51 protein-coding genes, 6 tRNA genes and 1 pseudogene (2 of these 58 only partly in view) are annotated in these 57,671 nt (G+C 33.5%); 16 read left to right on the forward strand and 42 right to left on the reverse strand.

What is annotated here, in order from left to right; genetic code table 11:
• Positions 1–937 carry the 5' end (the start) of a methyl-accepting chemotaxis protein gene (locus N508_RS04485; RefSeq protein WP_023275210.1) on the reverse strand. The gene continues 1,031 nt to the left of window position 1, outside the view, so the window shows 937 of its 1,968 coding nt (coding positions 1–937); the start codon lies at positions 935–937; its stop codon lies beyond the left edge, outside the window.
• 229 nt (positions 938–1,166) lie between these two features.
• Between N508_RS04485 and N508_RS04490 the strand changes: the two genes are divergently transcribed.
• From N508_RS04490 to N508_RS04510, 5 genes are all read left to right on the forward strand, one after another.
• A complete protein-coding gene (locus tag N508_RS04490) occupies positions 1,167–1,787 on the forward strand; it encodes a lipoprotein (RefSeq protein WP_023275211.1) in 621 nt (206 codons plus the stop codon).
• Positions 1,788–1,791: 4 nt separating this feature from the next.
• Positions 1,792–2,556: a flagellar basal-body rod protein FlgF gene (flgF, locus tag N508_RS04495; RefSeq protein WP_023275212.1), complete on the forward strand. Its 765-nt coding sequence runs from the start codon at positions 1,792–1,794 to the stop codon at positions 2,554–2,556.
• 23 nt (positions 2,557–2,579) lie between these two features.
• The gene (gene flgG / locus N508_RS04500; RefSeq protein ID WP_023275213.1) at positions 2,580–3,368 is read left to right on the forward strand and encodes a flagellar basal-body rod protein FlgG; all 789 of its coding nucleotides are present in this window, start codon (positions 2,580–2,582) and stop codon (positions 3,366–3,368) included.
• Positions 3,369–3,379: 11 nt separating this feature from the next.
• A complete protein-coding gene (flgA, locus tag N508_RS04505; protein WP_023275214.1) occupies positions 3,380–4,234 on the forward strand; it encodes a flagellar basal body P-ring formation chaperone FlgA in 855 nt (284 codons plus the stop codon).
• Positions 4,235–4,444: 210 nt separating this feature from the next.
• Positions 4,445–5,170: a flagellar basal body L-ring protein FlgH gene (locus N508_RS04510; RefSeq protein ID WP_040636668.1), complete on the forward strand. Its 726-nt coding sequence runs from the start codon at positions 4,445–4,447 to the stop codon at positions 5,168–5,170.
• A gap of 371 nt (positions 5,171–5,541) precedes the next feature.
• Here the strand turns inward: N508_RS04510 and rpoC are convergent, their stop codons facing one another.
• The 14 genes and pseudogenes from rpoC to N508_RS04580 all read right to left on the reverse strand — a co-directional run bounded on the left by rpoC (position 5,542) and on the right by N508_RS04580 (position 17,911).
• A complete protein-coding gene (gene rpoC / locus N508_RS04515) occupies positions 5,542–9,597 on the reverse strand; it encodes a DNA-directed RNA polymerase subunit beta' (RefSeq protein WP_023275216.1) in 4,056 nt (1,351 codons plus the stop codon).
• 236 nt (positions 9,598–9,833) lie between these two features.
• Positions 9,834–13,769 (reverse strand): annotated as a pseudogene (rpoB, locus tag N508_RS04520) (DNA-directed RNA polymerase subunit beta); the annotation flags it as partial.
• A 129-nt stretch (positions 13,770–13,898) separates the two neighbouring features.
• Entirely contained in the window at positions 13,899–14,279 is a 381-nt protein-coding gene (rplL, locus tag N508_RS04525) for a 50S ribosomal protein L7/L12 (protein WP_023275218.1), read from the reverse strand.
• A gap of 18 nt (positions 14,280–14,297) precedes the next feature.
• Positions 14,298–14,831, reverse strand: a complete 534-nt coding sequence (gene rplJ, locus N508_RS04530; RefSeq protein WP_040636672.1) for a 50S ribosomal protein L10 — start codon at positions 14,829–14,831, stop codon at positions 14,298–14,300.
• Between the two features lie 163 nt (positions 14,832–14,994).
• Positions 14,995–15,684: a 50S ribosomal protein L1 gene (gene rplA / locus N508_RS04535; protein ID WP_023275220.1), complete on the reverse strand. Its 690-nt coding sequence runs from the start codon at positions 15,682–15,684 to the stop codon at positions 14,995–14,997.
• 29 nt (positions 15,685–15,713) lie between these two features.
• The gene (rplK, locus tag N508_RS04540; protein ID WP_023275221.1) at positions 15,714–16,139 is read right to left on the reverse strand and encodes a 50S ribosomal protein L11; all 426 of its coding nucleotides are present in this window, start codon (positions 16,137–16,139) and stop codon (positions 15,714–15,716) included.
• A 54-nt stretch (positions 16,140–16,193) separates the two neighbouring features.
• Positions 16,194–16,721: a transcription termination/antitermination protein NusG gene (nusG, locus tag N508_RS04545; RefSeq protein ID WP_023275222.1), complete on the reverse strand. Its 528-nt coding sequence runs from the start codon at positions 16,719–16,721 to the stop codon at positions 16,194–16,196.
• A gap of 4 nt (positions 16,722–16,725) precedes the next feature.
• Positions 16,726–16,914, reverse strand: a complete 189-nt coding sequence (secE, locus tag N508_RS04550; RefSeq protein WP_023275223.1) for a preprotein translocase subunit SecE — start codon at positions 16,912–16,914, stop codon at positions 16,726–16,728.
• A 22-nt stretch (positions 16,915–16,936) separates the two neighbouring features.
• Positions 16,937–17,012: transfer RNA gene (locus N508_RS04555), tRNA-Trp, on the reverse strand.
• Positions 17,013–17,187: 175 nt separating this feature from the next.
• Complete coding sequence (rpmG, locus tag N508_RS04560) at positions 17,188–17,337, reverse strand: 50S ribosomal protein L33 (RefSeq protein WP_023275224.1); 150 nt, start codon at positions 17,335–17,337, stop codon at positions 17,188–17,190.
• 176 nt (positions 17,338–17,513) lie between these two features.
• Positions 17,514–17,587 (reverse strand) — tRNA-Thr (locus N508_RS04565).
• A 40-nt stretch (positions 17,588–17,627) separates the two neighbouring features.
• A tRNA-Gly gene (locus tag N508_RS04570) sits at positions 17,628–17,701 on the reverse strand.
• A 10-nt stretch (positions 17,702–17,711) separates the two neighbouring features.
• Positions 17,712–17,796 (reverse strand) — tRNA-Tyr (locus N508_RS04575).
• Positions 17,797–17,838: 42 nt separating this feature from the next.
• Positions 17,839–17,911 (reverse strand) — tRNA-Thr (locus N508_RS04580).
• Positions 17,912–18,147: 236 nt separating this feature from the next.
• Between N508_RS04580 and N508_RS04585 the strand changes: the two genes are divergently transcribed.
• Both N508_RS04585 and N508_RS04590 read left to right on the forward strand, forming a co-directional pair.
• Positions 18,148–18,363: a hypothetical protein gene (locus tag N508_RS04585; RefSeq protein WP_023275225.1), complete on the forward strand. Its 216-nt coding sequence runs from the start codon at positions 18,148–18,150 to the stop codon at positions 18,361–18,363.
• 597 nt (positions 18,364–18,960) lie between these two features.
• Entirely contained in the window at positions 18,961–19,854 is an 894-nt protein-coding gene (locus tag N508_RS04590) for a hypothetical protein (RefSeq protein WP_023275226.1), read from the forward strand.
• A gap of 349 nt (positions 19,855–20,203) precedes the next feature.
• On the opposite strand, the gene N508_RS04595 is transcribed toward N508_RS04590, so the two are convergent.
• The 6 genes from N508_RS04595 to N508_RS04620 all read right to left on the reverse strand — a co-directional run bounded on the left by N508_RS04595 (position 20,204) and on the right by N508_RS04620 (position 24,658).
• Positions 20,204–20,347 carry a hypothetical protein gene (locus N508_RS04595; protein WP_023275227.1) on the reverse strand — a complete coding sequence of 48 codons (144 nt, stop codon included), beginning with the start codon at positions 20,345–20,347 and terminating at the stop codon, positions 20,204–20,206.
• A gap of 128 nt (positions 20,348–20,475) precedes the next feature.
• Positions 20,476–21,186, reverse strand: a complete 711-nt coding sequence (locus tag N508_RS04600; protein WP_023275228.1) for a DUF4357 domain-containing protein — start codon at positions 21,184–21,186, stop codon at positions 20,476–20,478.
• 217 nt (positions 21,187–21,403) lie between these two features.
• A complete protein-coding gene (locus N508_RS04605) occupies positions 21,404–22,111 on the reverse strand; it encodes a succinate dehydrogenase iron-sulfur subunit (RefSeq protein ID WP_023275229.1) in 708 nt (235 codons plus the stop codon).
• 17 nt (positions 22,112–22,128) lie between these two features.
• Entirely contained in the window at positions 22,129–23,907 is a 1,779-nt protein-coding gene (gene sdhA, locus N508_RS04610; protein ID WP_023275230.1) for a succinate dehydrogenase flavoprotein subunit, read from the reverse strand.
• 29 nt (positions 23,908–23,936) lie between these two features.
• Complete coding sequence (locus N508_RS04615; RefSeq protein WP_023275231.1) at positions 23,937–24,260, reverse strand: succinate dehydrogenase, hydrophobic membrane anchor protein; 324 nt, start codon at positions 24,258–24,260, stop codon at positions 23,937–23,939.
• Between the two features lie 2 nt (positions 24,261–24,262).
• On the reverse strand, positions 24,263–24,658 hold the full coding sequence (locus tag N508_RS04620; RefSeq protein WP_023275232.1) for a succinate dehydrogenase/fumarate reductase transmembrane subunit: 396 nt from the start codon (positions 24,656–24,658) through the stop codon (positions 24,263–24,265).
• Between the two features lie 1,582 nt (positions 24,659–26,240).
• On the opposite strand from N508_RS04620, the gene gltX reads away from it, so the two are divergent.
• From gltX to N508_RS04640, 4 genes are all read left to right on the forward strand, one after another.
• Positions 26,241–27,698: a glutamate--tRNA ligase gene (gene gltX / locus N508_RS04625; protein ID WP_023275233.1), complete on the forward strand. Its 1,458-nt coding sequence runs from the start codon at positions 26,241–26,243 to the stop codon at positions 27,696–27,698.
• 1 nt (position 27,699) lies between these two features.
• Positions 27,700–29,043, forward strand: coding sequence for a ribosome biogenesis GTPase Der (der, locus tag N508_RS04630; protein WP_023275234.1), 1,344 nt, complete (start codon positions 27,700–27,702; stop codon positions 29,041–29,043).
• 3 nt (positions 29,044–29,046) lie between these two features.
• Positions 29,047–29,367 (forward strand): DMT family transporter, encoded by a 321-nt coding sequence (locus tag N508_RS04635; protein WP_023275235.1) that lies wholly within the window; start codon positions 29,047–29,049, stop codon positions 29,365–29,367.
• Between the two features lie 645 nt (positions 29,368–30,012).
• Positions 30,013–31,317, forward strand: a complete 1,305-nt coding sequence (locus tag N508_RS04640; protein ID WP_023275236.1) for a pyridoxal phosphate-dependent aminotransferase — start codon at positions 30,013–30,015, stop codon at positions 31,315–31,317.
• A 117-nt stretch (positions 31,318–31,434) separates the two neighbouring features.
• Here the strand turns inward: N508_RS04640 and N508_RS04645 are convergent, their stop codons facing one another.
• From N508_RS04645 to N508_RS04685, 9 genes are all read right to left on the reverse strand, one after another.
• Positions 31,435–32,547 carry a hypothetical protein gene (locus tag N508_RS04645; RefSeq protein WP_023275237.1) on the reverse strand — a complete coding sequence of 371 codons (1,113 nt, stop codon included), beginning with the start codon at positions 32,545–32,547 and terminating at the stop codon, positions 31,435–31,437.
• A 15-nt stretch (positions 32,548–32,562) separates the two neighbouring features.
• A complete protein-coding gene (locus N508_RS04650) occupies positions 32,563–33,759 on the reverse strand; it encodes a hypothetical protein (RefSeq protein ID WP_023275238.1) in 1,197 nt (398 codons plus the stop codon).
• A gap of 406 nt (positions 33,760–34,165) precedes the next feature.
• A complete protein-coding gene (locus N508_RS04655; protein WP_023275239.1) occupies positions 34,166–35,335 on the reverse strand; it encodes a cytochrome-c peroxidase in 1,170 nt (389 codons plus the stop codon).
• A 124-nt stretch (positions 35,336–35,459) separates the two neighbouring features.
• A complete protein-coding gene (gene rbr / locus N508_RS04660) occupies positions 35,460–35,999 on the reverse strand; it encodes a rubrerythrin (RefSeq protein ID WP_023275240.1) in 540 nt (179 codons plus the stop codon).
• Positions 36,000–36,016: 17 nt separating this feature from the next.
• Positions 36,017–36,400 (reverse strand): Fur family transcriptional regulator, encoded by a 384-nt coding sequence (locus tag N508_RS04665; protein ID WP_023275241.1) that lies wholly within the window; start codon positions 36,398–36,400, stop codon positions 36,017–36,019.
• A gap of 555 nt (positions 36,401–36,955) precedes the next feature.
• Positions 36,956–37,684, reverse strand: a complete 729-nt coding sequence (locus tag N508_RS04670) for an amino acid ABC transporter ATP-binding protein (protein ID WP_023275242.1) — start codon at positions 37,682–37,684, stop codon at positions 36,956–36,958.
• Positions 37,677–38,405: an amino acid ABC transporter permease gene (locus tag N508_RS04675; RefSeq protein ID WP_023275243.1), complete on the reverse strand. Its 729-nt coding sequence runs from the start codon at positions 38,403–38,405 to the stop codon at positions 37,677–37,679. The genes N508_RS04670 and N508_RS04675 overlap by 8 nt, the downstream gene beginning before the upstream one ends.
• A 79-nt stretch (positions 38,406–38,484) precedes the next feature.
• On the reverse strand, positions 38,485–39,180 hold the full coding sequence (locus N508_RS04680; RefSeq protein ID WP_023275244.1) for a precorrin-2 C(20)-methyltransferase: 696 nt from the start codon (positions 39,178–39,180) through the stop codon (positions 38,485–38,487).
• Positions 39,181–39,536: 356 nt separating this feature from the next.
• The gene (locus tag N508_RS04685) at positions 39,537–40,226 is read right to left on the reverse strand and encodes a hypothetical protein (RefSeq protein WP_023275245.1); all 690 of its coding nucleotides are present in this window, start codon (positions 40,224–40,226) and stop codon (positions 39,537–39,539) included.
• Between the two features lie 217 nt (positions 40,227–40,443).
• Here N508_RS04685 and N508_RS04690 point away from each other — a divergent pair, with 217 nt between their 5' ends.
• The 5 genes from N508_RS04690 to N508_RS04710 all read left to right on the forward strand — a co-directional run bounded on the left by N508_RS04690 (position 40,444) and on the right by N508_RS04710 (position 44,653).
• A complete protein-coding gene (locus N508_RS04690) occupies positions 40,444–40,698 on the forward strand; it encodes a hypothetical protein (RefSeq protein WP_023275246.1) in 255 nt (84 codons plus the stop codon).
• Between the two features lie 16 nt (positions 40,699–40,714).
• Complete coding sequence (locus N508_RS04695; protein WP_023275247.1) at positions 40,715–41,011, forward strand: hypothetical protein; 297 nt, start codon at positions 40,715–40,717, stop codon at positions 41,009–41,011.
• A gap of 83 nt (positions 41,012–41,094) precedes the next feature.
• A tRNA-Ser gene (locus tag N508_RS04700) sits at positions 41,095–41,181 on the forward strand.
• Positions 41,182–41,443: 262 nt separating this feature from the next.
• Positions 41,444–44,038, forward strand: a complete 2,595-nt coding sequence (gene secA, locus N508_RS04705) for a preprotein translocase subunit SecA (RefSeq protein ID WP_023275248.1) — start codon at positions 41,444–41,446, stop codon at positions 44,036–44,038.
• A gap of 21 nt (positions 44,039–44,059) precedes the next feature.
• On the forward strand, positions 44,060–44,653 hold the full coding sequence (locus tag N508_RS04710; protein ID WP_023275249.1) for a LolA family protein: 594 nt from the start codon (positions 44,060–44,062) through the stop codon (positions 44,651–44,653).
• 635 nt (positions 44,654–45,288) lie between these two features.
• Here N508_RS04710 and larC read toward each other — a convergent pair.
• The 12 genes from larC to tuf all read right to left on the reverse strand — a co-directional run.
• Positions 45,289–46,431: a nickel pincer cofactor biosynthesis protein LarC gene (gene larC / locus N508_RS04715; RefSeq protein ID WP_023275250.1), complete on the reverse strand. Its 1,143-nt coding sequence runs from the start codon at positions 46,429–46,431 to the stop codon at positions 45,289–45,291.
• A gap of 1 nt (position 46,432) precedes the next feature.
• Complete coding sequence (nth, locus tag N508_RS04720) at positions 46,433–47,071, reverse strand: endonuclease III (protein WP_023275251.1); 639 nt, start codon at positions 47,069–47,071, stop codon at positions 46,433–46,435.
• 1 nt (position 47,072) lies between these two features.
• Positions 47,073–48,521 (reverse strand): menaquinone biosynthesis decarboxylase, encoded by a 1,449-nt coding sequence (locus N508_RS04725; RefSeq protein WP_023275252.1) that lies wholly within the window; start codon positions 48,519–48,521, stop codon positions 47,073–47,075.
• Between the two features lie 165 nt (positions 48,522–48,686).
• A complete protein-coding gene (locus tag N508_RS04730; protein ID WP_023275253.1) occupies positions 48,687–49,178 on the reverse strand; it encodes a hypothetical protein in 492 nt (163 codons plus the stop codon).
• Positions 49,179–49,187: 9 nt separating this feature from the next.
• Entirely contained in the window at positions 49,188–50,723 is a 1,536-nt protein-coding gene (locus tag N508_RS04735; RefSeq protein WP_023275254.1) for a hypothetical protein, read from the reverse strand.
• A gap of 17 nt (positions 50,724–50,740) precedes the next feature.
• The gene (locus N508_RS04740; RefSeq protein WP_023275255.1) at positions 50,741–51,418 is read right to left on the reverse strand and encodes a TorD/DmsD family molecular chaperone; all 678 of its coding nucleotides are present in this window, start codon (positions 51,416–51,418) and stop codon (positions 50,741–50,743) included.
• Between the two features lie 49 nt (positions 51,419–51,467).
• The gene (locus N508_RS04745; RefSeq protein ID WP_023275256.1) at positions 51,468–52,085 is read right to left on the reverse strand and encodes a 4Fe-4S dicluster domain-containing protein; all 618 of its coding nucleotides are present in this window, start codon (positions 52,083–52,085) and stop codon (positions 51,468–51,470) included.
• 15 nt (positions 52,086–52,100) lie between these two features.
• Positions 52,101–55,457 (reverse strand): molybdopterin-dependent oxidoreductase, encoded by a 3,357-nt coding sequence (locus tag N508_RS04750; protein WP_306455966.1) that lies wholly within the window; start codon positions 55,455–55,457, stop codon positions 52,101–52,103.
• The gene (locus N508_RS04755) at positions 55,412–55,594 is read right to left on the reverse strand and encodes a twin-arginine translocation signal domain-containing protein (RefSeq protein WP_023275258.1); all 183 of its coding nucleotides are present in this window, start codon (positions 55,592–55,594) and stop codon (positions 55,412–55,414) included. The genes N508_RS04750 and N508_RS04755 overlap by 46 nt, the downstream gene beginning before the upstream one ends.
• Positions 55,595–56,175: 581 nt before the next feature.
• Positions 56,176–56,814, reverse strand: a complete 639-nt coding sequence (rplC, locus tag N508_RS04760) for a 50S ribosomal protein L3 (RefSeq protein WP_023275259.1) — start codon at positions 56,812–56,814, stop codon at positions 56,176–56,178.
• A 15-nt stretch (positions 56,815–56,829) separates the two neighbouring features.
• Positions 56,830–57,138 carry a 30S ribosomal protein S10 gene (gene rpsJ / locus N508_RS04765; protein ID WP_023275260.1) on the reverse strand — a complete coding sequence of 103 codons (309 nt, stop codon included), beginning with the start codon at positions 57,136–57,138 and terminating at the stop codon, positions 56,830–56,832.
• 18 nt (positions 57,139–57,156) lie between these two features.
• Positions 57,157–57,671, reverse strand: the 3' end of a protein-coding gene (gene tuf, locus N508_RS04770) for an elongation factor Tu (RefSeq protein ID WP_023275261.1). Its footprint extends 676 nt past the window's final position; 515 of the gene's 1,191 nt are visible here — the last part of the coding sequence; the start codon falls outside the window, past its right edge; it ends in the stop codon at positions 57,157–57,159.

The following is a 57,671-nucleotide window of genomic DNA, read 5'->3' on the forward strand; positions in this document are numbered from 1 at the left end:
GAAATGTAATAAAAAAGAATATAACAGATGCAAGCATACCCTGCTTTAATGCAAAAGTAGATTTATCTGTTGATGTTTTAACAAGATTATAAACAATATTTCCAAGCTGTGTATTCATTTCTCTAATTTGAGCTGCATACTGGAAACGGACTTTTTCCAATGCTGCCATTTTTGCTGCTATATCTATTAACTGATTATATGACTGCTGTGCTGCATTAGTATTATTTATTATTATTTTTACAGCATCTGTTATATTTTTATTATCTATATTATTCACAAGATTTGATGCCATATTATTTATACGATTAAAATTATCTGGTATAGTTTTAAGCATATCTGGCTGTTTTGTTTTAACTGCCATATAGGATGCTGTTTTGATAAGAGTAGAAAGGGAATAGATGTTATTAAGTCTTGTGATATATTCTTGGTTTATGCCTGCCTGTGCAGCTGTTTTCATTAGCTGTTGTGCAGTTGCTGCTGAACTATCAAGAGATGTATTCATTTTTTTCATAGTTTCAGTATTTGATTTTATTAATGCTAGATTATCTAAAATAGTTTGAGTAAAGTTGTATACAAGTTCATGATGTTCTGCAATTATTTTATTAGTTTCTATATAATATTTTTTATTTTCTGGTGTTGTAACAAAAGCTTTATAATCATCAGCATTTTTTCTTAATGCTTGTATTAAGTTTTGTGCATTATTATAAAAGTTTTCATTCAGGCTTGCAGCATAAGACAGCACATTTACTTGTAAAGTAAGAGTATTTAGTGAAAGTGTTTCCATCTGTTGATAGGCATTGATATAGTTTTTACCTATTCTCTCTGATGTTTTTGCTGCAGTGTATTCAGAATATATTGCAAAAGCACTGTTTAAAAATGCAAATGCCAGAACACCGCATACGGATATAATAATTTTATGAGCAATAGTCAGTCTCATGTTCCACCCTCCTAAACTATTTTATAAACATCATTACATAAACATTAACTACCTTCCTAAATACAATATAATATACTAAAATAACCATTTTTATCTTTTTATTATACCTTGAAAAATATAATATTCAACTACTATTTTGTGTTTTTCTGAAAATACATAAAATAAAATATTATATAATCTTTGGAAGTTTTGGCACATATATTGCTATAAGAAAAGCGGAGGCGATATTATGAAACGATTAATTACAATTATTTCCTTACTGGCACTTGTTAGTGGCTGTAACTCAATAGGCGGAGCAGTTGCAGTTGTTAACCCTTTAAACTTTACTACAACAGGTTTTTATCCTTTACTTATTATTGGCGAACTGGAAACTAACCTGTCATCACTTGTTATTGATAAAACAAGAGCAACAGTAGCTGATTTTAATGTAAATCCTTTTGAAGTTTTACCTGAAAAATCACTGGTATATGTTATGCCAGCTATTATTACAAAAAGCTATCAAAAAACTTATGACACTTATTATAGTTCACTTATCAGCAGATATTTACAGATGAATAACTTTGCAGTTATTACTAATGATATTTCAAAAGCTGATTTTATATTAATGACAACTATTGCAGAATCACCTGAAAGAAGAACTGGCACAAATTCGTCTGTTATTTCTATAAGCATTATGGAGCAGGATGAAAGAGCAGTTTTTCACTCTAATGTAGTAGTAAACAGCAAATCTGATAAAAACTTTTACTACTATCCTTCAAAAGCTGCAAGACCTGTGCAGGAGCTTACTTTATTAGGTTTTGAAGAATTATTTAAATCAGGGCTTCCACAAGCCTTTGGTATAGTGAGGTAGTATCATGCAAAACGGATTATATACAGCAACAAGCGGACTTTTAATGCAGCAAAACAGAGTTGATTCTATTTCAAACAACTTAGCAAATATGAATACTAATGGTTATAAAAGAGACAGGGCAGTTTTTTCCGTATACAGACCAGAAGATAAAAGATACCCACAGAATTTTATAAGAGAATCTCATTATAATAAAACTATAAATACAGCTGTTCTTCTTCATGAAAACTCTGCAAACTTTGAGATGGGACATATTAAAGAAACAGGCAATAAATTTGATTTTGCTATTCAGCAGGATAATGCTTTCTTTGCAATAGATACTCCATGGGGTATCCGCTATACAAAAGATGGTGCTTTTACTATAAATGATAACGGTGAACTTGTTACAGCAGAAGGCTATAGAGTAATGAGTAGAAACGCAGAAGGCACTGCAAATATTGTTGTTGACCAAAATGCCAGATTTGAAGTAGATAAAACTGGCACGATTTATGCTAATGGTATAGCAGGAGACCAGCTTATGATTGTGGAGTTTGATGATGTTCGTCAGATTCAGAAAGTTGGGAGAAATCAGTTTGCTGCAGTAGATATAGAACCAACAGATGCAGATAATGCAGGTGTAAAACAAGGCTACATTGAGGAAGCAAATGTAGACCCGATTGCAGAAATGGTTCGTATGATTGAGGCATCAAGAGGTTATGAAATGTATGCAAAAGTAGTTCAAACTCATGATGAAATCAGTCAGAAAGCAGCATCACAGATTTTGACACAATAGTATTATTGTAAGGAGGCAATACTATGGTTCGTTCACTTTGGACAGCAGCTACAGGCATGCAGGCTCAACAAATGAATATTGATAATATGTCAAACAATTTGGCAAATGTAAACACACATGGATTTAAAAAAGGCAGAGTTTTATTTCAAGACCTTTTGTATCAAGACATTAAATCAGCAGGTGCAGTAACAGCAGCAGGTATTAACCATCCATCAGGTATTCAAATGGGTATGGGGGTTGCAACAGTTGCAATTCAAAAAATACATTCACAAGGCAACTATGATAACACCTATAATGAACTTGATTTAACTATTGAAGGTGATGGATATTTTCAATTAACATTACCTGATGGTAACATCGGATATATTAGAAGTGGTGCATTTTCTATTGATGCAAATGGTGATGTGGTATCTCCAGAAGGCTACCTGCTAGAACCGGGTATAAATATTCCTGATAATGCTTTAAGAATATCTGTATCAAGTGATGGTATCTTTTCCGTAAAATTACCGGGTGAAGATGAAGAAACAGAATTAGGGCAAATTGAAATAGCACGGTTTATAAACCCAACTGGTTTAGCTTCAATTGGGGAAAATATATATCTTGCAACAGGTGCATCAGGTGCTGCACAGGTTGGCATTCCATCAGAAGATGGATATGGAAAAGTAAAACAACACTTTTTAGAAACAAGTAATGTGCAGATGGTTACTGAAATGGTTAATATGATTACAGGCCAGCGTGCTTATGAAATGAACTCAAAAGCAATTCAAACAAGTGATGAAATGCTTCAAACAGTTGCCAGCTTAAAACGATAAGGCGGTGTAATATGAAAAAATTTCTACTTATTGTATTAATGCTGATTTTTAGTGCAGGTTATACATTTGCTCAGAAACATATAACAATTAATGAAGACTGTGTATATCTTGATGAACTTACTGCCAGTCATATTCCACACAACAAAGTAGAGTGCGGTATAAAAGCAGGCAGTGAAACATTAATAACAAAAGATGTTATACAATCTCATTTAGATAAAGCAGGTATAAAAGGCACTGTATTAAATGATATTCTTGTAAGCAGAGAATGGGAAAAACTTTCCTATGAAAAAGTTGCCGAATATATAGAAGCTGAATATAAAAAAGCATATCCTGATATGAAAATAGTTGTTGACCAAATCAGAATAGCTGAAAATATTTATGATAATCCTAATGTTAAAATGAATATATCATGCGATACTTCAAAACTTGGAGGCGGATATGCTCAAATTAAACTTGATAATAATAAATATCAAATTTACTACTATGTAAAAGGCTTTAAAGATGCTTATGTTACTACTGAAAGAATAAAAGCTGGCGATAGTCTGGCAGGAAAAGTTAAAAAAGTAAGTGTAGAAGTTACTAACCTGAAAAGCGAAATTATTGATAATGCTGAAAGTTTAGCATCATCAAAAGCAGTGCCGGCTGGCAAAGTTATCACTGCTGATATAGTTCAGGAAAAACCAGCACTTAAAAAAGGCGAAGCAGTTAAAATTATAGTATCAAATGGTATACTCCATATTGAAACTCATGGTGTAGTAGAAGAAAATGCAATGCCCGGAAAACAAGTGCTTGTTAGAAACTTAACATCACAGAAAATAATAAGCGGCAGCTATATTGGAAATAGTATAGTTAAAGCTGATTTTTAATAAAACAATATTTAATGCTTCCAAAGTATTAAGTGAATATAAACATTTTTATCTCCTTACTATTGCCTGAGTTATAGTTATTTTGCTTCCCAAATATTAAATAACTATAATTACAGGCAGGTTTCTCTTGTGCTGTCAGTCTCTATTGGCATATCTTTTGCTTATATATTTGCAGGAAGATATTATATTTTATATTTAGGCGGTGAATATATGAAAAAAACTATTTTATTACTTACAGTTATGCTTGCTGCTCTTTCAGGGTGTGCTTCAAAAGGTTATGATGATGTTATTACTTCCATTCCATCATCTGGATATAAATCAGAAATAGAAGCATATAAAATGCAGGAAGCAGAAATGAATAAACCAAACCCTTCTTTATGGTCAGATGTGGGCTCAAGCGGCACTATATTTTTAGACTATAAAGCAAGAAGAATTGGTGATGTGGTTATTGTAAAAATTGAAGAAGATTCTTCAGCTTCAAACTCTACAAATAATTCGGCATCCAAATCTACAACTTATAATGCAAGCATTACAGCAATGCTTGGGCTGCCTACAAATATGGGCATAACTAATTTTTTAGGCTCAGGTGCAGCATTTCAGCCAACTATTGCAGCAACAACAGGCAATAACCATCAAGGACAGGGCTCAAGCAGGAAAGCAGATTCTTTCACTGCAACTATTGCAGCAAGAATTGTAGATATTATGCCATCTGGAAATTTAGTAATTGAAGGCAACAGAGAAATTATTATTGACCAGGAAAAACAAACTATTACTTTAAAAGGTATTGTAAGGCAGAAAGATATAGATGCAGCAAATACAGTTTCATCAAGTGCTATTGCTGATGCTCAAATCACTTATACTGGTGCTGGTGCATTATCTCAGGCAACTAAAAAAGGCTGGCTTGGTAAAGTTATAGATGTTATCTGGCCATTTTAATAAATACAATTTTATTCACTTTTATATATAATCATTTCTCACTTTTAAAACCTGCTTAAAATTAATTAAGCAGGTTAAATTTATTATAATGAACTTACCCAAAAATATTGAACCATATATAGTTATTACAGCAATTAGCACATTGTCATTTTGAGCAAAGCGAAAAATCTAAATTATATATATTGCAGTAATGTATAATCTATTTAAACTATCTATTGTTTTTAGATACTTTGCTTAAAAGTTCAGTATAAAACAGAGGCAAGCTAAGGACTAGTTTTAGTGAGCGATAGCCAAACTTGTTTTAGCAGAGCGTGGTTTAAATAATAAGGGCGAGGGGGAGCAAAAATGCTCCCCCTTATAAGTTTGTTATATTAATTTTCCTGAGTGATAAATTTAAATTTACCATTGATAATGTGTTTAGAGCCTGTTCCAGCAGGTATTAATTTACCCATAATAACATTTTCTTTTAAGCCGCGAAGTTTGTCTGTTTTACCAGAACATGCCGCATCTGTAAGCACTCTTGTTGTCTCCTGAAAAGATGCTGCAGAAATAAAGCTTTCTGTATTAAGTGCAGCTTTTGTAATACCTTGAAGTATAGGTCTGCCTTTTGGCGGTTCTTTTCCTTCAGATAAAAGCTCCTGCTGAACTTTTTTAAATTCGCTTTTATATACTTCTTCGTTTGGCATAAAGTCAGAATCTCCAGCATCTTCAATAATGACTTTTTTAAGCATTTGACGAACAATTACTTCTATATGTTTATCATTAATGCTAACACCTGATTTTCTATATACTATCTGTATTTCATCTACTAAGTATTTAGCAAGTGCTTCTTCACCTAATACAGCTAATATATCATGCGGATTAATGTTACCGTCAATTAATGCTTCACCTGCACGAATATAGTCGCCTTCGTGAGCATTGATATAACGCATAGTGTTTATGCTGTATACTTTTTTATCCCCAGTATTTTCGTTTTCAATAGTAAGTTTTTTCATACCGCGGACAGCATTTTCTATTTTAACTATACCATCAATTTCTGCAATAATTGCAGGGTCTTTTGGTTTCCTTGCTTCAAAAAGCTCAGCAACACGAGGAAGACCAACAGTAATATCTTTAGTTTTTTGTGCTTCTCGTGGGATTTTCGCAATAATATCACCAGGATATACTTCATCGCCTTCATTATATGAAATAATTGTTCCAGGTGTTAATTCATAACGATAAACAGTTTTATTATCCGCATCTTTAATAGATATACGCGGTCTGCGTTTTTCCTTAGAGTTAGCAACAACTACTTTTTGAGAAATATTTGTTGTCTGGTCTACTTCTTCTTTTAAAGTTTCGCCTTCTGTTAAATCTCCATAGGCAACTGTTCCTGCAAACTCTGTCATAATAACAGATACATGGGGGTCCCAGTCAAACAAGAGCTGACCTTTTGTTACAGTATCGCCTTCTTCTACACGGATAACACTGCCATATCCAGGAGTATATTTTTCTAATATACGACCGCTTGCGTCTTTAATCATAATAGAGCCGTTTCTGTTAAGAACAACTATTTCGTTTTTCCTGTTGCGAAGAGTTTTCATACCTTCAAATGCAACAGAACCACCCATTCTTGAGCTCATAGATGATTCTATACCACCAGCAGACGCAATACCACCAATATGGAATGTTCTCATTGTAAGCTGTGTTCCAGGCTCACCAATAGACTGAGCTGCAATAGTTCCTGCGGCTTCACCCATTTCTATCATACGGCGTGTTGCTAAATCTAAACCATAACATTTTTTACATATACCAAATTCACTGTCACATGTAAGTGCTGAGCGAACCATTACTTTATCAATACCAGCTTTTTCTATTTTCTCAATAACTTCTTCATCAATAAAAGTATCTGCTTCTACTACTAACTCATCAGTCAATGTGTCAAATAAATCTTCTAATGTGTATCTGCCGTATATCCTTTCACCAAGTGATTCAACAACTGAAGCACCTTGGAATAACGGACCAACTTCAATACCTTTAATTGTTCCGCAGTCATCTTCTGAAATAATTAAATCTTGAGCAACATCAACAAGACGGCGGGTAAGATAACCAGAGTTTGCTGTTTTTAATGCAGTATCTGCAAGACCTTTACGGGCACCGTGAGTTGAAATAAAATACTGGCTCATTGTTAAACCTTCACGGAAGTTAGAGTCAATAGGTGTTTCAATAATCTCACCTGATGGTTTAGCCATCAGACCACGCATACCAGCAAGCTGAGCAATCTGAGCTTTAGACCCCCTTGCACCAGAGTCACTCATAACATAAAGAGTATTGTAATATTTTTCTCTTTTATTTTCTTTTGAAGCATCGCCGCCTAAGTTTTCAATTGTTTTTATAAGTTTATCAGTAATTTTCTCGTTAGTTTTTGACCATACATCAATTATCTGGTTATAACGCTCACCCTTAGAAAGTGCCGCTTCTTCTCTGTAATGTCTTTCAATTTCCTGAACTTTACCATAAGCCTCTACAATAAGTTCATTTTTCTCTTTAGGGATAATCATATCATCTATACAGATTGAATATCCTGCAATAGTAGAGTATTTAAATCCTAAATCTTTTAAGTTATCAAGGAATGTAACACTATACCAGTTGCCTAATTTTTTATAAATATAGTCAACAAGTTTTCCTAACTCTTTTTTACCTAAAACTTTATTTACCTGTTCAAAATCAATGCCTTCAGGAACAATACCGTAAAGAATTACACGACCTGCTGATGTATCATACATTTTACCATCAATTCTTACTTTAATTTCTGCCTGCAGGCTTAATTTGCCATGGTCAATAGCAATAATTACTTCTTCTGGAGAAGAATATATTTTACCACTGCCAAATGCATTTTTTAATGGACGAGTTAAATAGTAAATACCTAAAACCATATCCTGTGTAGGAATAGCAAGCGGCTGCCCGTTAGCAGGCGATAAAATATTGTAAGCAGAAAGCATAAGTGTTCTTGCTTCAAGCTGTGCCTGAAATGATAACGGCACATGGACTGCCATTTGGTCACCGTCAAAGTCAGCATTAAATGCAGTGCATACAAGTGGGTGAAGCTGTATTGCTTTACCTTCAATTAACTGTGGTTCAAAAGCCTGAATACCAAGCCTGTGCAGTGTAGGGGCACGGTTTAATAATACAGGGTGTTCTCTGATTACTTCCTCTAATACATCCCATACTTCCTGTCTGCGTTCTTCTACCATTCTTTTTGCTTGTTTTACAGTTGATGCTATGCCTCTTTCTTTTTCAAGTTTATAATATAAAAATGGTTTAAATAATTCTAATGCCATTAATTTTGGCAGACCACACTGGTGCATTTTCAAATGCGGACCTGCAACAATAACTGAACGGCCAGAATAGTCAACCCTTTTACCCAAAAGGTTTTGACGGAAACGACCATTTTTACCTTTAATCATATCTGATAATGATTTTAATGGGCGTTTATTGCTTGAACGGATTATTCTGCCTCTTCTGCCGTTATCAAAAAGAGCATCTACTGCCTCTTGAAGCATCCTTTTTTCGTTGCGGATAATAATTTCAGGAGCATTTAACTCCATAAGTTTTTTAAGACGGTTGTTTCTGTTAATAACCCGTCTGTATAAGTCGTTTAAGTCACTTGTAGCAAATCTGCCGCCATCAAGTGGAACAAGTGGGCGTAATTCTGGCGGTATAACAGGAATAACATCAAGCACCATCCATTCTGGGCGGTTGTTTGATTTCCTGAATGCTTCCACTACTCTTAATCTTTTAGCAAGTTTTAAGCGTTTCTGCATACTGTTAGTTTCTCTTAATTCGCTTTTAAGTTCAATTAAAAGTAAATCAAGGTCTACTTTTTTCAGTAAGTCTTTTACAGCTTCTGCTCCGATTTTAGCTACAAAGCCATTTGCACCAAAATCTTCAACAGATTTTCTATACTGCTCTTCTGTTAAAATCTGCCTTTCTTTTAAGCCAGATGATTTTGGGTCAGTAACAATGTATGACTCAAAATATACTACCCTTTCAATATCTTTAATTGATAAGTCAAGAATAGAGCCTATGCGTGATGGAGTTCCTTTAAAAAACCATATATGGCATACAGGTGATGCTAAATCAATATGACCCATACGAACACGGCGGACTTTTGACTGGATAACTTCAACACCACATTTTTCACAGACAATACCTCTGTGTTTCATTCGTTTATATTTACCACATAAACATTCCCAGTCTTTTACAGGACCAAATATTTTGGCACAAAAAAGACCATCTCTTTCAGGTTTGAAAGTTCTGTAGTTAATTGTTTCAGGTTTAGTTACTTCCCCTGATGACCAGCTTAATATTTTCTCAGGAGATGCAATTTTTATGCGTATAGCATCAAAAAACACTGAACTCTTATTCTCTCTAATACTTTTTTTCATAATATTAAATTTACCTCATTAACTGAAGTTTACAAGCATTTGCAAAAACTCGCTGCACAGCTTATCGCTATGCAGGATATTCTAATCTATTCACCTTTGTCGTCTAAAGGTTCATTGTCATAATCGTCATCATCTGCCTCTATATCAAGACTGATGTTTCTAACAACATCATCACTGCTTGGCACATCATCATCTCTTATACCAGCACTGATATTATTAAGCTGTTCGTTTGTAATAAGCTCATCGCCTGTAAGCAGCTCAATATCAAGCACAAGCCCCTGCAGCTCTTTAATAAGGACATTAAAGGACTCTGGCATATTTGGAGTAAAACTGAAGTCGCCATTTACAATAGATTCATAAACTGCTGTTCTTCCTTCCACATCATCTGATTTAACAGTAAGCATTTCCTGTAATATATTTGCAGCACCATAAGCTTCTAATGCCCAAACCTCCATTTCTCCAAGTCTTTGACCGCCAAACTGAGCTTTACCACCAAGTGGCTGCTGAGTAACAAGAGAGTATGGACCAGTAGAACGAGCATGGATTTTTGTATCTACTAAGTGGTGCAGTTTTAACATATACATTACACCAACAGTAACTTCCTGGTCAAACCTTTCACCAGTTCTGCCGTCATATAAAACTGTCTGACCGTCGCTTTGAAAGCCTGCTTCTGTAAGCATCTTTTTAATGTCTGCTTCTTTTGCACCATTAAATACTTCTGTTGCAACATGTTTTCCAAGTTTTTTAGCAGCCCAGCCTAAATGTGTTTCAAGAATCTGCCCAATATTCATACGAGAAGGCACTGAAAGTGGATTTAACACTATTTCTACTGGTGTGCCGTCTGGTAAGTATGGCATATCTTCTTCTGGTAATATACGGGAAACAATACCTTTATTACCGTGGCGGCCTGCCATTTTATCACCAACAGATAAACGCCTGCGAATAGCAATATATACTCTGACTGATTTTAATACACCAGCAGATAATTCATCGCCTTTTTCTATTTTTCTGCGTTTATCCTGAAATTTCTCTTCAGCATTTTTTTTGCCTTGTATACATACAGAATCTGCTGCAGCATATTCAGCATCAAATTCTGCTTTTCCTTCAATATCAAATTTTGCCATTTCCCTTGCTGTTATTGGAGCAAGGTTTTCTTCAGTTAATACTGTGCCTGCACTTAAACCTGCACAGTCTGATTTTAATGTTTTGCCTATAAGCAGAGAAATAACTCTGTCTTTTCTAGCATTTTCAATAGCAGAAACTTCTCTTGTATATGCAGCAGCAATACGCTCTGCTTCATGCTGCTCTATTAATTCAGTTCTGTGGTCTTTGTTAATATCACGGCGAGTCATAACCTGAACATCTAATATAGTTCCTGATATACCAGGCGGCACTCTTAGTGATGCGTCTTTTACATCACCTGCTTTTTCTCCAAAAATTGCACGGAGAAGTTTTTCTTCAGGAGTTGCCTGAGTTTCGCCTTTTGGTGTTACCTTGCCAACAAGAATATCGCCTTCTGATACTTTTGCACCAATTCTGATAATACCACTTTCATCTAAATTTCTTAATGCTTCTTCAGAAATATTTGGTATATCTCTTGTGATTTCTTCTGCACCAAGTTTTGTATCTCTTGCATCTATTTCAAATACTTCTATGTGTATAGATGTGAAAGCATCTTCTTTAACAAGTTTTTCTGATACTAATATAGAGTCTTCGTAGTTATAACCCATCCAAGGCATAAATGCTACAACAATATTTCTTCCAAGTGCCAGCTCACCCCTGTCAGTAGAAGCACCATCTGCAAGTGTATCTCCCATTTTAACTTTCTGACCAAGAACAACACCCGCATTATAGTTAATACATGTATCCTGATTTGAACGGCGGTATTTAACTAAATCATGAACATCTATACCAAAAGAACCATCTTCATTAACATAGCGGACAATAATTGTATCTGCATCTACATAATCAACAACACCATCATGGAGAGATATTAATGCAGAGCCTGAATCCACCGCAACTTTTCTTTCTAAACCTGTTCCAACAATTGGAGCATCAGTTCTAATTAACGGCACTGCCTGACGCTGCATGTTTGAGCCCATTAATGCACGGTTCGCATCATCATGTTCTAAAAAAGGAATAAGAGCTGTTGATACTGAAACAATCTGCATTGGAGCAACATCCATTAACTGCACCTGCTCTTTTGGAGCATTTAAATTTTCACCTACATAACGGCATGCTACATCGTCTGTTAAAAAATAACCATTTTCATCAAGCGGTGAATTTGCCTGTGCAATATAATAATCTTCTTCCTGCAAAGCATACATATATACTACTTCATCTGTTACTCTGCCATTTTCAACTTTTCTATATGGTGTTTCAATAAATCCAAATTCATTGATTTTAGCATAAGTAGTAAGAGAAGTAATCAGACCAATATTTGGACCCTCTGGGGTTTCAATAGGGCATATTCTTCCGTAGTGAGAAGTGTGAACATCTCGCACTTCAAAACCAGCTCTGTCCCTGTTTAAGCCACCGGGACCTAATGCAGAAAGACGGCGTTTATGTGTAATCTCAGATAATGGGTTATTTTGGTCCATAAACTGAGAAAGCTGATAACTGCCAAAAAACTCTTTAATTGATGCTGATAATGGTTTCGCATTTAATAAATCCTGTGGAGTAGAGTCTTCTAAATCCTGAATACTCATACGCTCTTTAACAGTTTTTTCCATTCTTGCAAGACCTATGCGTATGTGATTTTGCAGCTGTTCGCCAGCAGCTCTTACACGCCTGTGCCCCAAGTGGTCAATGTCATCTATATGCTCAACACCAAGACGAATGTTATTAAGCACTCTTACAGTTTCAACAATATCTTCTTTTGAAAGAATTACTTTATCAAGAGCAACAATATCTTCTGAAATTTTAAGCCTTTTATTAATTTTTAAACGACCAACACGAGATAAATCATAACGCTTAGGATTAAAGAAAAGGTTATTAAACTGCACTGCTGCTGTATCATCTGTTGCAGGCTCACCTGGACGAAGTTTTTTATAAATTTCTATTAAAGCTTCTTCCTTAGTTTTTATTTTATCAATAGCCATAATGTCTCTGATAGCTGCATCAGATGTCTGTCTGTTGATAAAAAGTATAGAAAATTCTTTTATTCCAAGCCCTGTAATCTGCTCTAAAAGTTCTTCTGATACTGCTGTATTAGATTCTGCAATAATTTCACCATTAGCATCATCAATAATATCTTCTGCTAAATATGTATCTATTAAATCTTTTGGTTCAACTTCATATTTTGTAAGACCTGATTTAATAACTTTTTTGAAAGCACCTTTTGTGATAGATACATTTGGTTTAACAATGTATTCACCTGTTGCAGGGTCTTTAATACCCAAAGTAAGTTTTTGGTCAGTTATTACATGGTCTTTATTAAATTGTCTAATAAATTTACCATCTTCAATAGTTATTTTATCTTTTTGGTAATATGTATCTAATATATCCTGATTAGTTAAGCCTAATGCTTTTAATAAAACTGTTACAGGGATTTTTTTCTTTTTATCAATACGCACATACATTACATTCTTAGAATCAAATTCAAAATCAAGCCAAGAACCTCTGTATGGAATTATTCTAGCACTGTATAAGTGTTTTTCAGAAACACTTTTGCCGGCAGTTAAATCTTCAAAAAATATACCAGGAGACCTGTGCAGCTGGCTGACAATTACTCTTTCAACACCATTTATTACAAAAGTCCCCCTGTCAGTCATAAGTGGAATATCACAAAGATATACATCACTTTCAGTTGCTGATAAAGTTACTCTTTCTCCTGTTTCTTCATTAACATCATGAGTAGAAAGACGAACTTTCACTTTTAATGGTGCAGCATAGTTTGTATTTCTATCAATAGACTCCCGTGGAGTATATTTAGCTTTCTCAATAGTATAACTAACATATTCAAGCACAGAAGTATCATTAAAATCTGTTATGGGAAATATTTCACGGAAAACTTCTTCAAGTCCTTGAAACTTGCGTTTATCAACAGGTATATCCTGTTGAAGAAACTCAGCATAAGATTGTTTTTGAACCCCAATAAGGTCTGGTATATCAATTACTTTCTTAATTTTAGAAAAATTGATACGCTCTATTGTTTTTTTTGTATTAAGCATCCTTTTCTCACCACCAATGGTTCGTGATTTTTTGAGCAAAACAGGGGGAAGCCCATGCAGAGCGACCCCCTCTCAATATTTTAGCACATAAAGTGTTTTATTTACAATAAGTTAGAGTTCTAAAGTTAATTATTTAACTTCAGCTGTGCCGCCTGCTTCTGTAATTTTTTTAGCGATTTCTTCAGCTTCAGCTTTAGCAATGCCTTCTTTAACTGGTTTTGGTGCTTCATCAACTAATGCTTTAGCTTCTTTTAAGCCTAAGCCAGTGATTTCACGAACTACTTTAATAACTTGTACTTTTTGAGCACCACCGCTGGTTAAAATAACATCAAATTCAGTTTTTTCAGCTGCTTCTGGAGCTGCTGCACCTGCTGCTGGAACTGCTGCTACTGCTACTGGTGCAGCTGCAGAAACACCAAACACTTCTTCTAATTCTTTTACAAAGTCTGCAAGTTCAATTACAGACATATTTTTTAAAAATTCTAAAACTTGATCTTTAGTTACAGCCATTTTGAGCCTCCAATTTTACTACTGTTCATTTTCTTTTTTAGTTTTTAATGCATTAAGCACATTTACGAGACCGCGTGGAATATTCGCAAGCACGGACACGAAATTCGTAATCGGCGCGTTCATGCTGCCGAGAGCTTTCGCCAAAAGTTCTTCTCTGGATGGCAAATCAGCAAGTTTTTCAATGCCGCTCTGGTCAAGTGCCATACCATCAAAATAACCACCTTTGATAGCGAAAAATTTAGACATTGCAGCATCTTTAGCATATTTTTTAGCTAATTTGGCAGCCGCAGCAAAGTCTTCTTTAACTACTACAAGTGCAGTGGGCTCTACAAGAGTGTAGTCAATCTCAGTAATATTATCAGCGTTTAACGCTTTTTTGAGAAGTGTGTTTTTAATAACACGATAGTCATTACCAGCTTCTTTAAAGCTTCTGCGGATTTCATCCATTTGGTCAAATGTAAGACCTTTGTAATTAGTAATAATTACACCAGCAGACTCTTTTATCTCAGCTGTAATACTGTTTACAAGTTCTATTTTCTGCTCTTTACGCATTTTCAAGGTAATCACCTCATAAATTACAGAGCCGGTTGAATATATAAAGATAAGTTTCCACAGGACTTATACTGCACACTGAAGGCAGACCCTGTTTCTTCAACCCGCTTTTTTTCATTGTAATAAATCAATAATAAATTAATTAACCTTATAAAAAGTTAATTTAGAAATTTTTAGGGTCTACTTTAACACCAGGACCCATAGTTGTTGAAATATTAATGCCTCTTAAATAAATACCTTTGCTTGATGCAGGTTTAACTTTTACAAGTGCATCAACAAGAGTTTTCATATTTTCAACAAGTTTGCTAGTTTCAAAGTTTTTTCTACCGATAGGTGCATGAACAATACCTGCTTTATCAACTCTAAATTCCACCATACCAGCTTTCAATTCTTTAACTGCTTTTGCTACATCATTTGTAACTGTGCCTACTTTTGGGTTAGGCATAAGCCCGCGTGGTCCCAGCACTTTACCAAGTTTGCCCACCTTAGCCATCATGTCTGGAGTTGCCACAACTTTATCAAAATCCATATAGCCACCCTCAACCTTAGTGACTAATTCATCTCCGCCAACAATGTCAGCGCCAGCTGCTTCAGCTTCCTTAGCCTTGTCGCCTTTTGCAAATACTGCAATACGAACAGTTTTGCCTGTTCCGTTAGGAAGAACTACAGCACCCCTAACCATTTGGTCAGAGTGTCGTGGGTCTACACCTAATTTAACTGCAGCATCAACGCTTTCGTCGAACTTGGCAAAGGCTGCCTTTTGTGACAGTGCAATAGCTTCTTCTAAATCATATAATTTAGTGCGGTCTATTAAACCAAAAGCTGCTGCGAACTTTTTACCTTTTCTGGACATTTCCGTGCTCCTCTTGCCAGTTTTCTACATTAGCCTTCAATCTCATAACCCATACTTTTAGCTGAGCCAGCTATAATTTTTATAGCTTGGTCCATATCTTTTGTATTGAGATCAGGCATTTTAATTTCTGCAACGCGTTTTAAACTCTCACGAGATATAACGCCAAGTTTTGCTTTACCAACATTACTAGAACCTTTTTGAACTTTCATTTCTTTTTTGATAAGTTCAGTTGCAGGTGGCATTTTAGTAATAAATGTAAAGCTGCGGTCTTCATATACTGTAATAATTACAGGAACAGAAGAATCACCTAAATTTTGAGTCTGTGCATTAAATGCTTTACAGAACTCCATAATATTTACACCACGCTGACCAAGTGCTGGTCCAACTGGTGGTGAAGGATTTGCTTTACCAGCAGCAATCAGCAGTTTAATCTGCCCTAATACCTTCTTTGCCATTTGGCACCTCTAAAAATTATCGTCTTAAAGACTAATTTAATTTAAAACATCAGGTTACTTATCTTTGCGTTTAACCTGTAAGTAATCAAGCTCAATAGGTGTTTGACGACCAAAAATGCTAACTATAACACGAACTTTCTCTTTTTCTGGTATAACTTCGTCAACAACACCGTCAAAACCTTGAAATGGCCCATCTATAACTTCTACCACATCATTTTTAATATATGTTGATGCAATACGCGGTGCCTCTGATTTTGCAAGTGCAAGCATTGCATTAACATCATTTTCTGATATAGGCACAGGGTCAACACCACCAACAAAGCCTGTAACTTTTGGCAGACTTTTTACAACATGCCATAAATTTTTATTCATTTCCATATTCACTAATATATAGCCAGGAAATGTTTTTTTCTTACTAACTTTGCGTTTACCGTTTTTAAGTTCTACAACATCTTCTGTAGGGATTAAAACTTCGCCTATTTCTTCTTCTAACCCTTGAGTCTGCACTTTATTTTCTAAAAGAGTTTTAACATGCTTCTCAAAGCCAGAATATGTGTGAACTACATACCATTGTTTTGCCATAGAATTAACCTATTATCTGCCCAGCAAGTCTTGACACTATCGCATCAACAACTCCCAAATAAGCAGTAATCAAGCCTACTACAACTACAACAACTATAGATGTGGATATAGTTGTTTCTCTTGCAGGCCAGTTAACTTTTTTAAGCTCATCCCTGACCTGATTGTAAAATGATACTGGATTAAAACTTTTCACAATAAGCCTCTCTTAAAGCTGATGGCAGACCAAGAGGGATTTGAACCCCCAACCCCCGGTTTTGGAGACCGGTGCTCTGCCAATTGAGCTATTGGTCTATATCATCTAAAGCTTCCTGCCACCAATATGGCAGCTAAAGCATATTTATATCTTTAGCTTTTGCAAAAGATACTCGGGCATAAATACTGTATTTCTAATATCAGACTTATACCATTATTCCACAATGGGAATCTTAATGTGGTAACACCACTAAAAACTTAAATCAATTATCTGCTATTTAGTTTCTTTATGCAGAGTGTGTTTTTTGTCAAACTTGCAGTATTTTTTGATTTCAAGTTTGCCAGTCATAGTTTTCTTGTTTTTAGTAGTAGTGTAATTACGACGCTTACATTCGCTGCAAGCAAGAATGACAATTTCTCTCATTGAACCAAACCTTCTTTTTTTTAGCGCCGTCATACCATATAAGGCTCCCGGCTCCCGCTCGATTTGGAGCGGTAATCATTATGCTTATACACTTACATTAAAAATAATGCAAGTATTTTTTTAATATTTTTAAATTGATGCATAATAAATCTGCATTCTATCTTTATTCAAATAAAAGCCCGAACCCGGAATTGAACCGGGGACCTCGTCCTTACCAAGGACGCACTCTAACCGACTGAGCCATTCGGGCAGTTCCTTTCCGTTTTTGGTTTATATGCTTTTAATTGATAAGCGGGCGACGGGATTTGAACCCGCGACCCTCAGCTTGGAAGGCTGATGCTCTAGCCAACTGAGCTACACCCGCATAACAAAGATGGTGGGGAGAGGAGGATTCGAACCTCCGAAGGAAATTCCAGCGGGTTTACAGCCCGCCCCCTTTGGCCACTCGGGTATCTCCCCGTAAAAAATCACCGCCTTATTATAGGCGGGTCATTTATAAAAAGCTGGTGATAGGAATTGAACCCACAACCTGCTGATTACAAGTCAGCTGCTCTACCGTTTGAGCTACACCAGCATATCGCTTTATTAAGCGGAAATAGTTTATACTCTTTTCCGAAATGTTTGTCAAGAAGTTTTTTAAAAAAATTTATTTTTTTATTCACTTTGCTTGACGAAAATATTTCTACATAATATTTAATTGTTTGTCAATAGATTTTTTTATATTTATGTTATTTTTTGTAGATTAGAAATAAAAGTATTGATATTACATTATTTTATTGGTATAGATACATACCATTTAAGGAGGTATTAATGTTCTCCCTGTTTAGTAATATATTAAACTACTTTTTTATTAATTTTTATGCACAGGTAACTCCTGCGTATGATGCAGCAAGCAAGCACTTATCATCAAAAGGTATACAAGGTCAAGATTTACTTGTATTTATTATATTTGGTATAATTGCAGGCATTTTTATTATTTTTTTGATTTTTGCTTATTTTAGAGAAAGAAAACGACCAAGATATTAACAGCATATATGTACTTATGTGAATCTAGTCTGCATTTTTATTTTTTAATTTTGTTTTTTTATGAACATGCAATATATTAAGTTTTATTTTATAAATTATCTTTGATTTACTAATATATTACAAAAATGTAATTTAAACATAATCTTTATTTTTTTCATATATCTTCAAATGAAAATATATGAAAACAAGTATATTTTTATTATAGATAGAATATCTGGTGCATGTTTTGCAGGTATTACTCTAATGGCAGTAATGATTACTGCCATAAAAACTTGTCTGCTGGTTTTATATCAGCAGTTATATACAGCTTGACTGTGTATATCCTTTTTTAATTCTGTAAATTACTGCACTATATATTTCCTGCTAATATAGTGATGATAACATTAGAGACAGTCTTTTAAGAAAGCATCTATAAATAGTCTGTTTAACTTTCATATACACTTTTACTGCAAGTTATAATTATTTACTGTATTATTAATAAATTTATTTCTATGTGTATTTCTAAAAAAAGCAAAGTTAAGCCATAATGATTAAAATATGATATTTAAACTAAAGATTTATGCCTTTTTATACGATTAGTAATTAATGGGAGTATATATGGAACTAAACAATATTAACAACTTTAACACACTAGATATATATAGTAATAAAATTGATTCATCTGATATTCAAGATAAATTTAATAAAACAGATACAAATGCTGTTACCTCTTCCAAAAATAACCCTCAGTCCTATAATATTGATATTTCTTCTAATGCTGCACAAAAATCAAAAGAACAGTCATACTATCATTCATCTAATTCTGATACATCAAACGGTGTTCAGGCTATTAATGATAATTATATGACTGAAATTGTTAAAAAATCACAGGAAAAAACAAAACCTGACTGGGTAGAAATGGATGATGTTTCATGGGGACTACTTGTAGAAATGGGTGAACAAATTGGGCTTACTGATACAGAAAAACTTGCAAAATTAACAATCAAAGATATTGAAGCATACTTTTATACAAAAAATATTATAGAGCGTGGCAAAAACCTTTTAAAAGATAATTTAACTGCAAATGAATATGTAGAATATAAAGATAAAAAATTTGATTCTAAAAGCTACTGGGATAATGTATTTGATGAGAATGGGAACAAAAAAGATTATAGCATATATACTGTAAACCAGTCAAATACTGGTCTTTCACTTTCTTATGCAGAGTTTTTCTCAGATAAAGGAAATATTAAACTTAAAGACCTTTCTGCAGCATCTATTCATAATATTTTGATTGCAAATGAAAATAAAGATACTGCATTATTTACCTATGCAGTTGATAATGCAGCTATTGCAGGCAGTAAAAAAACTATATATGAAAACCAAAAAGAAATGATAGATTATTATAATACCATGCAGGAATATGCAGCAGGTGTGCCATCTTTATATGAACAAACTCAGATTATGATAAATGTTTTAGAAAGCAGCAGCCTTATGCACCATATAATCTAATAATCACTTTTCAATTAACACTTTATTTGAAATATAAAAAGCTGGATATTTGATACTTTCTATATAGTTTGCATTTTTTAAATATACTAAGAAGCAATACTTATGCATTTCTGCCATGCTTATATTACAAATACCTTGCATTTATGCTTATTATGGCATAATTGTTACAGCTTTATCAGACAGTCATGCGATGTATAATTATCATTACAACAAAAATCTAATATAAATAAGATATAATTAAAATTATCAGAATAATATCAGATATTTAATACAGATTGTTTATCATATTCCAGACATTTTGGGTAAAACTTTATGTATTTCATTTTCTTATGTATATTGAAAACATATTTTATTTAATTTTATATCTGTTTTCATAGTCTTCTAAATAATTATTTATATCTTTTATTATGTTATAATTAGGATTTTTTAAACTATTTACACCAAGTATATTGTATTTTAATTCATTATCAGAATAATCATTAATAGACTGCATTAAATCTTCAGTAACTATTTTTAGAAAATATATTCATATCATAATCTATTAAGATGAATTAATGCAGGAATTTGAACTCTTGCAGCTTAATTAAACATATTGTTTTTTACAATATTATTTTTTGTAGATTAATCTTCTTCATTTTTTTCTACCTGCCTGTATGTATCCAGCTTTTTACCATCTTTATCATACCAGTCAGACCAGCCATTAATTGATTGGTTCATAATCACTACACCTGCAAAACTTGGAGTGCATTCTCCTAATTTTGTATCTTCTAATAATATTCCTTTTTCATCAAACTTCATACTCTCTCTTGCTGCTTTTGCTTTTTGTGAAACACCCTTATCTTCATTAATTCCTAATATACTGCCCTTTGACAGTGTCCAAAAACCATTTTTTATAACAGCTGTTGCCTGAACTGTTTTTCCACCATCAGATGATTTTTGTTTTTTAAAGTAGTATTCTCCATCTGGAATAAGCCTGCTTTCTCTATTTTCAGTTGCATTGTCAAATATTTCTTCTTTTTCTTCATTTCTTGGAAATATTACTTCACCATCAAATGATGACAGTAACTGTATTGCAATGTTCCTATCAAGTGCAAATAATTCAGTATTGCCTATTCTATTTTTATCAAAAATCGTCTTTAACATGATTTCTTTTTTATCATATTCATCAACTTCTATGGCAAATTCTCTCTTTAAACCAGTAACATTACGGTATCCGTTGGATTCTAAATAACGCATTCTCTCTTTAAATTGTTTTGTTTCGGTTTGACCTATTTTAATCAATCCATCAACCACAGTGGACATTACATATATAATACCTTTTTTATCATTCATTTATGCACTCCAAAACATACTGCTAATCTGATATTCGCCATATATAGATATATTTTATACACATACAACTATGGTGATGACTATGAAACAGACCTATTTGCTCTTAACTTGTTTAATATTTTAAGTGTATTTTAGATATAAATCAATAGAATATATTAACAAAAAAAGGGAAACCAGTTTACTGATTTCCCTTATAAATTTTATGCTGCTTATAATATTATATTTGTTTATCCATAAGCATTTTTCTGATACCAACTATAGCTTTTGTTGGATTCAGCTCTTTAGGGCATGCTTCCACACAGTTATAGATTGTGTGACATCGCCATACGCCATGTTTATCGTTTAAGATTGCAAGGCGTTCATCTGCTCCTTCATCCCTTGAATCAATTAAGTATCTCCAAGCTCTTAAGAAAGCATTAGGTCCAAGATAATCTTTATCTACCCAGTAGCTAGGGCATGAAGATGAACAGCAACCGCAAAGGATACATTCATATAATCCGTCAAGTTTTTTCCTGTCCTCTGCTGATTGATATAATTCACCATCTGGCATTGGAGAATGGCGGATAATATATGGTTTAACTGTAATAAATTTATTAATAAAGCTGGAAATATCTACAACTAAATCTCTTATTACAGGCATACCCGGTAATGGTTTGATAGTAATATCAGAGCCTAAATCTTCCACTTTAGTCATACATGAAAGCATATTCACACCATTTACATTCATACCGTCTGAACCGCATACACCTTCACGGCATGACCTGCGGAATGAAAGTGTAGGGTCAAGCTCCCATTTGATTTGGTTAAGAACAGTAAGTAAAAGCATACCCGGCCTGCGTAACTCTACTTTGTATGTTTGGAAGTGAGGCGCTTTATCTTTATCTGGATCGTATCTTAATATTTTAACATTTATAAATTTGCTCATATCGTCCTTCCTTATTTTTAGTAAACACGAGGTTTAGGTGGGAATGGTTCAACAGTAAGCGGTTTAGTTCTAACCGGTCTGTATTCCAGATTAATAGTTTTACCGCCGTCAGCTATAGTTACATTTGTATGTTTCATGTAGTTTACATCATCTCTATCTGGATAATCTTCACGAGCATGACCGCCACGGGATTCTTTACGCATTAATGCAGATTTAGCTGCACATCTTGCGATAAGCACCATATTATTAAGTTCTAATGCTTCTACTAAATCAAGGTTGTATACACTTGATTTATCAACTACTTTGAAATCATCTAATAAGTCTGAAATTTCTTCAAGTTCTTTAACAGCTGCACTCATATGCTCTTCTGTTCTGTAAACACCAGCTTTTTGTTCCATAAGTTTTGTCAGGCGGGAATATACTGGACCATAAGTATTTTTGCCGTTTGCATTTGCAAATCTTTCTAATAATTTGATACCTTCCTGACCTGCATTTTCTGGAAGTTCTGCTGCTGCATTTTCTTTTGCAAATTTTGCAGCTCTTTCACCAACTGTTCTGCCGTAAACAACAAGGTCAAGCAGAGAGTTAGTTCCAAGGCGGTTAGCACCATGAACAGAGTTTGCAGAACATTCACCAGCAGCAAAAAAGCCCGGATAAACACTTTCTGCATCAGAGCCATAGCCTTTAATAACTTCCCCAAGATAGTTTGTAGGGATACCACCCATTTGATAGTGAGCAGTAGGCATAACAGGGATAGGTTCTTTTGTGCAGTCAACCCCTGCAAATACTAATGCAAGCTCATGGATACCCGGAAGTTTTTCCATAATAGCTTCTTTACCAATATGGTCAATTTTTAAAAGAACATGGTCTTTACCAGCACCAACACCTTTATTTGCAAGCACTTCTTTTACCATAGAACGAGAAACAATATCTCTAGGTGCTAAGTCTTTAATAGTAGGTGCATATCTTTCCATAAAGCGTTCGCCTTCGCTGTTTAAAAGGATACCGCCTTCACCACGAACACCTTCAGTAATAAGGTTGCCGTGTCCATAAATACCAGTTGGGTGGAATTGGAAAAATTCAGGGTCGCACCATGAAAAACCAGCTCTTAATGCTAATGCTAAACCGTCACCAGTATTAATATGGGCATTAGAAGTAGTAGCAAATATACGGCAGTTACCACCTGTAGCAAATATAATTGCTTTAGCATGGAACATATGCACTTCACCATTTTGCAGGTCAAGACATAATACGCCGCACACTCTGTCCCCATTTCTGATTAATTCTATTGCTAAAAATTCATTATAAAACTGAGTGCCCTGTGCAACTGCTTTTTCAAATAATGTTTGCAGCATTGCATGACCTGTTCTGTCAGCAACATAGCATGCTCTTTTTACTGGGCGTTTGCCATATTCTGCAGTGTGACCGCCAAATGGACGCTGAGCGATTTTACCTTCTGGAGTTCTGTTGAATGGAAGCCCAATGTGTTCAAGCTCAATAATCATTTCTGGAGCTTTGCGGCAGAGATATTCAGCAGCATCTTGGTCGCAAAGATAGTCAGAGCCTTTAACAGTATCATACATATGCCAGTGCCAGTTATCTTCTTCATAGTTGCCAAGTGAAGCAGAAATACCACCCTGAGCACTGATTGTATGGCTTCTAGTAGGATATACTTCTGAGATAACTGCTGTTTTAACATATTGAGATGCAACTTGTGCAGCATTAAGACCTGCACCACCTGCACCTACAACAAGGACATCATATTCGTGTTGTTCTATTTTTGTTGTATTTATCATAATTTAACCTCATAACACTTGAAAGATTATTAAAACAGACTTTTTGAAAGTCCAAGAATAATAAGAGCAAGTGTCCAGTATATTAAGTAAAGGATAAAGCGAGTGCCTTTACGAGATACATAATCATCTGTAACCATTTTTAAGCCGTTAAAAGCATGAAATGTCACAAAAAGCCATAATGCAGCCATTAAGAAAGAGTTGCTGCCTTCTAAAAAGCCGCCGCCAGCTTTAGTCATTATTTTGCCAAGCAGATGATAGCCTAATGCAATAATTAAAACTATACCTGAAATTCTTTGCAGAGCCCATGCGATAGTGCCGTTATTGCCTGTTCCTGTATATTTATAAACTTTCATAGTTACTCTCCCTCAGCAGCTTCCACATTTGCTGCAGAATTTGCTGCAATAACATCTTTGACATAGTATAGTCCCACAAGGGCAAGTAATACAGCTAATACTGTAAAGATAGCAAGAAACTTCTTAAAACAGCCTCTTTCAGCAGCTCTAAAAAATTCCATGAATATGATTCTTAAACCATTCATAGCATGCCATGCAAACATAATAATAACAACTGCTTCAACATAGATGTTTTGAACGATTGCAGGCAGGAAAGAACATACACCGCCTGAACCTAACATATGCAGAATAAAATAAAGCACAAGAATAACACCTGTTACTCTGTGCAAAATCCATGCAATCATGCCAGGGTGTTTACGGTAGCCCATAGCCGAAATTTCTAAATCTTTTCTAGGCATAAACGCACTCCTTTATAAATTATATTAAATTTATATCATCTCTTTTTAAGATGCTAAATTCCTTAATTAGTATGAAAATAGAACTTGTAGATATTTTACACCTTTTTATTTAAATATATAAATTAGATTTTGTCAATATTTTTTAATCAAATTTAATACATAAATAAAAAAAAGGTTTAAAATTAAAAAGTGTATGTATTTATTATATATCAATACTTTTTACAAGTATGCAAATAATAAGAGTAAAAAGATATAATTTATTCTATTAAATATAAAGATAATCTATTAAAATAGTAGATATTAATAAAAATAAAACAATGTTATTGCTGTTATTTCAATTTATCAAGATATATATTTGCTGATAGTATATTTAAAAATACAATAAATTTTTTAATGTAAAAATATTAAAAAATACAGTTGATAAATATTTTGAAATAAATCAAATGCTGCATATTAAAAATATATACTGTTATGTCAATAGTTTCTGGAATATTCAATAAAATATGTGGATAACCTGTGGAAAACTTTATACACATAAAGTCTTGAAAAATAAGGCTTTTTTATGTCAAGAGAAATGTTTATTAGTATTATCAATAGTTTATAAAAGAATAATGAAATATCAATAATATATAAAGATGTATTCAATACTAAGTATAAAACTTTTGATAACCTGTGGAAAATTATAGATATGACATTGCAATATTATTGTAATATCAAATAGATTATTTGACTGCTTAAAATTTAAGCAGTCATAAAACAGGCCATATTTAATAGTTTTTTAAAAACAATGTATTTCACATCTGCTGCCAATTATAAGTAGAATTAAATAAGCTGATGAATTATAAATATGAGTAAATACAGTATCTAAATTTATCCTTTATTAAAAATACATTCTTGTATTTTTAAATTATGCTCTGCCGAAACAGGTTTGGCTATCGCTCACTAAAAACAGCTCATCCTGAGCCTGATAAGACAAAGTATCTAATAAAAAAGATAATTTAAAAATATTATATGCTTATGTAACATATATAATTTAGATTTTTCGCCTTTAAAATCAGGCTCAAAATGACATAATTGTAATAGTTTTATTGTTCACATAGTTATCGCTGCATAATGTCTATTCTGAGCGAAGCGAAGAATCTATTACTAATTAGTTACACAAACTTATTATTATATAATTATTCTTAATCTCTTAAAAATGGAAGAAACTTAAACTTTCTTTAAGGCAGTAGCTCATCCTTAGCCTGCTTGCATGTCTTGATGAGCCTGAAATATATCAAAGTATGAATTTGTTTACTTTAAAATTCTCTTGCTGTATTCATTATATAGAATTAGTCTGAATTTTTGAGTAAGTCCATTCTCTCAAAAATAAATAATGGACTGTCTGTTTTAGGCAAAAGCGAAGAAGCTGAACTTAAAATTACAAATTTTCAAAACATATTATTGTAATCTATACAAAAAAAAGCAGTGATTTTGCTTAAAAATCATTAAATATAAAAATTTTTCTTGTATTTCTATGAAAAACATATATAAGTAATAGTTTATTGTACAATTATATATATATTGCATAGGAGATATAATTATGTCTATTCGTGTTCGCTTTGCTCCAAGCCCTACAGGGCATATACATGTAGGTAATGTTAGAACAGCTCTTTTTAACTATTTATTTGCAAGAAGTCAGGGTGGTAAATTTATACTTCGCATTGAAGATACAGATTTGGAAAGGTCTAGTCTTGAAAGTGAAGAGCTTATATATGAAGATTTGGAGTGGCTTGGGCTTGACTATGATGAAGGTCCTAAAAAAGGCGGCGAATATGGTCCATACCGTCAGACAGAAAGATTTGACATATATAATAAATATGCTGAAAAATTAATGGAAGATGGCTTTGCTTATAAATGTTTCTGCACAAAAGAAGAGCTTGATGCAGAAAGAGAAAAAGCTCAAAAAGAAGGCAGAGCATATATATATAATGGTAAATGTGCTAATCTAACTAAGGAAGAGACAGCAGAAAGAGAAGCAAGGGGCGAAAAAGCATCTATTAGATTTCGTGCATTTAAACCAGCAGTTATGGTGCATGATATGATACATGGAGATATTGAGTTTCCTACAAATGCTTTTGGCGATTTTATTATTATCCGCCCAGACGGTACACCAATTTACAACTATGTTGTTGTAATAGATGATGCATTAATGAAGATAACTCATGTTATAAGGGGAGACGACCACTTGTCAAATACACCAAAACAGGCTTTAATATATGAAGCAATAGGTGAAAAATCACCTGTATTTGCCCATATTCCTATGATTTTAGGTCCAGACCATGCAAAACTTTCTAAAAGACATGGAAATACAAGTGTAGAAGAATTTAGAAAAGCAGGATATTTAAAAGAAGCTATGATTAACTATATGTCTCTTCTTTCATGGAGTTCAGATGATGAAAGAGAGCTTTTTACAATAGATGAATTAAAAGAAAAATTTTCTATGAATAGAGTTTCAAAAAGTGCTGCTGTATTTGATTTTGATAAATTAAAATGGATGAATGGAATATATATTCGCAGCAAAGATATTTCTGAATTGTTAGAGCTTTGCAAACCATATATAATTTCCAGCGGTCTTGCAGACGAAAAATATATATGCGAAAATAAGGCAAAAATGGAAGCTATGCTTTTATCTGTTCGTGATAATTTTACACTTTTAAGCGATGCACCAGAATATTTACAGATATATTTTAAACTGCCTGATGAAATAACTGAAGAAGCAAAAGAAATACTTGCTCTTCCTACATCAAAAGGTGTGCTTGATTTATTTCTTTCAAAAACAGCAGGTAAAGAGTATCTTGATTTAGAAAGCTATAAAGCAGTAATGAAAGAAATACAAAAAGAAACAGGGACAAAAGGCAGACCATTATATATGGCAGTCCGTTCTGGTGTTACAAGAAGCACAAAAGGTCCTGAAATGGATAGTGTGGCAACACTTCTTTCATGTGATGAGCTTACAAAAAGAATAACTGAAACAATGAAGCGTGCAGGACTTTTATAGAATGTTTAATTTAGGTATTATAGGCAGACCAAATGTAGGAAAATCCACCCTGTTTAATAGAATTGCAGGCAGAAGGATTGCCATAACTGATGATATGCCCGGAGTTACAAGAGACAGGATAGAAGTAGAAACTTCATGGCTTGATAAAGATTTTAAACTTGTGGATACTGCCGGATTTGATTTGCAGGCTGATGTTTTAAAAAAAGAAATGCAGGAGCAGTTTTTTAAGGCTATAGAAGAAGCCGACTTTTTAATATTAGTTGTAGATGCATCTGTTGGACTGCATGCACTTGATGAAATAGTATGCGATATGCTTAGAAAATGCGGCAAACCTTTTATTATAGCAGTGAATAAGGCAGACAGTAATGCTAGAGAACAGGCAATAAATGAATTTTATAAGTTTGGTGATGTTGAGATTTTTCCAATAAGTGCACTGCATGGCAGAAATGTAGATGATATTCTTGACTATATCTATACCTATATACCTGAAAAGGAAGAGACAGCTGAAAAAGGTAGTAATGAAGATGAACGAATAAAAATTGCAGTTGCAGGCAGACCAAATGTTGGTAAATCAAGCCTTTTAAATGCATGGCTTGGTGAAGACAGGGTGATTGTTACACCACTTGCAGGCACTACAAGAGACAGTATTGATGTATATTTTACATATAAAAATGATAAATATATTATAACTGATACAGCAGGTATTCGCAAAAAATCTGTAATGTTTAAAGACACTATTGAAAAGTATGGATATTACAGGTCAATAGATGCAGTAAAGGAAGCAGATGTAGTTGTGGCTGTGATTGACGGTGCTGATGGACTTAATGAAAGAGATGTAAAAGTAATCAGTGATGCATGGGAAGCAGGGAAGCCTGTTGTGATTGCAGTTAATAAATGGGATATTGCTGGCAAAGATGAAAAGGCAGTGAAAAATTTTAAAAGAACACTTGCTGAAAAACTGCAGTTTTTAGCAAACCCGCCATTAATATTTATCTCTGCAAAAACTGGAAAAAACTGTGAAAAAATATTTGATGCAGTAAAAAAACTTTATCTTGAATATAATAAACGAGTGCCTACACATGCAGTAAATGAAGTATTAAGAAAAGCTCTTGAAAGACACCAGCCCCCTGTTGTAGGCACAAGAAGATTAAAATTTTACTATATGACGCAGGTTGCAGCCCGTCCCCCTTATTTTGTAGCTTTTGTAAATAATCCTCAAGGAGTGCATTTCTCTTATGAAAGATTTTTAGTAAATATGTTAAGAGAAGCATTTGGATTTGACGGTGTACCTGTCCGCTTAAGTATAAGAAAAAGAAAAAGCAAATACAGTGACGAAGGAGAATAGTATATGAGCTGGGTATATTTAATAATTGCAGGGATTTTTGAAGTAGGCTGGCCTTTAGGCTTTAAGCTGGCTTCTACATATACAAAATACAGTGTTGTTTTTATTGGTATATCAGTAATATCTATGGCTTTAGGCGGTGTATTTTTATATATTGCTCAAAAAACTATACCAATAGGTACTGCCTATGTTATATGGACAGGTGTGGGAGCAGCAGGAACATTACTTATAGGCATATTTTTCTTTGGTGACAGCACAGGCTTTTGGCGTTTGTTTTTTATAACAATGATTATAATAGGTGTTATAGGCACAAAAATAGTGCATTAGATATTTGAAAATGTAAGATATATAGGATATAAATAATAGACTCTTTGGTCGCTCTGCTCCCTCAGAGTGACAATTTTTTATCATTGTGAAAACAGCGAAGAATCTATAACTGATTATTTTTGCATTACAATAAATTAAGGTGTGGATATAAGAGCAGATTTCGCAAATTTATTTAATCAAATATAAAAAATTCATCCGTGAATTTTTTATTTAGCGCAAACAAGAAGTAAATTCTTTTGTTTGCTTACTAAAGCAGTTCTTCCTGAACTGAGTATATATTTATTTTTGCATTATAATAAATTAAGGTGTGGATATGAGAGCAGATTTCGCAAATTTGTTTAATCAAATATAAAAAATTCATCCGTGAATTTTTTATTTAGCGCAAACAAGAAATAAATTCTTTTGTTTGCTTACTAAAGCAGTTCTTCCTGAACTGAGTATATATTTATTTTTGCATTATAATAAATTAAGGTGTGGATATGAGAGCAGATTTCGCAAATTTATTTAATCAAATATAAAAAATTCATCCGTGAATTTTTTATTTAGCGCAAACAAGAAGTAAATTCTTTTGTTTGCTTACTAAAGCAGTTCTTCCTGAACTGAGTATATATTTATTTTTGCATTATAATAAATTAAGGTGTGGATATGAGAGCAGATTTCGCAACAATTGGCAGTGGCTTGACCTACGAAATTAGGAATATTGTAGAGATAGCAAATTTTATGAAATCTAAAGGAATGGAGATTTCATGGGAAAATATTGGCGACCCAGTTATGAAAGGGGAACAGGTGCCTGAATGGATTAAAGATGTATTAAAAGAAGTAATTGATGATAATATGTCTTTTGCCTACTCACCTACTAAGGGAGTAGATTCTACTAGGGAATATTTAGCCGCTAAAAGAAATGCTCTTGGTGGGGCAAAAATTACAAAAGATGATATAATATTTTTTAATGGTCTTGGTGATGCTATTGCAAGAAGCTATTCTGTTATCCGTGTTGATGCCCGTATAATTATGCCTGAGCCAACTTATTCTACCCATTTTATGGCAGAAGTGGCACATGCATCATTTCCACCAAACACTTATAAAATGAATCCATATAATAACTGGGAGCCAGATTTAGGAGAGCTGGAAAGGAAAATTAAAAGTGCTCATTCTATCGTTGGTATACTTATTATTAACCCAGATAACCCAACAGGTTATATTTATTCCAAAGAAAAACTACAGGAAATTGTCCGCATTGCAAAAGAACATAATCTTTTCATTGTAGCAGATGAAATATACCATAATATGACATATAATGGTCAAAAAACACCATATTTGTCAGAAGTTATTGGTGATGTGCCGGCAATAAGTATGAATTCTCTTTCAAAGGAAGTGCCTTGGCCCGGAGCAAGATGTGCCTGGATTGAAGTATACAACTATGGCAAAGATGCAGATTTTGACAAATATATTCAGGCAATCTTTAAACAAAAACAGGCAGAAGTATGCTCTACAACTATGCCGCAGATGGCAATACCAAAACTTATTGAACATAAAGAATATGCTAAATATCTTCAGACAAGAGTTACTCATTATGAAAAACTTGCAGATATTGCATACAATATATTAAAAGATGTGCCATACATTGTAGTAAACAGAAGCAATGGTGCATTTTATTTAAGCATTGTGTTTAATGAAGCAGTATTAAATAATAAGCAGCATTTAGATATGGAAAATAAAGAAGTCCAGAACTATGTAAACAGGCTTTTAGACAATAATTCAGAGCATGATAAGCGTTTTGCATATAATCTGCTTGGAGCAACAGGAATATGTATAGTTCCGCTTACTTCATTTTTTACAAATCTGCTTGGTTTCCGTATGACTTTGCTTGAAAAAAATACAGAAAAATTTGAAAGAAATGTTAGAATAATAGCACAAAAGATTGTAGAATATGTAGAATCAGCTAAATAAATATTATAGCTTTTAGATAAATATATAAAAATATTTTAATAATAATATTTAAATTTTAAAAAATTATTAATTTATGTATACTAAAAAGCCCCTTTTAAAAAAGGGGCTTAATTGTTTCTATCTTTTTGTAACCGGTATTCTGTAAATAAAATTAAGGCTTATAGTCTGGTCAAACCTTGTACCTACTTCATTATCTTCTGTTAAGAATACACCATTTATAAATCCAAATGATAAACTTATACCATTATCAAACTGAAATCCTTTTTTAATATTTATACCTGCATAGAAAGGCATTCTGAAAAATGGGTCACCTTCAACACTGATAAATATATGGTCATGGTTTAAATACCAGCCTGAAACAAATACAAGCGGCTCTATTTCAAACCAGTTTTTCACAGGTATTGTGCCACGCATATATAATCCATGTCCAAAAACAGCACCTTCATTATCTCTATCTACAAAATTATATGATGCCATATAAAGTATAGTCAGCCATTTACTATTTATCCCAATTCCCCCTACATAATTTTCAGTAATAGCTGGCGTGCCTGCTGGAAGAGGATATTCATGACCGCCGTTATGCCAGTAGTGGAGTGCAATATAAGGGGTGAATATATCTGAAACAAAATCAAAGCTGTGAATTAAGCCAACATCAAAACGCTCTCTATGCCTTTCTGTATGCAGCATCTGCCAGTTCATATAAACTTCACCCTTGCCACCTTTAAACCATTCTACTGATGCACCATATTCATAATATCCATGGGTCATTTTATCCCCATATTTATATGATTCTGTGCTGTCTGGAATAAGAATATTTGTGTTTGTAGAACGCACAACTGGTGTCATATCCATAAGCGGGTCACGGATAGTTGCAGGCAGGTTGTGGCCGCCTGTAAGTGTGCCAATACGCAGACTTACATCTTTATTTCCAATTCTTGATGTTATAATTGGAAATACACGCACATTATCAGGAAATTCAAAAGTAAAAGGAAGAAGAAGTGATGCACCTATGCGTAAGTCAATAAATTCATTAAATTTAATATCAAATACTGCTTCTGTAAAATTTTCAAAATAAGTAAGAGTTGTTCTTGTCTGCTCCCAGTGAGTGTTTTCGCTGTTATAAGCATAAGAGCTTGTATATACTTGAAAATCAACTTCTGGAGCAGCATAGCACATGCCCCCCCCCAAGCTCAAAATACTCAAAAACAATATTATAAATAACAGTCTCATTATGTATACCCTTTATTAAAATTTTATTCCACCAGCAATATAATATCTGCCATCAGTAGAGCCTTGAAAACCAATTGTAAATTCTGATGATGCAGCTTGAAATTTACCATATACTGCATACTCTAAATTGAATACAGTTTTATCACCCCTTACCTGCACTATTTCTCTTAAAGCAATATTTAACATATAATATTCTATTGCCTGTTCTAATCGCACATAGTGAGCATCTGGTGCAAAAGGTGTAAGGCTGCCTGAAGCATCAACTGTATGTTTTCCATCATTTGATACACTGTCAAGTGGCACTTCTCTAACATCATTTTGACGCCATGTATATTCTGCAATAGCATTTATCCATAGTTTATTATTTAAAAATGGGTATCTAAAAGTAGAAGAAACCTGCACTAAATGGCTTGAAAGTTCATTTGTCCAGCTGGCAGGTGCATTTCTGTTTTCATGACCGTATAAAAATCTTAAATCAATATTTGGCAGATTAAATTTTGCTATTAATGATTTAGGGATACCATGCATAAAATCCCCTTGAGAATAAGCTATTTCATAATGTTTGCCAATAAAGCCAACTCTAATACCGGGACCATTCATATTCTGCGGAAGCTGCCAGCCTTGAATATCTGTATAAAATGGAGCATTTTCTGATAAATCAAGTGTAGTGTCGTAAAAATGGTTCATAAGCATAAATGTATTTGTGCTTAAATCATATACTGCTCTACCCCTTGCAGAAACTAATATTCTGTCAAAAAGAACAGCTTGAAAACCACCGTCATATAATCCTGCATTACCTTTCACATAGCCATAATCAGACATTGGGTCATGGGTATCAAAATAACCAAAAGCAGTTACAAACCCTGTAAGCTGCAGCCAGTCGTTATGGTATGTTTGACCAATTGTAAAAAATAAATCACGCATATTAAATGTATTTGCATTAATAGAATATGAAAAAGTGGATGTTAAATGCACTTCTACAGGGTATTTTTGGAAAAAACTAAGAGAAGTGTTGTCTAAATCAGGCAGCACTCTTTTATAGTCATCTCTAATGTAATCCGGCTTAATATACTGCGGAAGATTATCATTTTTTTCAGCCTGTCTTGAAATGAAAAAATCATAAGCATTAGGCAGGGAGTATTCTGCAGCATAAGCAGAAAGCGAAAAAAATATACAGCAGAACAAAATTGCAGACAGTGTTAATCTCTTCATAAAAACTCCATTATTTTAAACATAGGCTCTCATTATATATATTAAACAAGTAATGTCAATATATTTTACCATGTATGTAACCCATTTTGATAATAATTTTTGATTATCATTGACATGTAAAGATAAAGGGAAGCAGGTTCAGGATGAGCTCTCTGAAAGTAAGTAAGTGAGTGAGCATTTACTGCGACCAAGCGTAGTTTTTCAAATTCAAAGACGAATTTTAAAATAAAGGATAAATTAAGATACTTCGCCTAAAAGGCTCAGTATGACATAATCGTAATAGTTATTATCATGAACAAGTTGTTTTATACTTATAGTTATTATGCTGAACTATATTATAGTTATTACATTGAACTTATTGAAAAATACCTGCTCTTATAAGCAGGTATTTATATAATGATTACTATTAGTCAATAGTAAATGTTGGTTTTGGTGTATTAATAGTAGAAGCAGGAAGAACTGGATATTCCACTTTTGGCATTTCACCAGTAGTAGTTTTTAAGAAAGCTACTATTTGCTCTATTTCTTCATTAGATAATTCAATACCTAATTGAGAAGAGCTCATAACTGCAACTGCTTCTCCTAAATCCCATACTAAACCAGAATGGAAATATGGAGCAGTGTATTCAACATTTCTTAAAGTTGGTGCTTTAAATGCAAATTCATCACCTTCAGCCTCACTGATACCAAAACGACCTTTGTCGCCAGCTAATAATCTTGCTTCTGGAGTTTCTTTTAAACCAAATGGATAGTAGCCGTCGCTTGTTAAGTTAATACCTGAATGGCATGAAACACATCCATTATCCATATATGCTTTTAAACCTTTTTTCTCAGTTTCATTAAGAGCATTGCTGTCGCCTCTTAAGAATTGGTCAAATCTAGAGTTTGGTGTAAGTAATGTTGCTTCAAATACTTCAATTGTATTTGCTACATTGTCAAAAGTAACAGGGTCTGCTTCACCAGGAAATGCAGCTTTAAAAAGCTCTACATAAGCTGGAATACTTTTTAATACTTCTACAACATACGCTGGAGTAGCTGCCATTTCAACACTTGCTTGAAGTGGACCCTTAGCCTGGTCTTTTAAATCACCTGCTCTGCCATCCCAGAACTGTGCAGTATTATAAACAGAATTTAATACTGTTGGAGCATTTCTAGGACCTCTCTGCCAGCCATGACCAATAGAAGTTTGTTGATAATCATCACCGCCAAAAGATAAGTTATGACAAGTATTGCAGCTGATTAACTGGCTTTTAGAAATACGAGGTTCAAAATAGAGCATTTTACCAAGCTCAAATTTTTCAGGTGTTGGTGTATTGTTTTTTAACAGTTTGTAACCTTCTTCAACATTTAAAGGAATAGGCTCAAAATTAGTTCTTGCTTCAATAATAAGCTCGTCTTGAGTTGGTTTTAATTCATCAACTACTGCTGATGGTGCAGGTTCTACTGCTTTTGGTGCCTCCACAGCTGTTTGTGGTGCATTTGCAGCTGGTGCAGCTGATATATTTTCACTTTTTTTACAGCCTGTAATTGCTGCTGCAAAAATCATGACTGATATTAAAAGATAAACTTTTTTCATATAATTCCCCTTATTTTATATTTATGGTTAACCCATACTACACAATTTATACTGTAAAAATTTTTTATTTTCTAAAAATATAAATTGAGCTGCTTTTTACAGCAGCTCAATTTATTATTAACTATTAATAGTTTTCTGCTTTAACTTGAAAAAATGCTTTTGGATGTTCGCATACTGGGCAAACTTCTAAAGCTGCTTCACCAAAGTGTAAGTGTCCGCAGTTAGCACACTGCCATACAACTTTTTCTGCTTTTTTAAATACTTTTTGCTCTTTTACATTTTCAAGAAGTTTTAAATATCTTGCTTCGTGTTCTTTTTCTATTTTACCAACTTCTTCAAAAAGATAAGCAATTTTAGCAAAGCCTTCTTCTTTTGCAGTTGCAGCAAAGCCAGCATACATATCAGTCCATTCATAGTGTTCGCCAGCAGCAGCATCTTTTAAGTTAACATCTGTAGAAGGTATTTGACCATCATGAAGAAGTTTAAACCATATTTTAGCATGTTCTTTTTCATTATTTGCAGTTTCTGTAAAAATATCTGCAATTTGGTTATAACCTTCAGCTTTTGCTTTGCTTGCGTAATATGTATATTTATTACGGGCTTGTGATTCACCTGCAAATGCAGTCATAAGATTTTGTTCAGTTTTAGAACCTTTTAATTCCATATTTTACTCCTTTATCCCTAATTTTTGCACATGGGACATATTGTTTTAAATATTATTTCATGACCTGTAATATCAAGTCCTGTTTTCTCAGCAACCAGACTGTCAATATCAAACATCTCATTTATGTGAATATCATATATTGTGACACATTTTTCACATACTGCATGATAATGTTCTTCAATAACTCCATCAAATCTGTCTGGCTGATTTGGTATTGAAAGCCTGTTTATCTCACCATTATCAGATAACTGCTGTAAATTTCTATATACTGTTCCCAAACTAAGCTGTGGGTTATCTTTTTTCAAGTAATTGTAAACAAACTCTGCTGTAGGATGCACTTTATTTTCTATTACTGTTTTGTAGATAAGCTCACGCTGGCGGGAATACTTTGAAATTGCCATATTACCTCCAGAGATATGTTTGTATTTACTTTTCAGCCACCATATAATTTAATGCATGTAGCACAGCACTATTTTATATCAATATTAGTAATTATTCTTATTACTATATTTTTTATATATTGTCAAATATTTTCTATATTATTTTTAAATTTTGTAAAATCTAAAAACGAATTTACCCTAAAATTTTATATTACAGTCTTCCATTTCAAGCCTTATTTTAAAGATGAATATCTAAATTATATGTATTAACATATCGCATAATAACTTTAAATTATCTTATTTTGTTATATACTTTGCCATTCAGGCTCAATATAACATAACAGAAGTATTTATATTTTAAATCATCCTTTATAATTGTCTATTATTATCAGAAGCAAAAATCTGCATAATAAGTTACAATTAAAATTGCAGACTTTTTTAACATAAACTAATATAAGAAAAAACATATATGGAAATAGCAAAATAATAAATGCTGCTGAAAAAATAATTCAGTAATATAATATATACTTTTCCTGCTTATTATTTAAATATATAATTTTCTTAAATAAAATTACTTTATTTATTTAATACTTTGTCTAAAAATTCTTTTGCTCGCTCACTTTTTGGATTTTCAAAAAAAGTTTTAGGGTCAGTATCTTCTACTATTTTGCCGCCATCCATAAAGAGAAGCCTGTTTGCAACATTTTTTGCAAATCCCATTTCATGAGTAACTATAAGCATTGTCATACCTTCTTGTGCTAATTCTTTCATAACATCAAGCACTTCTTTAATCATCTCTGGGTCAAGAGCACTTGTTGGCTCATCAAAAAGTATAACTTCAGGTTCCATAGCAAGAGCTCTGGCTATGGCTATACGCTGTTTCTGACCGCCAGAAAGTTTGTTTGGATATACACCTGCCTTTTCTTCAAGCCCTACTTTTTTCAGCAGTTTTTCTGCTGCTTCTACTGCTTTTGCTGTTGGTATTTTTTTTACAAGAGTAGGTGCCAGAGTAATATTTTCAATAACTTTTTTATGGGGGAAAAGATTAAAATGCTGAAATACCATTCCCACTTTCTGCCTTACAGCATTTATATTACACTCTGGCATCATTATATCTTCATCATCAATAAAAACATGACCAACAGTTGGCTCTTCAAGTTTATTTATACAGTGCAGAAGTGTAGACTTGCCGCTGCCTGATGGTCCAATTATTGCAATAATATCTCCTTGATTTACCTGCAAATCAATACCTTTTAATACATGCAAATCACCAAAACTTTTATGAAGGTTACTTATTTTAATCACTTTCTCTTAACCTCTTTTCTATTTTACGCATAAAGTATGTAAATATAGTTGTCAATGCAAGGTAAATTAAAGCCACCACAATCCACGGCTCTGCTGCTCTATATGTAACTGATGCTATGCTTTTTGCTCCAAAAGTTAAATCTACGCCACCTATCATACTGACAACAGATGTTTCTTTTAAAAGAACTATAAACTCGCTGACAAGTGCAGGCATAATCTTTTTCACTGCCTGCGGTATAACTACCACTCTCATAGAAAGCCTGTATGACATACCCAGTGCCCTTGCTGCCTCCATCTGACCTTTATCAAGACCCTGAATACCGGCTCTTATTATTTCAGCCACATAAGCTGCTGAATTTAAACCAAATGCAAGGCTTGCTGTAACAAATACTGGAGTATCTGCCAGTCTGCCTACAAATATTACATAAGCAAGTATAAAAAGCTGCACAACAGTTGGAGTGCCTCTTATAACAGTAATATAAAAAAGTGCTATCTTTGGAACAGGATTAAATTGTTTTAAAAAAGCAAATTTTTTAGATTTTATATTTTTAAAAGGTCTTAAATCTGCAATCATCATAATAGATAAAAGCATACCTAAAAGAATACCAATAACAGCCGCAGTAAATGTTACACCCAGTGTAAAAATTAAGCCGTTTACTAAAAGCATATATCTATCATCAACAATAAATAAATTGTAAAGCAGATTTAAATATTTTTCCATTATTCACCTTATTAAAAATAATTAAACTGTATTATAGTAATTATTTCAAAAAAAGCAAAATAATTATTTGAAAAAATAATTATTTTTTTATCATTACCACACTCATAAAAAATTCTTCTGTATTATAAGGAAATTCTTTCATTAAATCATATATTTTCTGTTTTTCTGTATATGCATTAAATACTGCATAAGCAGTAGAAGGCTTGTTTATACATTTATCTAAATATTCTTTCAAAACTTTTCCATTATCTGATATTTTCATTATTATTACTGCTGCAAAAGATTCAAGTATATTTTCAATTTCCTTGTAATCTTCTGGATTTGGAATAATGGCTGCTTTATCTTTCCAGTCTACAATAGAATTGCCTGTTAATGATGCTGGTGCAAAAAAAGAAGATATACCTGTTACAGCCTTTAATACTACATTATGTTTTGCAAGCTCCTTATATATATCTGGAAATGATGAATATATAGTCATATCGCCCATTGTAACATAGCTTACTTTCATACCTTTTTCTAAATATTTAACTGTTTCAACTGCAAAGTGTTTAATATGAGCCTGCCTGTCGTTTTTATTTTCAGGATATTCATAAAATTTAAGTTTGCTGCCACAATTAATATTATCAAGCAGTTTTTTCACTTCATCATATCCGTTAAATACTTTGCCTCCGCTTAAAAATATTATATCGCTTTCTTCCAGCACCTTTTTTGCTTTTAATGTTATCATCTCATAATCGCCAGGACCAAGCCCGACTGCATATATCACTCTTTCCATAAATTCTCCCTGTGTTTCTGCATTACTACTTTTTTGTTAGTGAAATATTATACTGATTAAATTTGTATTATTGCTGGTAAACATTTTATACACTTAATCATTTAGATTTTTCTCCTTCAAAATCAGGCTCAAAATTACTTATATGATAAAACTTTAAATATATTAAAGGTATAGATATATAAGGCATTAATGGGATGTTATAAAAAAAGGGAATAGCATACTTATTTTATTATTGACTTTTTCTGTGACACATATTATATAATTTGTAGCACAAAAATATTCTACTTTTGATATATACCCCTTTTTATTAAAAATCCCTTTTGTAAAAACAAAAGGGATTTTTATATTATTACATATTATTCTGCTTTCTCTTTTTTTGGTCTGCCTCTTTTCTTAACTACCTGCTCTTGTTTTTCATTTTCTTTTATATCTTTTTTACTGTTATTATTATCTTCTTTTAAAGTGCTGCTGTTATCTGCCTGATTATTTGTTTCTGTTTCATTTGCAGAAGTTTCAACAAAAGTCTCTTTTACATCATTATAAGCCTTTTCATCTTCCTTTGCAGGTGGTAAAGCTGCCCGTTTACTTCTTATGCGTGTTATTATAAGAAGATATGCAAGAAGAATATTTAAAAGCAGTGATATAAGTGCTGAAATAATTGCTATATTGCGATACTGATTATTAGTGCTTATAGTATCTTTTAAATCAGCAAGTTCTGCTTCTACTGACGCAGCTTTTGCTGCTGCATGCTGTTTTTCTTCTTCTAAAACCTTAACTTTGTTTTCAAGCTCAGTAACTGCAATATCTTTTGCATTAACAGCACTTATAAGCTCATCTATTTCTTTTTGAAGGTTTAGTATTTCCTCAGCAGCTGCCTGCTGCCCTGTTGATGCACTGATTTGATTATCAAGAGATACTGACAATGCAGTATCTGCATTTTGTGAACCATTATCGCTGGAAGAATTATCTGCCTGTTTTATACCAAGTGCATCACAGCCAGAAAATACCAGTAAAGTAAGTATTAAGGAAATTACATATTTTTTCATACAATACTCCATAAATTTTATATACATCATTATTTACTATATTACTCTTGTTTGCAACAGTTTTTTATGACTTGATAAATATTTATTTATAAATTATATTATATTTAATAATAATTATCTATTAAGTAAATCATATTACTGCCGATAGCTAATATTATATATAGTAATACTGTGTGCATTAACAGCATAATGGTTACTATATAGATGGGGAATGTTTATGGATAAGATTGATATTTTAATGGCTGTGCTTGGTGCTGCGGCATATATGGCTATTATGGTAGATTTGCGTAATTATGAAAGAAAAATGGCAGCATTTGAAGCATTGCAGGAAAGACGGAGAAAATATGCAGAGCTGCAGGCTGAAAGACGCAAAGCAGAATTGGCTATGGAAAAATCTATTGAACAGGCAGTAAAAAGTAAAGAACAATCTAAACTTGCACCTAATATATTAGAAAAAGTAAGTAAAGCATAAGAATAAAGGTGACATTATGGATATAAATGACTTTAATAATTTAAGCGATATAGGAAAACTTGACTATGTGCTTGACTGTCTTTATAAAGCACATGGACTGTTTAAAATAATATATGAAAGCGGATGTGGATTTGAACAGCAGGTGCTTGATGAATTAGAGCATTTAGGTGATGAATTTTCCCGCATTGGCTTTATGGCAGAAAGCCATGACTACACAGGAGTATACGAAGATTTAAATAAAAATTTAACAAGACTGTCATCAATAGTGTCAGTAATAGATGAATATTTATATAAATACCGCAAAGTAAATTAAATTTTAATTATTCATAAATTACTGCTTGATTTTTTTCTTATTCTTTTATACATATATACTTCTAAAACAATTAATAATGTAATGGAAAGGTGTCCGAGTCTGGTTTAAGGGGCACGCCTGGAAAGCGTGTGTGGGGCAGCTCACCGAGGGTTCGAATCCCTCTCTTTCCGTTTTTTTATATCTAAATAGTATCAAAATTTTATAAAATTATGATTTATCACTCATATATTTCTAAAATAATTAATATAATGTTGAATAAACCTATTTTTATGTATATCTTTTAGTATATAGTTATCATTTTATATAACTTTTTTTATAACTCATCTATTGCAGTATAACAAAAAAATGTGTAAATTACATATAAAAACTTGATTTTATAGAACAAAAAATATACTATAATATCTTTAATTATATAAAACAGCAGGAGCAGCAATGTTTAAAGATTTAATAGAAAAGCTATTTACCCCAAGTCCAGATAAAATATTTAAAAAATTACAGCCATTAATTAATAATATTAACAGCCATGAAGAAAGGCTTAAAAGCCTTGATAACGATACTCTTTTTAACCAGACTGTTATATTTAGAAAAAGATTATCAGAAGGCGAAAGCTTAAATGATATTTTGCCAGAGGCTTTTGCAACAGTTAGAGAAGTTAGTAACAGAATATTAAAAATGCGTCATTTTGATGTTCAGCTTATGGGTGGCTATGTTCTTCATTCAGGTAAAATATCTGAAATGAAAACTGGTGAAGGTAAAACATTAGTTGCTACACTGCCTATGTATTTAAATGCTATTGAAGGAAAAGGGGCTCACCTTGTTACTGTAAATGATTATCTTGCTCGCCGTGATGCTTCTTGGATGGCACCAGTATACCTTGCACTTGGTCTTTCTGTTGGTATTATCCAAAGTGATGCATCTAAGCAGGCAGTATGGGATGATAAAGAAAATTTTACTATAAAACTTATAGATATTTCAAGGAAACAGGCTTATGCCTGTGACATTACTTACGGCACAAATAATGAGTTTGGCTTTGACTATTTAAGGGATAATATGAAATATGATTTATCTGAATATGTTCAAAGAGAGCTACACTATGCTATTGTGGATGAAGTAGACTCTATTTTAATAGATGAAGCAAGAACCCCGCTTATTATTTCAGGCCCTACAAATAATACTACTGACAGCTACTATGCAGTTAATAATGTTGTAAGGCTTTTGCAGCCAGAAACCCATTATACTATTGATGAAAAAAGAAAATCTGCTGATTTAACAGATGAGGGTATAAACTTTGTAGAAGCTGGGCTAAAAATTGGCAACCTTTATGATATCCAGAATGTAGACACTCTGCACTTTGTGAATAATGCATTAAAAGCCCATGCAGTTTTTAAACTTGATGTAGATTATGTTGTGCAGAATGGAGAAGTAGTAATAGTTGATGAATTTACAGGCAGGCTTATGCCCGGAAGAAGATATTCTGATGGACTTCATCAAGCATTAGAAGCAAAAGAAGAAGTGCAGGTGCAAAATGAAAACCAGACTTATGCATCTATCACTTTCCAAAACTATTTTAGAATGTATGAAAAACTTTCTGGTATGACAGGAACAGCATTAACAGAAGCTAATGAATTTAAAAGCATATATGGACTGGAAGTTGTGCCTGTTCCAACACACAGAAAAGTAAACAGGATAGACAGACCTGATGTAATTTACAGAACTGCTCAGGAAAAATATGAAGCTATTGTTAAAATTATAGGCGAGCTGCACAAAAAAGGGCAGCCTGTTCTTGTGGGAACTATCTCCATTGAAAAAAGTGAACTGCTTTCCCACATGCTGCAAAAAGCAAAAATAAAACATGAAGTGTTAAATGCTAAAAACCATGAAAGAGAAGCAGAAATTGTTGCCCATGCTGGTAAAATTGGTGCTGTTACTATTGCTACAAATATGGCAGGTCGTGGAACAGATATTAAATTAGGCGAAGGTGTGCAGGAATTAGGCGGATTATTTATTTTAGGCACAGAAAGACATGAATCACGCCGTATTGATAACCAGCTGCGAGGCAGGTCTGGAAGACAGGGAGATAATGGAGAAAGCAGATTTTATCTCAGCACAGAAGATGATTTATTAAGAAAGTTTGGTGCAGAAAAACTTTCTAAAATAATGAGCACATTAGGTTTACAACACGGAGAAGAAATAGAATCATCTCTTATTAGTAAGACTATAGAGAGTGCACAGAAAAAAGTGGAAGCATTCCATTTTGAAATGCGTAAACATTTACTTGAATATGATAATGTGGCAAATGCTCAAAGAAAAGTTGTATACAGCCTTAGAAGCCAGATTTTACAAGGCTCTGATATTGATGACATTATAAAGGAATATGCAAATGATGTTATCAGTGCACTGCTTGAAGATTTTATTACTCCGCAAAATCCAAACTATGAAGAAGCAGAAAAAATATTTGAAAGAATATTTGGTATAAAAACAGATTTATCTCAGGCTGATGCAAAACATTTAGATATTGCTAAAAAAGAATTGGCAGGTCAATTTGAAGCAAAATTTCAGGAAAGAAAACAGGAATTTAAAGACCATTTTGAAGATTTTTCAAAATATATTCTTATTAATACTCTTGATAACAGGTGGAAACAACATCTGCTGCATATGGACCATCTCCGTGATAGTGTAGGTCTAAGGGGTTACGGACAAAAAGACCCATTAATAGAATATAAAAGAGAAGCTTATACACTTTTTATTGAAATGATGGATAAAATAAACAGAGAAACAGTTGAGCTTATTATGAAAGTGCAGATACAAATGCAGACTCCAGAAGAAGCTGCTGCAGAAAATGCACGCAGGCTTAAACAACTGCAGGCTGAAAATAAAAAACAGTTAAAAGAAAAACGCTCACTTGAAAAAGAAACTAATAAAAAAACTGCAACTGTTAAAAGAAATGCACCAAAAATAGGAAGAAATGACCCATGTCCTTGCGGCAGTGGTAAAAAATATAAAAACTGTCATGGTGTGCAAGGCTAATTAATATATATTAGGTGATATATGAAAAAATTATTATTGTTACTTTTTATATTAGTATGTTTTACTGCTTTTGCAGAAGATAAAAAGAATACTGACTATATGAAACAGTTATCTGATATTAAAAGTTTATCAGCAGAGTTTAAACAGATAAATAATTTAAAAGATTACGGTGAAGATATATATACAGGTAAAGTATATATAAATATGAAAGAAAAAGCATTGTGGGATTATACTGAGCCTTATTCATCATGGTATCTTATAACAAATACAGATATTAACCATTATGATGAAATCAATAACCAGCTTATTAAAATGAAAACAAAAGACTATAAAGAATATGCTCTTTTGCAGGTTTTGATGGATTTTTCTCAGCTTAGCAAAAGTTTTAGTGCAGAGCAGAAAGACAATACATTATATTTAAAACCAAAAAATGATACAGGGCTTGCCTATATTAATATTGTATTTAAAAATGATGTAATATCTGAAATAAACAGTAAAGATAATGCAGGAAACTTAACTACTATAACTTTAAGCAAAGTAGAAATTGATAAAAAAATAAGCGATTCATCTTTTAAAAAGAAACTGCCAAAAGATGTTAATGTTTTTAATCAGTAAATGCAGATAAATATTTAAATATAAAGCTTAATATTGGCACATTTGAAGTAATTAAAAAAGGTTTTGAAAGAACATTTAATTTATATGGAGCTTGCTATTAGCATATTTTAAGTAATTTTTCTACAAATTTAGCTTAAATAAAATGGAAACTTACCCAAAAATTTTGCCCTATAAATTATTTTGAGCCTGATTTTAAAGATGAAAAATCTAAATTATATATATTAAAGTATTGTATAATATATTTAACTTATCTGTTTTTTAGATACTTCGCTTAAAAATCAAGATCAGTAAGACACGGAAGCAGGCTCAGGACAAGCCGAAAGTGAGCGATAACCAAACTTGTTTCAGCAGAGTGTGATTTAAAAAATTCAAGGGGAGTGTATTTTACTACTCTTCGCTCCAAGTATAGAAAACGGCTTGCCATTTATATGGGAAAGACCCCGTTTTTGGCTATGCAAGGACTTTCCAAGCAAGTAGCGATGGAATTAAAAGTCCGTAGCTGGAAAGTATTTTTTTAATAAAGAATAAATTATAATATACTTCTCTTTATCACTCTCAGTATGACTATATTGTCACATTGCAGTCATTTTGAGCCTGATTTAAAGGCGAAAAATCTAAATTATATATTATCGTTTTTACTCTAATACTTTCTGCATTATTTCAGAGGGTGTAAGGTTTAATATTTCTGATGCTTTTTTACAGTCTTCCCATTCTGGAAAAAGCCTTTCTATATCTTTATATTTTATGCGTTTTAGTTTAATTTTCTCACCCATAACTTCTTTTTCTATAAAATCTCTTTCCGCAGTTATTCTGTTGACTTTTTCTATTCGCATACCTATTGTGCTTGAATATTTAAATAAAGTATATATTATCTCATCTTTATCTTTTTCTACACACATTATATTTACAATATACAGTGGTCTGTTTTTTTTGCCAAAAGCAGGTATGAAGCATACATCTTTTGCCCCTTTTTCCATTAGTTTTTCATGCAGATAGCCTAAAAGTTCACCTGTCATATCATCTATATTTGTGGTAATGTTTATTATACTGTCATTATAAGTATTTTCTAAAATAATGGCACGCATAAAGTTTGCCATACCTTTAAACTCTTTCTGACCTGTTGAAAAACTGTCCTTTATCACAATTCCTGTAAAAGAATTTGTATATTCTGATACATTAGTTTTAAGCAGTGCTGCACCAGTTGGTGTTATCATCTCCCCTTCTGTATCTACTCTTTTTAAAGGCATATTTTCTAATATTTTAAGAGTTGCAGGGGCAGGAACAGGCATTATACCATGAGCTGCATTAATATATCCATAACCAGTTACAGGAATATTTGATATTACTCTATCTATTTTTAACTGATTTAAAAGCCAGCATGCTCCAAAAACATCAATAATAGTATCTACTGCACCTATTTCATGAAAATGAACTTCTTCTATACTTATTCCATGAACTTTGCTTTCAGCTTCTGCTATTACTTCAAAAGTTTTGACTGCATTATCTTTTATCTGCTGGCAGCATTCAGCAGAATATATCATATTTTTAATATTTTCTAAATGTCTGAAAGGCTCCCCTTCTATATCACATTTTATAGCAAGCCTGTTGCAGCAGACAGCATTTCGCCACACTGTTTCAAGCTCTAATTGAACATGCTTATTAAGCATTTTTGACAATATTTGTGATAATTCTTTACTGTCTGCTCCAAGTCCTAAAAGCCCTGCAAGCATAATATCGCCAGAAATACCAGAAGTCATATCCAAATATAATTCACGCATATTATTTTACCAGTTTATTTCCTGCAGGACAGTATGCAAATATTTTACATTCATTGCAGTTTGGTTTTTTAGCAGTGCAGAAATATCTGCCAAACAGCACAAGCTGATGTGAAAGCTCTGTCCATCTATCTCGCGGAAATATTTTCATTAAATCCTGCTCTATTTTTTCAGGGTCTGAGTTTTTTGTAAGACCGTATCTATTAGATATTCTTTTAACATGAGTATCTACAACCATCCCCGGCACTTTAAAAGCATTGCCAAGCACTACATTTGCCGTTTTTCTTCCTACTCCGGGAAGTTTTACAAGGCTTTCCATATTATCAGGCACTTTGCCATTATGTTCATGTATAAGTGCATGAGACATACTTTTAATATTTTTAGCCTTGTTTTTATAAAACCCAGTAGAATGTATTAATTTTTCTATTTTTTCTATAGGTGCTTCAGCCATACTTTCTGCATCAGCATATTCTGAAAATAATAAAGGTGTTACTTTATTTACCTGCTTATCTGTGCACTGAGCAGAAAGTATTGTTGCCACTAAAAGCTGAAATGGGTCATTATATGTAAGCTCGCAATGAGCCTCTGGAAAAAGCTCTTTTAAATATTCCATAAACGGAGCTAAATCTTTTTTACCACCCATCTTATAAACCGTATTCTTTCCAGCGTTTTGTTACAAGCTCACGAATTTCATCACTCATAACAATATCTTCAGGCCATTCTCTTAAATGTCCTTCACCGGGCAGTTTTTTAGTTGCATCTATTCCTATTTTATTGCCCCAGAAAGCATAAGGTGATGAATGGTCTAATGTATCAACAGGACCTTTTACAATACATGTATCTCTTTCCCAGTCCACATTGTTACCCATTCTCCAAAGCACTTCATTTGTATTTTTAACATCTACATCTTTATCAACTATAACTATCATTTTAGTAAACATCATCTGACCTGTGCCCCATACATAGTGCATAATTTTATGTGCCTGCATAGGATATTTTTTATCAATAGATAAAAACATAATGTTATGAAATACACCTTCTAACGGCATATACATATCAACAATCTCTGGAACCTGTTTTTTAAGAATAGGCAGGAATATTCTGCCAGTTGCAACTCCCATATAGCAGTCTTCCATAGGCGGCTTACCAACTATAGTTGTAGGATATACTGCATCTTTTCTATGAGTAATACATGTTATATGAAATACTGGAAAATCATCAGCTAAGGAATAGTAGCCTGTATGGTCGCCAAAAGGACCTTCCCTGCGAAGTTCATTAGTTAATACATATCCTTCTAAAACTATTTCACTATTTGCAGGCACTTCTAAATCTACAGTTTCGCATTTTATCATTTCAACAGCCTGTTTTCTGATAAAGCCTGCAAAAAGCATTTCATCTATACCATCAGGCACAGGTGCAGTTGCTGCAAATGTAACAACAGGGTCTGGACCAAGAGCAACAGCTGCTTCTAATTTTTCAAGCCCCATTCTTTGTGCTTTTCTAAAATGGTCTGCTCCACCATGATGAATATGCCAGTGCATACCTGTAGTTTTGCCATCATATACCTGCATACGATACATACCGCAGTTTCTTGTGCCTGTTTCTGGGTCTTTAGTAAATACACAAGGCATAGTTATAAACCTGCCTGCATCACCAGGCCAGCATTTTATTACTGGAAATTTCAATAAATCTACATCATCGCCTTTTATAATAACTTCTTTACATGCACCTTTTTTTACTGTTTTAGGCAGTATATTGCTAATTTCCATAATCATAGGCAGGCTTTTTAATTTATCCATAAAATTCTGTGGTGTATTTTTATCAACAAGGTTTATAATACGCTCACCAAGGTCATCTAAATCATCAACTTCCAAAGCCATACACATTCTTTTTATAGAGCCAAATATATTTATCACTATATCATGGTCTGATCCATCTACATTTTCAAAAAGAAGAGCTTCACCATAATTTTTTGATACTCTGTCAGTTATTTCTGCCACTTCTAATACAGGGTCAACTTTGGCAGAAACCCTTTTTAATTCGCCATTTTTTTCTAAAACCTTAATAAACTCTCTTAAATCATTATAAGCCATATCTCACCAACTAATTTATTTGTTAAATAGAATAATTAATTTTGATAAAATATACAAGAGTTTTATATATTGCAGAAATAATTTCTATATATTTGAAAAAACTCCGCCCTGCGATGCAGAGCGGACAATATATTAATGCAGGATATTTTACAAATATCAATGCAGTTACTTCACAGTATGCAGAGCACCTGATTTTGTTACAGGTCTTGTTTTGTGACATACAAGACAGTTTTTAGATGGAGTGTTATTCCAGCTGCCTACGGGAACTACACAGCTTGTGCCACAGTGGGAGCCTGCTCCTGATACAAATCCTGCTCGGGCATGGCTCATTGGATAGGATGTCTCATGACAGCTGTCACAGAAATCTTCTTTATGACATGTCTGACATGTTGTTCTGTTCCATCTGGATTCTAACCCGTGTGTTTTATTCACAAAGGTTACTGTATGATTTCTTGGAGCAGTATCTTCATGACAGGATATACATTCTACTCGTTCTTCATGGCACATTATGCATTCGCTCATATTAGTTTTGGCTGCCTGACCATGCTTCTGCTCCCAGCTGCTGTTATGGGTAGACGGCTTAGTGGAATCTACTGCTGATGTTACACCTGCTGTAAAAAGAAATAATAAGATGATTAGTAATAAGTTCTTTTTCATATCCTGCACCTACCAGATAAAGTTTGCCCAGATACTTAATGTATGAATATCTGGCTGTAAGTCAGCACTTTTAAAAAGGTCTGCATATTCATAACTATAATCAACCTGTAACACACACCAGTCTATTGGGCGATACATCGCTCCAATATATGCCATTGTGGTATTTTCATTTCTGTCTTGTAAACTAACCATATCTTCTCCATACTGCGGGTAGGATTTTATCGGGCTGTTTCTATACTGATAGTTCTGAACATTTACTCCTGCCCATGCTTCTAGTCTATCTGTAAATACCTGAGTTATACGAAAACCTCCCATTACTTTAGAATTGCTGTCCTGTCTTTTATATGCTGCTACATCATACCAGTCTACTATTAAACTTAAATAATTGTTTTTATGGAGTAAACCCACAAGGTCTATATTACCGAATACTCTCTGGTAGTCTCTGTCGCCATAGCTTTCACTGAAATTAAATCGTGTTTCCCAGCCTATTCCTAATACTAAATAGTCAGTTATTCCCTGTGTAACCATTACTCCGCCCATTACATATTCACTGCTGCCGCCCAGCATATTTTCATACATGGATATATACGGGTTTATATCGCCTTTATTCTTATCATACTGACCTGCTATGTAGGCTGATATGCCTGTGCGGCTTATATCTATATTCGCATCCAGACCTGCTTCATAAAGCATAGCTTTACCTATTATGGCTCCTTCCAGATAGATATTGGATGATATTATATCGGGAAAGGATAAGCTCTGGTCTATTCTGCCTCTGGCAGTATGGGTGTTAAAGTCTCCGCCATCTTCATGTATGAAGTAATTATACTCGGCTCTGATTTTTGTGCCGCTTATCGTTACTGGAACTTCTATCGCTGCTCCTATTAAAGATGTTTTTAAATTGCTGTAATAGCTGACAGGCAGACCGCCGTATATATCAAGCTTAAAATAGTCACAGGTATCAAAATGGAAACTGCCGCCGTCTATTTTATACATATCTAGATTATTTAAATATATTCTGCCTGCTGTTATATCTGTATAAGGCACTACTCCTTTAAACTCTACATTAGCCTGATATATTCTAAAATTACCATCATATTTACCGCTTAAGCGGGTGTATTCATCATATTTGCGGGAAGTATATAAGCCGTCATAAAACTGGTTATATGAATTTCCTGAATAGCTTGATGACTGGCTGTCCATTGTGCTGCCACCAATATCTGGAAGACTGTCATAAGCTCCACGAATATTTAAGTTTACATTCACTGTGCCTTGACCTAGTTTCGTTTCACTTAATCTCAGACGGGCATACTGATAAATTGACCAGTCTTCATCTTCTCCAAATTTAAATGCAGCTCTTGTTGTTAACCCTATTTTTAATATGCCTGTATCGCCAAAGCTGAGACCGTTAAGGCTTGCTTTGATACCGTTGGCATTCACATGTCTGCTCCAGCTGTCTGGGGTTACATAAGAATCGCCAACATAGGAATATGCTGGGAACACAAAAGCTAACATACATAATGTATTTAACATCAGCCGTTTCATAGGCATTGGCTCCTTAATTAGTTATTTAGAGAGTTTAAAAATTCATAATCATATTTTAAATACTCTCTTAAAAAGTAACTTAATGGTAAATAAAAGATTTTTCCCTGCTCAAACATCTCCATTTTATTTATAAATTCATCAATATATTTAAAGAAATGGTCTTTAATAAATTCTTTCTGAGCCTTTATTACTATATTATAGTTTTCTTCTTTACCATTATTCATACATATAACTGCTTTTCTTGATAGATATGACATAAACATAAGCTCATAGGCAATAAAGTCTTCTGGTTCATTAGAATCATGAAAATCCGTATCATAACCAAAAGTTTTATATGACTTTAACACCTGTTCCCTTGACTGTTGATTTACAAGGTGTTCTAATGATGTGTAATATGATTCAGAATTTGGAACACTGTCAGTTAATGCAAATATCCTTGTATATGCACGAAGATTATCTAACTTAAATTCATCTAATTCCTTTTCCTGCAAAGAGTTATATTTAGTAATGAAATCATCAAGCATGTTTATTTCTTTTTTTGCAAGTGATGATATATCTTCCAAATTTTTAAGCATTGGCAATATATCGTTTATCATTTTATATTCATTTTCACATATCGGCTCTAAAAAAAGCTTTGCAAAAAAAGCATAAATAACTTCCCTGCCGCCAAATATTTCTTGTAAATCTGCTGCCATATTTTCTCCAAAAGACTTACCAGCAGTTATACTGATAAGCCTGTATTTATTATTTTCCGTTGTTAAGAGTTACTGTCCTAGTGCGTTTTTTAATAAGCATTGATGGACCTGTTTCAGTAGTATTATTTGCATAAGCATAAGGGAAATCACTTGGATTTAACTGAACTGCATCAGAGTATTTTGATTTAAGGGTTTCAAAATCACCAAAATCAAGAGCATGACCAACGCATGATGCAACACATACTGGTTTTTCACCTTTTTCAACACGGCTCATACACATATCACATTTCTGCATTGGATGAGTAATTGTCCATGAAACTTTTTGTTCTGGCTCCTGCTTATCATCTGCAATATGAGTGGCAGCAAATGGACATGCAGCAATACAAAGATGTAAGCCTATACATTTGCTTCTATCTACATAAACAATACCATTGTCTTTTTTAATTATTGCATTTTGTGAGCATGCGGCAAGACATGCCGGTTCTTCGCAGTGATTACAGCTCATTGCAAGGTTAAACATAGCTATTAAACTGCCATCTGTTTTATATGTATCAACTTTTCTCCAGCGAACTGGTCCAGGGTTTATCTGGTTATAGTCTTTGCAAGAAACAGAACATGAATTACATGACATACATCTAGTTTGGTCAAAATAAAATGCATAACGCATGATTATCTCCTATAATTATTTATTTTTTATCCATACCATAGCAGACTGCTGTCCGTTACCATGGTCTACCCTTGATGGTCTTTGAGCCATAAGTGTATTTGCACACCCTCCATCATCTATGCCGTCAACTGGGTCTGGGTCATACCAGCAGCCTTGATGAAGTCCAATAAAGCCTCTTACTACCCTGTCAGTAACTCTTGCAATAACACGAACATCACCTATCGGGTTGCCTATTGTGATTAATTGACCATCAGCAATACCTTCTGCTGCAGCATCCTGATTATTCATCCACACTTCACTCCAAGAAGCGACATTTTCTTTGCCAGCTATTGGCTGACCGTTTGAAATTGTCTGATTAAGACGGGCAAGGTTTGCTGTTTCACCAGCTTTTACTTCCTGAACTGCACCAATATTGCCATACTCATTCCAGTCATTACCAGAATATAAAGCTCCGCCTTTAATTCTGTGAGTTAATTCTCTTAAATATGGATTTTCAGACTGAGATGAGTGTGCTCTATATCTATCATGAGTAGTTGTTAAGAGATAACCTTTGCTCATATCTAATGTATTTTTACCATTCATTACACCATAAGCTTCATTAAAATAGTCTTCATAAGCATAGTATAATGGAATAGGATAAACTAATGGGTCATTTTCAAAGTCTTTGTTAGCTTGACCAGTAGCCTGTCCCTTACTTGCAAGGTATCCGTGCCATTGTTCAAAACGGTGTTCATAGCAGTAAACAAGTGAATCTGAATATACATGAAACCTGCCAGATGCTTTTGGACATAAATCAATAGTTGATTGCAGCCATTGTGCACCATAGCCTGTTTTTTCGTTTGTCTTAATACCTGATATAAATGCTTGAGACATATTACCAGCAAGATAATTATCAAGATTTTCCCTTAAAGTAGTTTTTGTAACAGTAACTGGTGCATATTCACTTGCTGTTTTTGGAGCATAAGGGTTATTAATGAAATCTTCCCATGTTTTGCCATGGTATAAACTTTGCGGATTTACACTTGCTTTACCAAATGCATCTTTTACTAAATCTTCAATTTGCTGATTAGGAATGCCGCCTGTAAATTTAGTCGCAAGCTCATTACCAACACCTTTTAATTTACCTACTGCTTTTAATAAATCATTTGTAAAGTTCCATTGAGATTTAGCCTGACCGGGAGCATTACTTACAACTGGGATATATAAAGAGTTACCAAGAGATATGCTGATAATATCTTCCTGTTCCCAAGTTGTAGCAGCAGGTAATACATAGTCTGACCATCTTGGAGACGGAGATAAAAAGTTATCAAATGATACCATGCAGAATGTATCTGGATTATCTGGCTGTGTAGAACCTAAATCAAGAGCTTCAAACATTTCTCTTGCATCATTTGGGTCCATATGCTGGTTCATTGGAATATTACCACCAGAGTTTAATATAAACCGAAACCCTGCTTTTAATGGTTTGCCATCTTTACCTGTTTTCCATTTATAATATCCATCAGCATTTGTTTTTATTGTGCCATCTGCTTCTCTATCCCATGTATAAAGAGCTTTTGCACCACCATCTTCATAGTAAACACCTGACTCAGAATTTCTATAATCCCAGTCAGGTATATATTTTGCAGAATAACCATTTGCAGTTAACTGCTCTTTAAATGCAAATTTTATTGCATTATGCCACTGAGTGCAGGAAATAACTGGTGTTGCAGGGCTGCTTGGAACATCTGGACGGCTTATACTTACATTTAATGTGCCTGCTGCATTACTTCTTGCACCACCAAAAGCTCTGCCTAAACCGTCACCAGTCTGCCCCCATGATTTAGAAAGAATAAGAAGTGCCTGCAAAGCAAACATATTAATCACACCATTTGCCTGCTTTTGCTGAGCACCGCACCATTCGCTGTATATTGGATGATTATCTTGGTTAAAATAAAGCTCTGCTAAATCTTTAATAGCCTGTTCTGGTATACCAGTAATATCAGAAGCCCATTTTGTATTTTTAGGTTTTAAAAAATCTTTTTTAGTTTTGTATTTTGTAGTATTACCTGCTGATGAAATATAAGAGCAAATAGAGCCATTTCTTTTAGCCTGTTTAGATGCAAACTGGTCAGCTACATAGTTGCCACTGTAAGCTGCTTTTGTAAGTCTCGCATCACTGCCCATAATATAAGCTGAAAGTGAACGACCTGCAGGAACTGCATTTACTTTTACAATAGGCTCTTGATAAACATACAATGATGTGTCCGCTTTATTTTTCCAACGATATGGATATGTGTTTCTACCTATTGTAAATGGTCCTGTTTCTTTGTCCCATTTATCAATTTCAGACTTTGCAGTTGTTTGGTCTATATATATTTTTCCAGCATTTTCATTTATATCCGTTCCAACAGCTGTATCTGTTCCCTTAGTATAATTAGTTTCTATCCAATATTCTGGAGAATCAAAGAAACCATATACCATTGTATCAATATAATCTACATCTAATAATCCGCCTGTTTTTTTGTTACCATCAGCATCAAATGTAGTATCTATTGCATGATAAAGCATACCAAGAATTAATGCAGTATCAGTGTATGGTTTCATTTGATACCATGTATCTGCAAGAGTTACACCAGTGTCAACAAATTCTGGTCCTATGAACCATACTTTACCGCCACGCTGCTTCATCATTTCAACAGAACGGATTTCAGAATATGCTGAGCTGTTTACTGTTGATAATACATTGGAACCCCATAAAACAACATTTTTAACTGCACTTGCAACAGTATTTGCATTTGCACTGCTGCCATTATAACCAGTATAGCCAGTGCCAAAGAATGACCTTTGATGAAAAGAATAATCATGAGTATATTTTGCATAACCGCCCATTAAACTTGCCGCAGCTGATGTGCTTATACCTGTCCATATACCAGTGTAGCCGCCACCCTGCCACGAAGAAGAATATGCACCACAGGCATATATTGAGTGAAATGATTCTGGACCGTATTTATCTGTAATTGCTTTATGTTTTCTTGCGATTTCATCTAATGCCTGTTCCCAAGAAATGCGAATAAAGCCAGATAAATCACCGCGTTTTTTAGTTTGTTTTAATGGATATTTTAATCTTCCGGGATGATATAAACGGAATTTATAAGAACGACATTTTGAACACGCTCTTGAAGCTGAACAGTTAGGGTTTTCACTGTCAATTACTTGACCAGTTGTGTCTATAATGCTTTCATCTGTAACAAAACGCTTAATTACACCATTTTTTACATGAGCTTTTATAAGACATTTAGCACCGCAGTTATGACCGCTTGTGCCGTAACGAATATAATCGGGAGTTAAATCATTTTCATCATTGGAACTTGTGCCAGCCCCCCCCCGTATATAATATCTGAACTGCCATCTTTAGAGCAGCCATACATGGCAGCCATTGCACCAAGTGCTGATATGCCTTTTAAAAAGGAACGCCTTGATACTGAGCTTTCTTCTAATGATTTTAAAACATTAGTTTCTTTTCCCATCTTCTTTGCCTCCAAGTTTTTTGTATATTTAATATACTTAAAAATAAATCTTTATCAACTCATAAATTACACTTTTTCTGCAAATTTAACAAATATAATACTTTTGTTAATATAAATACAGTTTTTTTTATTTAGTATTATCAATAATTAAGACAATTTTAATCTTTTTATCAAATAAAAATTATATGCAGATATAGGCATTGAATATCTAGCTGCATTAAATAATTACTGATTATTTTTTTAAAAAAAATAACATAAAGTTATGTTTCTCTATGCAAGCTTTATTATAATTTCTTTTTTAATATGTAATATAAATGAAAAATATAAACAAGTTATAAAATAAGTTTTCAATAAACTTTCATACACAATGTCTATTCTGAGCCACTGGCGAAGAATCTAGAATAATAATTATTTATATTTGCAAAAAGTTTTGCAATACTAATATTTTATATATTTCACCTTACGGCTTAATATGACATAATTGTAATGCTTTTATAAATATTATAGAATTTTAAATTATTTGATACAAAAAAAGCTCCCTTAAAGTTAAGGGAGCCTATATATTTTAGTTAATTAATAAACTATCTTTTTGGTTTAGCTGTTCCTTTGATGTATATTATACCGTTTTTATGACCCGAAACAGAGCCTTGAACAAGTATAACATTTTTTTCAGGCATAACTTTTACAACTTTTAATCTTTGAGTTGTAACAGTTTCCACACCTAAGTGACCAGCCATTTTTTTACCTTTGTTTACTTCTGCAGGCCATTCTTTCATACCTATAGAACCTAGTCTACGGTGAAAGCCTGAACCATGACCACCAGGGCCACCTGCAAAGTTCCAGCGTTTCATACCACCAGCGAAACCTTTACCTATTGTTACGCCTTGGATATCTACTAAATCGCCTTCTGCAAATATTTCTGTGCTGATTGTCTGACCCACATTGTAGTCATCAATAGCATCAACACGAACTTCACGAAGATATTTCATTGGCTTAACATCTGCTTTTTTAAAATGTCCAGCCATAGGTTTATTAACTTTCTTTTCTGAGAGTATCTCTTCGAACCCGATTTGTATAGCATTATAGCCATCAGATTCAACGGTTTTTTTCTGCACAACGACACATGGTCCAGCTTGTACAACCGTAACCGGAATAACCGCTCCGTTATCAGAAAATACTTGTGTCATTCCGATTTTTTTACCGATAATTCCCTTTGCCATTTATTCCTGCCTTTATTAGAGTTTAATCTCTACGTCTATGCCCGCAGATAGCTCAAGATTCTTAAGTGCATCAATTGTTTGAGGATTATACTCAAAAATATCAATTAAACGCTTATGAGTCCTTATTTCAAACTGCTCACGAGAATTTTTATCAACATGAGGAGAACGAGTTACACAAAATTTTTCAATGCGAGTAGGAAGTGGTATAGGACCAACAACTCTTGCACCTGTTCTTTTAGCTGTATTAACAATATCTTTTACAACTTTATCTAAAATTTTGTGTTCAAAAGCTTTAAGTTTTATTCTTATCTTTTGATTTTCCATTACAATCTACCAGCCTGATTACTCAATAATTTCAGTAACAACGCCTGCACCAACAGTTCTACCACCTTCACGGATAGCAAAACGAAGACCTTTTTCCATAGCAATTGGTTGGATAAGTTGAACTTCACAGCTGATGTTATCACCAGGCATAACCATTTCAACACCTTCTTGAAGAACGATGATACCAGTAACATCAGTAGTTCTAAAATAGAACTGTGGACGGTATCCACCAAAGAATGGAGTGTGACGGCCACCTTCATCTTTAGTTAAGATATAAGCTTCTGCTTTGAATTTTTTATGTGGAGTAATAGAACCCGGTTTAGCTAATACTTGACCGCGTTCAACTTCATCTTTTTTAGTTCCGCGAAGTAACACACCAATATTATCACCAGCAACACCTTCGTCTAAAAGTTTACGGAACATTTCAACACCTGTAACTGTTGTTTTAGATGTGTCATGTATACCAACAATTTCAATTTCTTCACCAACTTTAATTACACCGCGTTCTACACGACCAGTAACAACTGTGCCAC

Origin of the sequence: Mucispirillum schaedleri ASF457 (assembly GCF_000487995.2) — a bacterium.
GTDB classification, from domain to species: domain Bacteria; phylum Chrysiogenota; class Deferribacteres; order Deferribacterales; family Mucispirillaceae; genus Mucispirillum; species Mucispirillum schaedleri.

What these genes read in the sequence shown, in the direction of transcription:
- N508_RS04490 (WP_023275211.1), top strand. Translation starts at nt 1,167, where the DNA reads ATGAAACGATTAATTACAATTATTTCCTTACTGGCACTTGTTAGTGGC.
- flgF (WP_023275212.1), top strand. Translation starts at nt 1,792, where the DNA reads ATGCAAAACGGATTATATACAGCAACAAGCGGACTTTTAATGCAGCAA.
- flgG (WP_023275213.1), top strand. Translation starts at nt 2,580, where the DNA reads ATGGTTCGTTCACTTTGGACAGCAGCTACAGGCATGCAGGCTCAACAA.
- flgA (WP_023275214.1), top strand. Translation starts at nt 3,380, where the DNA reads ATGAAAAAATTTCTACTTATTGTATTAATGCTGATTTTTAGTGCAGGT.
- N508_RS04510 (WP_040636668.1), top strand. Translation starts at nt 4,445, where the DNA reads ATGAAAAAAACTATTTTATTACTTACAGTTATGCTTGCTGCTCTTTCA.
- rpoC (WP_023275216.1), bottom strand. Translation starts at nt 9,597, where the DNA reads ATGAAAAAAAGTATTAGAGAGAATAAGAGTTCAGTGTTTTTTGATGCT.
- rplL (WP_023275218.1), bottom strand. Translation starts at nt 14,279, where the DNA reads ATGGCTGTAACTAAAGATCAAGTTTTAGAATTTTTAAAAAATATGTCT.
- rplJ (WP_040636672.1), bottom strand. Translation starts at nt 14,831, where the DNA reads ATGCGTAAAGAGCAGAAAATAGAACTTGTAAACAGTATTACAGCTGAG.
- rplA (WP_023275220.1), bottom strand. Translation starts at nt 15,684, where the DNA reads ATGTCCAGAAAAGGTAAAAAGTTCGCAGCAGCTTTTGGTTTAATAGAC.
- rplK (WP_023275221.1), bottom strand. Translation starts at nt 16,139, where the DNA reads ATGGCAAAGAAGGTATTAGGGCAGATTAAACTGCTGATTGCTGCTGGT.
- nusG (WP_023275222.1), bottom strand. Translation starts at nt 16,721, where the DNA reads ATGGCAAAACAATGGTATGTAGTTCACACATATTCTGGCTTTGAGAAG.
- rpmG (WP_023275224.1), bottom strand. Translation starts at nt 17,337, where the DNA reads ATGAGAGAAATTGTCATTCTTGCTTGCAGCGAATGTAAGCGTCGTAAT.
- N508_RS04585 (WP_023275225.1), top strand. Translation starts at nt 18,148, where the DNA reads ATGTTCTCCCTGTTTAGTAATATATTAAACTACTTTTTTATTAATTTT.
- N508_RS04590 (WP_023275226.1), top strand. Translation starts at nt 18,961, where the DNA reads ATGGAACTAAACAATATTAACAACTTTAACACACTAGATATATATAGT.
- N508_RS04595 (WP_023275227.1), bottom strand. Translation starts at nt 20,347, where the DNA reads ATGCAGTCTATTAATGATTATTCTGATAATGAATTAAAATACAATATA.
- N508_RS04600 (WP_023275228.1), bottom strand. Translation starts at nt 21,186, where the DNA reads ATGAATGATAAAAAAGGTATTATATATGTAATGTCCACTGTGGTTGAT.
- N508_RS04605 (WP_023275229.1), bottom strand. Translation starts at nt 22,111, where the DNA reads ATGAGCAAATTTATAAATGTTAAAATATTAAGATACGATCCAGATAAA.
- sdhA (WP_023275230.1), bottom strand. Translation starts at nt 23,907, where the DNA reads ATGATAAATACAACAAAAATAGAACAACACGAATATGATGTCCTTGTT.
- N508_RS04615 (WP_023275231.1), bottom strand. Translation starts at nt 24,260, where the DNA reads ATGAAAGTTTATAAATATACAGGAACAGGCAATAACGGCACTATCGCA.
- N508_RS04620 (WP_023275232.1), bottom strand. Translation starts at nt 24,658, where the DNA reads ATGCCTAGAAAAGATTTAGAAATTTCGGCTATGGGCTACCGTAAACAC.
- gltX (WP_023275233.1), top strand. Translation starts at nt 26,241, where the DNA reads ATGTCTATTCGTGTTCGCTTTGCTCCAAGCCCTACAGGGCATATACAT.
- der (WP_023275234.1), top strand. Translation starts at nt 27,700, where the DNA reads ATGTTTAATTTAGGTATTATAGGCAGACCAAATGTAGGAAAATCCACC.
- N508_RS04635 (WP_023275235.1), top strand. Translation starts at nt 29,047, where the DNA reads ATGAGCTGGGTATATTTAATAATTGCAGGGATTTTTGAAGTAGGCTGG.
- N508_RS04640 (WP_023275236.1), top strand. Translation starts at nt 30,013, where the DNA reads ATGAGAGCAGATTTCGCAACAATTGGCAGTGGCTTGACCTACGAAATT.
- N508_RS04645 (WP_023275237.1), bottom strand. Translation starts at nt 32,547, where the DNA reads ATGAGACTGTTATTTATAATATTGTTTTTGAGTATTTTGAGCTTGGGG.
- N508_RS04650 (WP_023275238.1), bottom strand. Translation starts at nt 33,759, where the DNA reads ATGAAGAGATTAACACTGTCTGCAATTTTGTTCTGCTGTATATTTTTT.
- N508_RS04655 (WP_023275239.1), bottom strand. Translation starts at nt 35,335, where the DNA reads ATGAAAAAAGTTTATCTTTTAATATCAGTCATGATTTTTGCAGCAGCA.
- rbr (WP_023275240.1), bottom strand. Translation starts at nt 35,999, where the DNA reads ATGGAATTAAAAGGTTCTAAAACTGAACAAAATCTTATGACTGCATTT.
- N508_RS04665 (WP_023275241.1), bottom strand. Translation starts at nt 36,400, where the DNA reads ATGGCAATTTCAAAGTATTCCCGCCAGCGTGAGCTTATCTACAAAACA.
- N508_RS04675 (WP_023275243.1), bottom strand. Translation starts at nt 38,405, where the DNA reads ATGGAAAAATATTTAAATCTGCTTTACAATTTATTTATTGTTGATGAT.
- N508_RS04680 (WP_023275244.1), bottom strand. Translation starts at nt 39,180, where the DNA reads ATGGAAAGAGTGATATATGCAGTCGGGCTTGGTCCTGGCGATTATGAG.
- N508_RS04685 (WP_023275245.1), bottom strand. Translation starts at nt 40,226, where the DNA reads ATGAAAAAATATGTAATTTCCTTAATACTTACTTTACTGGTATTTTCT.
- N508_RS04690 (WP_023275246.1), top strand. Translation starts at nt 40,444, where the DNA reads ATGGATAAGATTGATATTTTAATGGCTGTGCTTGGTGCTGCGGCATAT.
- N508_RS04695 (WP_023275247.1), top strand. Translation starts at nt 40,715, where the DNA reads ATGGATATAAATGACTTTAATAATTTAAGCGATATAGGAAAACTTGAC.
- secA (WP_023275248.1), top strand. Translation starts at nt 41,444, where the DNA reads ATGTTTAAAGATTTAATAGAAAAGCTATTTACCCCAAGTCCAGATAAA.
- N508_RS04710 (WP_023275249.1), top strand. Translation starts at nt 44,060, where the DNA reads ATGAAAAAATTATTATTGTTACTTTTTATATTAGTATGTTTTACTGCT.
- larC (WP_023275250.1), bottom strand. Translation starts at nt 46,431, where the DNA reads ATGCGTGAATTATATTTGGATATGACTTCTGGTATTTCTGGCGATATT.
- nth (WP_023275251.1), bottom strand. Translation starts at nt 47,071, where the DNA reads ATGGGTGGTAAAAAAGATTTAGCTCCGTTTATGGAATATTTAAAAGAG.
- N508_RS04725 (WP_023275252.1), bottom strand. Translation starts at nt 48,521, where the DNA reads ATGGCTTATAATGATTTAAGAGAGTTTATTAAGGTTTTAGAAAAAAAT.
- N508_RS04730 (WP_023275253.1), bottom strand. Translation starts at nt 49,178, where the DNA reads ATGAAAAAGAACTTATTACTAATCATCTTATTATTTCTTTTTACAGCA.
- N508_RS04735 (WP_023275254.1), bottom strand. Translation starts at nt 50,723, where the DNA reads ATGAAACGGCTGATGTTAAATACATTATGTATGTTAGCTTTTGTGTTC.
- N508_RS04740 (WP_023275255.1), bottom strand. Translation starts at nt 51,418, where the DNA reads ATGGCAGCAGATTTACAAGAAATATTTGGCGGCAGGGAAGTTATTTAT.
- N508_RS04745 (WP_023275256.1), bottom strand. Translation starts at nt 52,085, where the DNA reads ATGCGTTATGCATTTTATTTTGACCAAACTAGATGTATGTCATGTAAT.
- N508_RS04755 (WP_023275258.1), bottom strand. Translation starts at nt 55,594, where the DNA reads ATGGGAAAAGAAACTAATGTTTTAAAATCATTAGAAGAAAGCTCAGTA.
- rplC (WP_023275259.1), bottom strand. Translation starts at nt 56,814, where the DNA reads ATGGCAAAGGGAATTATCGGTAAAAAAATCGGAATGACACAAGTATTT.
- rpsJ (WP_023275260.1), bottom strand. Translation starts at nt 57,138, where the DNA reads ATGGAAAATCAAAAGATAAGAATAAAACTTAAAGCTTTTGAACACAAA.